Source organism: Parasutterella muris (assembly GCF_943193095.1).
Lineage (GTDB): Bacteria > Pseudomonadota > Gammaproteobacteria > Burkholderiales > Burkholderiaceae_F > Parasutterella > Parasutterella muris.
In genome coordinates this window covers 1-47,071 of record NZ_CALPCV010000018.1, presented here as the reverse complement: position 1 = coordinate 47,071, position 47,071 = coordinate 1, and the positions used below count along the sequence as shown (strand labels likewise).

At 51.6% G+C, this 47,071-nt stretch carries 55 protein-coding genes and 6 tRNA genes; 54 read left to right on the top strand and 7 right to left on the bottom strand.

Annotated features, from left to right (window positions below):
• The first annotated feature begins 116 nt into the window (after positions 1-116).
• The 17 genes from NFR90_RS07785 (at position 117) to rpsJ (ending at position 18,659) form a co-directional block, all read left to right on the top strand.
• Positions 117-190: transfer RNA gene (locus NFR90_RS07785), tRNA-Gly, on the top strand.
• 3 nt (positions 191-193) lie between these two features.
• Positions 194-268: transfer RNA gene (locus NFR90_RS07780), tRNA-Thr, on the top strand.
• Positions 269-312: 44 nt separating this feature from the next.
• Complete coding sequence (gene tuf, locus NFR90_RS07775) at positions 313-1,503, top strand: elongation factor Tu (protein ID WP_160335496.1); 1,191 nt, start codon at positions 313-315, stop codon at positions 1,501-1,503.
• Positions 1,504-1,537: 34 nt separating this feature from the next.
• A tRNA-Trp gene (locus NFR90_RS07770) sits at positions 1,538-1,613 on the top strand.
• A gap of 52 nt (positions 1,614-1,665) precedes the next feature.
• Positions 1,666-2,049: a preprotein translocase subunit SecE gene (gene secE / locus NFR90_RS07765; protein ID WP_160335487.1), complete on the top strand. Its 384-nt coding sequence runs from the start codon at positions 1,666-1,668 to the stop codon at positions 2,047-2,049.
• A gap of 11 nt (positions 2,050-2,060) precedes the next feature.
• On the top strand, positions 2,061-2,600 hold the full coding sequence (gene nusG / locus NFR90_RS07760) for a transcription termination/antitermination protein NusG (protein WP_160335488.1): 540 nt from the start codon (positions 2,061-2,063) through the stop codon (positions 2,598-2,600).
• A 98-nt stretch (positions 2,601-2,698) separates the two neighbouring features.
• The gene (gene rplK / locus NFR90_RS07755; RefSeq protein ID WP_066594862.1) at positions 2,699-3,133 is read left to right on the top strand and encodes a 50S ribosomal protein L11; all 435 of its coding nucleotides are present in this window, start codon (positions 2,699-2,701) and stop codon (positions 3,131-3,133) included.
• Complete coding sequence (gene rplA / locus NFR90_RS07750; RefSeq protein WP_160335489.1) at positions 3,133-3,822, top strand: 50S ribosomal protein L1; 690 nt, start codon at positions 3,133-3,135, stop codon at positions 3,820-3,822. The genes rplK and rplA overlap by 1 nt, the downstream gene beginning before the upstream one ends.
• A gap of 261 nt (positions 3,823-4,083) precedes the next feature.
• Positions 4,084-4,617, top strand: a complete 534-nt coding sequence (rplJ, locus tag NFR90_RS07745) for a 50S ribosomal protein L10 (protein WP_160335490.1) — start codon at positions 4,084-4,086, stop codon at positions 4,615-4,617.
• Between the two features lie 51 nt (positions 4,618-4,668).
• Positions 4,669-5,046, top strand: a complete 378-nt coding sequence (rplL, locus tag NFR90_RS07740; RefSeq protein WP_160335491.1) for a 50S ribosomal protein L7/L12 — start codon at positions 4,669-4,671, stop codon at positions 5,044-5,046.
• A gap of 223 nt (positions 5,047-5,269) precedes the next feature.
• Positions 5,270-9,403 (top strand): DNA-directed RNA polymerase subunit beta, encoded by a 4,134-nt coding sequence (gene rpoB, locus NFR90_RS07735; RefSeq protein WP_160335492.1) that lies wholly within the window; start codon positions 5,270-5,272, stop codon positions 9,401-9,403.
• Positions 9,403-13,635 (top strand): DNA-directed RNA polymerase subunit beta', encoded by a 4,233-nt coding sequence (gene rpoC / locus NFR90_RS07730; protein ID WP_160335534.1) that lies wholly within the window; start codon positions 9,403-9,405, stop codon positions 13,633-13,635. The genes rpoB and rpoC overlap by 1 nt, the downstream gene beginning before the upstream one ends.
• Before the next feature lie 298 nt (positions 13,636-13,933).
• Positions 13,934-14,311 carry a 30S ribosomal protein S12 gene (gene rpsL, locus NFR90_RS07725; RefSeq protein ID WP_160335493.1) on the top strand — a complete coding sequence of 126 codons (378 nt, stop codon included), beginning with the start codon at positions 13,934-13,936 and terminating at the stop codon, positions 14,309-14,311.
• 109 nt (positions 14,312-14,420) lie between these two features.
• Positions 14,421-14,894: a 30S ribosomal protein S7 gene (rpsG, locus tag NFR90_RS07720; protein ID WP_160335494.1), complete on the top strand. Its 474-nt coding sequence runs from the start codon at positions 14,421-14,423 to the stop codon at positions 14,892-14,894.
• A 56-nt stretch (positions 14,895-14,950) separates the two neighbouring features.
• The gene (gene fusA / locus NFR90_RS07715) at positions 14,951-17,053 is read left to right on the top strand and encodes an elongation factor G (protein WP_160335495.1); all 2,103 of its coding nucleotides are present in this window, start codon (positions 14,951-14,953) and stop codon (positions 17,051-17,053) included.
• Positions 17,054-17,093: 40 nt separating this feature from the next.
• The gene (gene tuf / locus NFR90_RS07710; protein ID WP_160335496.1) at positions 17,094-18,284 is read left to right on the top strand and encodes an elongation factor Tu; all 1,191 of its coding nucleotides are present in this window, start codon (positions 17,094-17,096) and stop codon (positions 18,282-18,284) included.
• Between the two features lie 63 nt (positions 18,285-18,347).
• A complete protein-coding gene (gene rpsJ, locus NFR90_RS07705) occupies positions 18,348-18,659 on the top strand; it encodes a 30S ribosomal protein S10 (protein WP_160335497.1) in 312 nt (103 codons plus the stop codon).
• Between the two features lie 59 nt (positions 18,660-18,718).
• Here rpsJ and NFR90_RS07700 read toward each other — a convergent pair whose 3' ends face one another.
• A complete protein-coding gene (locus tag NFR90_RS07700) occupies positions 18,719-19,792 on the bottom strand; it encodes an FAD:protein FMN transferase (RefSeq protein WP_160335498.1) in 1,074 nt (357 codons plus the stop codon).
• Between the two features lie 395 nt (positions 19,793-20,187).
• Between NFR90_RS07700 and rplC the strand changes: the two genes are divergently transcribed.
• From rplC to NFR90_RS07560, 28 genes are all read left to right on the top strand, one after another.
• Entirely contained in the window at positions 20,188-20,838 is a 651-nt protein-coding gene (gene rplC, locus NFR90_RS07695) for a 50S ribosomal protein L3 (protein ID WP_160335499.1), read from the top strand.
• Positions 20,839-20,848: 10 nt separating this feature from the next.
• Entirely contained in the window at positions 20,849-21,469 is a 621-nt protein-coding gene (rplD, locus tag NFR90_RS07690) for a 50S ribosomal protein L4 (protein ID WP_160335500.1), read from the top strand.
• Positions 21,466-21,762 (top strand): 50S ribosomal protein L23, encoded by a 297-nt coding sequence (gene rplW / locus NFR90_RS07685; protein WP_160335501.1) that lies wholly within the window; start codon positions 21,466-21,468, stop codon positions 21,760-21,762. Before rplD ends, rplW begins: the two co-directional genes overlap by 4 nt.
• Positions 21,762-22,589, top strand: coding sequence for a 50S ribosomal protein L2 (rplB, locus tag NFR90_RS07680; protein ID WP_160335502.1), 828 nt, complete (start codon positions 21,762-21,764; stop codon positions 22,587-22,589). Before rplW ends, rplB begins: the two co-directional genes overlap by 1 nt.
• A gap of 10 nt (positions 22,590-22,599) precedes the next feature.
• Positions 22,600-22,884: a 30S ribosomal protein S19 gene (rpsS, locus tag NFR90_RS07675; protein ID WP_160335503.1), complete on the top strand. Its 285-nt coding sequence runs from the start codon at positions 22,600-22,602 to the stop codon at positions 22,882-22,884.
• 5 nt (positions 22,885-22,889) lie between these two features.
• Entirely contained in the window at positions 22,890-23,234 is a 345-nt protein-coding gene (gene rplV / locus NFR90_RS07670; RefSeq protein ID WP_160335504.1) for a 50S ribosomal protein L22, read from the top strand.
• 10 nt (positions 23,235-23,244) lie between these two features.
• Positions 23,245-24,042 (top strand): 30S ribosomal protein S3, encoded by a 798-nt coding sequence (rpsC, locus tag NFR90_RS07665; protein ID WP_251452029.1) that lies wholly within the window; start codon positions 23,245-23,247, stop codon positions 24,040-24,042.
• Positions 24,042-24,458, top strand: a complete 417-nt coding sequence (gene rplP, locus NFR90_RS07660) for a 50S ribosomal protein L16 (RefSeq protein ID WP_160335506.1) — start codon at positions 24,042-24,044, stop codon at positions 24,456-24,458. The genes rpsC and rplP overlap by 1 nt, the downstream gene beginning before the upstream one ends.
• Before the next feature lie 12 nt (positions 24,459-24,470).
• Entirely contained in the window at positions 24,471-24,665 is a 195-nt protein-coding gene (gene rpmC, locus NFR90_RS07655) for a 50S ribosomal protein L29 (protein ID WP_160335507.1), read from the top strand.
• A complete protein-coding gene (rpsQ, locus tag NFR90_RS07650) occupies positions 24,662-24,919 on the top strand; it encodes a 30S ribosomal protein S17 (RefSeq protein ID WP_160335508.1) in 258 nt (85 codons plus the stop codon). Before rpmC ends, rpsQ begins: the two co-directional genes overlap by 4 nt.
• A gap of 269 nt (positions 24,920-25,188) precedes the next feature.
• Complete coding sequence (rplN, locus tag NFR90_RS07645) at positions 25,189-25,557, top strand: 50S ribosomal protein L14 (protein WP_160335509.1); 369 nt, start codon at positions 25,189-25,191, stop codon at positions 25,555-25,557.
• A 12-nt stretch (positions 25,558-25,569) separates the two neighbouring features.
• Positions 25,570-25,890: a 50S ribosomal protein L24 gene (gene rplX / locus NFR90_RS07640; RefSeq protein WP_251452026.1), complete on the top strand. Its 321-nt coding sequence runs from the start codon at positions 25,570-25,572 to the stop codon at positions 25,888-25,890.
• A gap of 13 nt (positions 25,891-25,903) precedes the next feature.
• Positions 25,904-26,443 carry a 50S ribosomal protein L5 gene (gene rplE, locus NFR90_RS07635; RefSeq protein ID WP_160335511.1) on the top strand — a complete coding sequence of 180 codons (540 nt, stop codon included), beginning with the start codon at positions 25,904-25,906 and terminating at the stop codon, positions 26,441-26,443.
• Between the two features lie 14 nt (positions 26,444-26,457).
• Positions 26,458-26,763 (top strand): 30S ribosomal protein S14, encoded by a 306-nt coding sequence (gene rpsN / locus NFR90_RS07630; RefSeq protein ID WP_160335512.1) that lies wholly within the window; start codon positions 26,458-26,460, stop codon positions 26,761-26,763.
• A gap of 15 nt (positions 26,764-26,778) precedes the next feature.
• The gene (gene rpsH / locus NFR90_RS07625) at positions 26,779-27,174 is read left to right on the top strand and encodes a 30S ribosomal protein S8 (RefSeq protein ID WP_160335513.1); all 396 of its coding nucleotides are present in this window, start codon (positions 26,779-26,781) and stop codon (positions 27,172-27,174) included.
• 14 nt (positions 27,175-27,188) lie between these two features.
• Positions 27,189-27,722 (top strand): 50S ribosomal protein L6, encoded by a 534-nt coding sequence (gene rplF / locus NFR90_RS07620; RefSeq protein WP_160335514.1) that lies wholly within the window; start codon positions 27,189-27,191, stop codon positions 27,720-27,722.
• Between the two features lie 20 nt (positions 27,723-27,742).
• Positions 27,743-28,108: a 50S ribosomal protein L18 gene (gene rplR, locus NFR90_RS07615; RefSeq protein ID WP_251452033.1), complete on the top strand. Its 366-nt coding sequence runs from the start codon at positions 27,743-27,745 to the stop codon at positions 28,106-28,108.
• An 11-nt stretch (positions 28,109-28,119) separates the two neighbouring features.
• Entirely contained in the window at positions 28,120-28,638 is a 519-nt protein-coding gene (rpsE, locus tag NFR90_RS07610; protein WP_160335515.1) for a 30S ribosomal protein S5, read from the top strand.
• 13 nt (positions 28,639-28,651) lie between these two features.
• Positions 28,652-28,831: a 50S ribosomal protein L30 gene (gene rpmD / locus NFR90_RS07605; RefSeq protein ID WP_160335516.1), complete on the top strand. Its 180-nt coding sequence runs from the start codon at positions 28,652-28,654 to the stop codon at positions 28,829-28,831.
• Positions 28,832-28,844: 13 nt separating this feature from the next.
• Positions 28,845-29,291 carry a 50S ribosomal protein L15 gene (gene rplO / locus NFR90_RS07600; protein WP_251452024.1) on the top strand — a complete coding sequence of 149 codons (447 nt, stop codon included), beginning with the start codon at positions 28,845-28,847 and terminating at the stop codon, positions 29,289-29,291.
• A 20-nt stretch (positions 29,292-29,311) separates the two neighbouring features.
• Entirely contained in the window at positions 29,312-30,640 is a 1,329-nt protein-coding gene (gene secY, locus NFR90_RS07595) for a preprotein translocase subunit SecY (protein WP_160335518.1), read from the top strand.
• A gap of 152 nt (positions 30,641-30,792) precedes the next feature.
• The gene (gene rpmJ, locus NFR90_RS07590) at positions 30,793-30,906 is read left to right on the top strand and encodes a 50S ribosomal protein L36 (RefSeq protein WP_008810441.1); all 114 of its coding nucleotides are present in this window, start codon (positions 30,793-30,795) and stop codon (positions 30,904-30,906) included.
• 11 nt (positions 30,907-30,917) lie between these two features.
• A complete protein-coding gene (gene rpsM, locus NFR90_RS07585; protein ID WP_160335519.1) occupies positions 30,918-31,283 on the top strand; it encodes a 30S ribosomal protein S13 in 366 nt (121 codons plus the stop codon).
• 14 nt (positions 31,284-31,297) lie between these two features.
• Complete coding sequence (rpsK, locus tag NFR90_RS07580) at positions 31,298-31,711, top strand: 30S ribosomal protein S11 (protein WP_008810443.1); 414 nt, start codon at positions 31,298-31,300, stop codon at positions 31,709-31,711.
• 68 nt (positions 31,712-31,779) lie between these two features.
• Positions 31,780-32,403 carry a 30S ribosomal protein S4 gene (gene rpsD / locus NFR90_RS07575; protein ID WP_160335520.1) on the top strand — a complete coding sequence of 208 codons (624 nt, stop codon included), beginning with the start codon at positions 31,780-31,782 and terminating at the stop codon, positions 32,401-32,403.
• Between the two features lie 153 nt (positions 32,404-32,556).
• The gene (locus tag NFR90_RS07570; RefSeq protein WP_251452022.1) at positions 32,557-33,618 is read left to right on the top strand and encodes a DNA-directed RNA polymerase subunit alpha; all 1,062 of its coding nucleotides are present in this window, start codon (positions 32,557-32,559) and stop codon (positions 33,616-33,618) included.
• A gap of 156 nt (positions 33,619-33,774) precedes the next feature.
• Positions 33,775-34,173 carry a 50S ribosomal protein L17 gene (gene rplQ, locus NFR90_RS07565; RefSeq protein WP_251452020.1) on the top strand — a complete coding sequence of 133 codons (399 nt, stop codon included), beginning with the start codon at positions 33,775-33,777 and terminating at the stop codon, positions 34,171-34,173.
• A gap of 71 nt (positions 34,174-34,244) precedes the next feature.
• On the top strand, positions 34,245-34,664 hold the full coding sequence (locus NFR90_RS07560; RefSeq protein ID WP_251452018.1) for an RNA-binding S4 domain-containing protein: 420 nt from the start codon (positions 34,245-34,247) through the stop codon (positions 34,662-34,664).
• 58 nt (positions 34,665-34,722) lie between these two features.
• On the opposite strand, the gene hemB is transcribed toward NFR90_RS07560, so the two are convergent.
• From hemB to lptM, 6 genes are all read right to left on the bottom strand, one after another.
• The gene (gene hemB, locus NFR90_RS07555) at positions 34,723-35,736 is read right to left on the bottom strand and encodes a porphobilinogen synthase (protein ID WP_251452002.1); all 1,014 of its coding nucleotides are present in this window, start codon (positions 35,734-35,736) and stop codon (positions 34,723-34,725) included.
• Positions 35,737-35,804: 68 nt separating this feature from the next.
• Entirely contained in the window at positions 35,805-36,443 is a 639-nt protein-coding gene (gene yihA, locus NFR90_RS07550) for a ribosome biogenesis GTP-binding protein YihA/YsxC (protein ID WP_160335525.1), read from the bottom strand.
• Between the two features lie 121 nt (positions 36,444-36,564).
• A complete protein-coding gene (gene ppk2 / locus NFR90_RS07545) occupies positions 36,565-37,698 on the bottom strand; it encodes a polyphosphate kinase 2 (RefSeq protein ID WP_251451999.1) in 1,134 nt (377 codons plus the stop codon).
• Positions 37,699-37,836: 138 nt separating this feature from the next.
• Positions 37,837-38,877, bottom strand: coding sequence for a GMP reductase (locus NFR90_RS07540; protein WP_251451996.1), 1,041 nt, complete (start codon positions 38,875-38,877; stop codon positions 37,837-37,839).
• A gap of 135 nt (positions 38,878-39,012) precedes the next feature.
• The gene (lysA, locus tag NFR90_RS07535; protein ID WP_251451993.1) at positions 39,013-40,293 is read right to left on the bottom strand and encodes a diaminopimelate decarboxylase; all 1,281 of its coding nucleotides are present in this window, start codon (positions 40,291-40,293) and stop codon (positions 39,013-39,015) included.
• A 42-nt stretch (positions 40,294-40,335) separates the two neighbouring features.
• A complete protein-coding gene (gene lptM / locus NFR90_RS07530; protein ID WP_251451990.1) occupies positions 40,336-40,755 on the bottom strand; it encodes an LPS translocon maturation chaperone LptM in 420 nt (139 codons plus the stop codon).
• On the opposite strand from lptM, the gene cyaY reads away from it, so the two are divergent.
• The 9 genes from cyaY to NFR90_RS07485 all read left to right on the top strand — a co-directional run bounded on the left by cyaY (position 40,754) and on the right by NFR90_RS07485 (position 46,868).
• A complete protein-coding gene (gene cyaY, locus NFR90_RS07525; protein ID WP_251451987.1) occupies positions 40,754-41,047 on the top strand; it encodes an iron donor protein CyaY in 294 nt (97 codons plus the stop codon). The two genes, lptM and cyaY, sit on opposite strands and share 2 nt — an antisense overlap.
• Entirely contained in the window at positions 41,044-41,889 is an 846-nt protein-coding gene (folP, locus tag NFR90_RS07520) for a dihydropteroate synthase (RefSeq protein ID WP_251451984.1), read from the top strand. The genes cyaY and folP overlap by 4 nt, the downstream gene beginning before the upstream one ends.
• Positions 41,886-43,223 carry a phosphoglucosamine mutase gene (glmM, locus tag NFR90_RS07515; RefSeq protein ID WP_251451979.1) on the top strand — a complete coding sequence of 446 codons (1,338 nt, stop codon included), beginning with the start codon at positions 41,886-41,888 and terminating at the stop codon, positions 43,221-43,223. Before folP ends, glmM begins: the two co-directional genes overlap by 4 nt.
• 20 nt (positions 43,224-43,243) lie before the next feature.
• The gene (locus NFR90_RS07510) at positions 43,244-43,951 is read left to right on the top strand and encodes a response regulator (protein WP_160335531.1); all 708 of its coding nucleotides are present in this window, start codon (positions 43,244-43,246) and stop codon (positions 43,949-43,951) included.
• Complete coding sequence (gene phoR, locus NFR90_RS07505) at positions 43,948-45,312, top strand: phosphate regulon sensor histidine kinase PhoR (protein WP_251451976.1); 1,365 nt, start codon at positions 43,948-43,950, stop codon at positions 45,310-45,312. The genes NFR90_RS07510 and phoR overlap by 4 nt, the downstream gene beginning before the upstream one ends.
• A 33-nt stretch (positions 45,313-45,345) precedes the next feature.
• Positions 45,346-46,464 (top strand): HNH endonuclease domain-containing protein, encoded by a 1,119-nt coding sequence (locus NFR90_RS07500; protein WP_251451973.1) that lies wholly within the window; start codon positions 45,346-45,348, stop codon positions 46,462-46,464.
• A 140-nt stretch (positions 46,465-46,604) separates the two neighbouring features.
• A tRNA-Pro gene (locus NFR90_RS07495) sits at positions 46,605-46,681 on the top strand.
• 24 nt (positions 46,682-46,705) lie between these two features.
• Positions 46,706-46,782 (top strand) — tRNA-Arg (locus tag NFR90_RS07490).
• A 10-nt stretch (positions 46,783-46,792) separates the two neighbouring features.
• Positions 46,793-46,868, top strand: a tRNA-His gene (locus NFR90_RS07485).
• Positions 46,869-47,071: the final 203 nt, after the last annotated feature.

Genomic DNA, 47,071 nt, shown 5'->3' with positions numbered 1-47,071 from the left:
CCGAGTGGCTAAAGGGGGCAGACTGTAAATCTGTTGGCTTACGCCTACGATGGTTCGAATCCATCCCCCTCCACCAAGATTTCCAAAGAAAGTGTTCAGTTGAACATTTGCTTTGAGCGGGTGTAGCTCAATGGTAGAGCAGAAGCCTTCCAAGCTTACGACGAGGGTTCGATTCCCTTCACCCGCTCCAATCGCCCATGTGGCTCAGTGGTAGAGCACTCCCTTGGTAAGGGAGAGGTCACGCGTTCGATCCGCGTCATGGGCACCAGTTATTTAATAGTCTGACAGAGTCAGGCGCTTCAGGAGCTACACATGGCAAAGGGTAAGTACGAAAGAACAAAGCCCCACGTGAACGTGGGTACCATCGGTCACGTTGACCATGGCAAAACAACTCTGACGGCTGCTATCACAACCGTTCTTTCCAACAAGTTCGGCGGCGAAGCCAAAGCCTACGATCAGATTGATGCTGCTCCTGAAGAAAAAGCACGCGGCATCACGATCAACACCGCTCACGTTGAATACGAAACTGAAAAGCGTCACTACGCTCACGTTGACTGCCCGGGACACGCTGACTACGTTAAGAACATGATTACCGGTGCTGCCCAGATGGACGGCGCTATTCTGGTTGTTTCCGCTTCTGACGGCCCGATGCCGCAGACTCGTGAACACATCCTTCTTGCTCGTCAGGTTGGTGTTCCCTACATCATCGTTTACCTCAACAAGTGCGACCTCGTCGAAGACGAAGAACTGCTTGAACTGGTTGAAATGGAAGTTCGCGAACTTCTGAGCAACTACGACTTCCCCGGCGATGACATTCCTATCATCAAGGGTTCTGCCCGTATGGCTCTCGAAGGCGACAAAGGCCCGATGGGTGAAGAATCCATCCTGAAGCTTGCCGACACACTCGACTCTTACATTCCGACACCGGAGCGCGCTATTGATCAGCCGTTCCTTATGCCGGTTGAAGACGTGTTCTCGATTTCCGGCCGCGGTACAGTTGTGACCGGTCGTGTCGAACGCGGTGTCATCAAAGTTGGTGATGAAGTTGAAATCGTCGGTATTCGTCCGACACAGAAGACCACCTGCACAGGCGTTGAAATGTTCCGCAAACTGCTGGATCAGGGCGAAGCCGGTGACAACGTTGGTATCCTTCTTCGCGGTACAAAGCGTGAAGACGTTGAACGCGGTCAGGTTCTTGCTAAACCGGGCACCATCACACCGCACACAGAATTCCAGGCAGAAGTTTACGTTCTGACTAAGGAAGAAGGCGGTCGTCACACACCGTTCTTCAAAGGCTATCGTCCGCAGTTCTACTTCCGTACAACTGACGTTACCGGCACAATTCAGCTGCCTGAAGGCGTTGAAATGGTTATGCCCGGCGACAACATCCGTATGGACGTTACACTGATCGCCCCGATCGCTATGGAAGAAGGTCTTCGCTTCGCTATCCGTGAAGGCGGCCACACTGTCGGTGCCGGCGTTGTTTCTAAGATCGAAGCCTAATAAGTTTTAAGCTCTCTCGTTTGAGAGAGTCAATAGGGGTATAGCTCAATTGGCAGAGCGACGGTCTCCAAAACCGTAGGTTGAGGGTTCGATTCCTTCTGCCCCTGCCACAATTCAGAACCGCGGTCCTCGGATCGCGGTTTGATTTCACCGGAAATACAGATGAGTACGCAAAAAACAGCACCAGCACCCGAAAGCAAAGGCGGTATCGTTCTGATGACGATCGCCGTTCTTATCGCTTTGAGCGGAGTGTTTGCTTTTGCTCTGTTAGCCGAACAACCGACAGCTGTTCGTGCCGGCATTTTAGTCGGCTGTCTGGCTGTGGGTGTCGTTATTGGATGGTTCAGTGCTCCCGGAAAAGAGTTTGCTGCGTATTGCCGCGCCTCTTATGAAGAGCTGAGAAGAGTTGTTTGGCCGACCAGAAAAGAGACAGTCAATACGACAGGGCTCGTTTGTGCCTTTGTCGTTGTCGTAGCTTTTTTCCTTTTCGTGGTTGACAAGCTGATTGAATTCCTCCTTTACGATGTACTTCTTTCCTTAATCTAACGAGGCAAGTTATGGCAGACGACATGAAGTGGTACGTTATTCACACTTACTCCGGAATGGAGAAAAGTGCTGAATCCGCACTGAGGGAGCGCATTAAGCGCGCCGGCCTTGAAGATTCTTTCGGAGAAATTCTTCTGCCGACTGAAGATGTCGCTGAAGTCCGCAACGGTAAAAAGCGTGTTTCCACACGTCGCATGTACTCCGGCTATATTTTCGTCAACATGATCATGAATGACGAAACATGGCATCTGGTTAAGAATACACCGCGCATCACCGGCTTTTTAGGCGGTAGCGCGAACAGGCCTTCTCCCTTGCCTACTCGTGAAATCGATGTAATCAAGAAGAAGATGGCAGACGGAAATGAAGCTCCGAGACCGAGAGTTGAATTCGAGGTTGGTGAGTCTGTCCGTATTAAGAACGGTCCGTTTACAGAATTTAAAGGAATTATTGAGGACGTTAACTACGATAAGAACCGACTTCGTGTTAAAGTTCTCATCTTTGGTCGTGAGACCCCCGTTGAATTAGCGTTCAACGAAGTAGAAAAAGGTTAATTCTCCTGATCGTTAAGAGTCCGACGATTAGGTTTTTACAGTGGACTTAATTTTTACCTCGGGGAGCTTTTAAAAGCGATTACCCGTAAGGAAAGCAAATGGCAAAGAAAATCGTAGGCTTTATTAAGCTTCAGGTTCCTGCCGGCAAAGCGAATCCTTCGCCTCCTATCGGACCGGCGTTGGGCCAGCGCGGCTTGAACATTATGGAATTCTGCAAAGCGTTCAATGCTAAGACACAGGGTGTTGAACCTGGTCTGCCGATTCCTGTTGTGATCACAGCGTACGCCGATAAGAGCTTCACATTCATCATGAAGACTCCCCCGGCTACTATTCTGATTAAGAAAGCCGCGAAGATTCAGAAGGGTTCTGCACGTCCTCATACTGACAAAGTCGGTAAGATCACACGTGCTCAGGCTGAAGAGATCGCCAAGACAAAGATGCCTGACCTCACAGCAGCCGATATGGACGCCGCCGTTCGCACGATCGCCGGAAGCGCTCGTTCGATGGGTATTACCGTTGAAGGAGTTAAGTAATGGCTATCAGCAAACGTGAAAAAGAAAACAAGAGCAAAGTCGAGGCTCAGAAGTTCTACAGCCTCAACGAAGCGATTGAACTCGTGAAGGCTCTCGCCAACGCTAAGTTTGATGAATCCGTTGACGTTGCTGTTCAGCTTGGTATTGATCCTCGCAAGAGCGACCAGGCTGTCCGTGGTGCGATCGTTATGCCTGCCGGTACAGGCAAGACTGTTCGCGTTGCCGTGTTCGCTCAGGGCGCTGCTGCTGAAGCCGCCAAAGAAGCCGGTGCTGATGTTGTTGGTCTGGAAGACCTGGTTCACCAGGTTAAGGCCGGTGAAATCAACTTCGACATCGTTATCGCCGAACCGTCCGCAATGCGTTTTGTCGGTCAGGTTGGTCAGATCCTCGGCCCGCGCGGTTTAATGCCGAATCCGAAGCTTGGTACTGTTACTCCGAACGTTGCTCAGGCTGTTAAGAACGCCAAAGCAGGTCAGGTTCAGTTCCGTGCCGATAAAGCTGGTATCATCCACGCTCCTGTCGGCCGTGCTTCTTTCGAAGCCGACAAGCTTCTTCAGAACGTCAAAGCGCTGGTTGAAGCCCTCAATAAGGCCAAACCCGCTTCAGCAAAGGGTGTCTACCTTCGCAAGATGTCCGTCAGCTCTACAATGGGCCCCGGCGTCAAGATCGACGTTCAGACATTAGGATAATTTGATCGTCTGAATCAGATGATCCGAGGCGAAAGCCTCAAGTAAAGTACTTTGGGTTACGGCCTTCGGGCCGTAGCCGTCAAAGACCGCTGGTGAATGTCACTTCATAATTTCCTTGACTGAGGATCCCAGCGTAGATGGCAACCGAAGAGAGAACAAGCGTTGTGTGCCGTACATCGGCATTTTCCTTGAAACTCTCGGAGTGAGCCGGTTATTAGTAAACCGGTGCTGATAATTCAGCACCTCTGAGTGGAGCAGACCATGAGTCTTAACAGACAAGAAAAGGCTGACATGATCAAAGAGATCGGTGAAATTATCGCCGGTACTCAGGGTCTTGTTATTGCCGAATATCGTGGGCTGACCGTTGATGCAGCTACCAAACTTCGTGCTGAAGCACGTAAGAATGGTGTTGAGTTGCGCGTACTGAAGAATACTTTAGTTCGCCGTGCCGTGAAGGAAACTCCGTTCGAAGGATTGTCCGACCAGTTCGCCGGTCCTTTGATGTATGGTTTTTCCGCCGATCCGGTTGCTGCGGCTAAGGTAATCGCCAAGTTTGCCAAAGACAATCCTGCCTTGGTTATTAAGGGCGGCGCAATGCCGAACAGCGTCCTTGACGTTGCCGGTGTTGAGAAGCTCGCTACAATGCCGAGCAGAGAAGAGTTGCTGGCTAAACTCATGGCTACAATGAACGAACCTGTCGCCAAGTTTGTCCGTACGCTCAACGAAGTTCCGGCGCGTTTCGTCAGAACTCTTGCTGCTGTGCGCGATGCCAAAGATCAGCAGGCTGCTGCCTGATTTAGTTAAATTAGTTTAAATTTTACGTACACAACGTATTGGAGTAACAAAATGGCTTTGTCCAAAGAAGAAATCCTTGACGCAATCGCGTCCATGTCCGTCCTTGAAGTTTCCGAACTCATCAAAATGATGGAAGAAAAGTTCGGTGTTTCCGCTGCCGCTGCTGCTGTTGCTGTTGCCGCCCCCGGTGCTGCCGCTGCTGCTCCTGCTGAAGAAAAATCCGAATTCGACGTCGTTCTGACTGAAATCGGCGCTAACAAAGTCCAGGTTATTAAGGCTGTTCGTGAACTGACCGGCCTCGGCCTGAAGGAAGCCAAAGACCTCGTCGACGGCGCTCCGAAGACTGTTAAGGAAGGCCTTGCCAAGACTGACGCTGAAGAAGCTAAGAAGAAACTCGAAGCTGCCGGCGCTAAAGTTGACTTGAAGTAATTTTTTAGGTATACTGCAAGGCTCCAAAATTTTTGGAGCCTTGTTTTTCAATGGAAACTCTGAGTGGATCTACTTAGGTCTAGTCAAAGTCTTCAATGGATGCAGTAAATTTGACAATTTGTGTTATGCCGCGCAAGGGCCTCTCATGAGGCCTAGCGTGGCTATTCGTGTCTAATCTGCAACTATTGGAATTTCTTTTGTTTCTCTTCCGAACGGAGTGTTCATGTCGTACTCGTTCACTGAAAAGAAGCGTATTCGGAAAAGCTTTGCGAAGCGTCCGAGCGTACTTGAGGTGCCTTCCTTACTGGAAACGCAATTGCATTCCTATCACGAATTTCTTCAGACCGGTGTCCCGGCTTCTGAGCGTCGTGACCAGGGTTTACAGGGTGCATTTACTTCCATTTTCCCTATTGTCAGCCACAACGGCTTAGCAAGACTTGAATTTCAAGAGTACATTTTAGACGATCCTGTCTTCGATGTCTCGGAATGTCAGCTCCGCGGTCTGAATTATTGTTCTCGCCTGCGCGCCAAAGTTCGTCTTGTTATTTTAGACAGAGACTCTCCTAAACAGAGCACCGTTAAAGAGATTCGCGAATCCGAAGTATACATGGGCGAGATCCCGCTCATGACCAATAAGGGTTCTTTTATTATCAACGGAACTGAGCGCGTTATTGTATCTCAGCTTCACCGTTCTCCGGGCGTATTTTTTGAGCATGACCGCGGCAAGACCCACAGCTCCGGCAAACTGCTCTTCAGCGCCCGCATTATTCCTTACCGCGGCTCCTGGCTTGACTTTGAGTTTGACGCTAAGGACATTCTGCATTTCCGTATTGACCGCCGTCGCAAGATGCCGGGTACGATCATGCTCAAAGCACTGGGCATGACTCCTGAGAGCATCCTTCAGCAGTTCTACGACTTTGATTCCTACAAGCTCAATGCAGACGGCGCTTCCATGGCGCTTGTCCCGGCGCGCTTCCGCGGTGAGATTGCTGCCTTTGATATTAAAGACAAAGACGGCAAAGTTATTGTCCCGAAAGATAAGCGCATCAACGCTAAGCATGTTCGCGACATGGAAAAGCTTGGTATTACCGAACTGAATATTCCTGACGAAATTCTTGTCGGTAAAGTCCTCGCTACGAATCTTTATGATGAAGAAAGCGGCGAAATTGTTGCGAACGCCAACGATGAGATCACTGCCGATCTGCTTGTTCAGATGCGTGAGAAGGGCGTTACGGAATTCCAGACGATTTACGTCAATGAACTGAACCGCGGTCCGTATATCTCCGACACGCTGCGTTTGGACGAAACTCCTGATCAGCTTTCCGCTCGTATCGCGATTTACCGCATGATGCGTCCCGGCGAGCCGCCGACAGAAGAAGCGGTTGAAACGCTCTTCCGTCGTCTGTTCTTTGATCCGGAAACTTATGATCTGTCCCGCGTCGGCCGCATGAAGATCAACTCCCGCTTCAAGAGAGGAACCGAGCAGGGTCCGATGACACTTGAACCGGAAGACATCATCGACACGATGAAGGCGATCGTTCAGCTTCGCAACGGTGAAGGCCAGATCGACGATATTGACCATCTGGGCAACCGTCGTGTCCGCTGTGTCGGCGAACTGACAGAAAACCAGTTCCGTTCCGGTCTCGTTCGTGTTGAACGCGCGGTTCGTGAGCGTCTCGGCCAGGCCGAAGCTGACAACCTGATGCCTCATGATCTGATCAACAGCAAGCCGATCAGCGCTGCGATTCGTGAGTTCTTTGGCTCTTCTCAGCTGAGCCAGTTCATGGATCAGACGAACCCGCTGTCTGAAATCACGCACAAGCGTCGTATTTCTGCTCTTGGTCCAGGCGGTCTGACTCGCGAAAGAGCGGGCTTTGAAGTTCGAGACGTTCATCCGACTCATTACGGCCGCGTGTGCCCGATTGAGACTCCTGAAGGTCCGAACATCGGTCTGATCAACTCCCTGGCTCTTTACGCCCGTTTGAACGACTACGGCTTCCTTGAGACTCCGTACCGCAAGGTTATCGACGGTCACGTGACCAATGAGATCGCATATCTTTCCGCGATTGACGAAGGCAATTACATTATTGCTCAGGCGAATGCGGCGATCGATAAGGACGGCAATCTTTCCGACGAACTTGTCAGCTGCCGTGACAAGGGCGAATTTGTGCTGATGACGCCTGATCGAGTTCAGTACATGGACGTCGCGCCTGCGCAGATTGTATCCGTTGCTGCGTCTCTGATTCCGTTCCTTGAACACGACGACGCGAACCGTGCGCTGATGGGCTCCAACATGCAGCGTCAGGGCGTTCCCTGTCTGCGTCCGGAAAAACCGGTTGTCGGTACTGGTATTGAGCGTACTGTTGCGGTTGACTCCGGCACTACGATTCAGGCTGAACGCGGCGGTGTTGTTGACTACGTTGACGCCAACCGTATCGTTGTTCGTGTCAATGATGAGGAAGACATCCCCGGCCGAGTCGGTGTTGATATTTACAACCTGCAGAAGTTCACACGTTCCAACCAGGGCACTAACATCAATCAGCGTCCGATTGTGAACCCCGGCGACCATATCGCCAAGGGTGACGTGATTGCCGACGGCGCTTCTACTGATCTCGGCGAACTTGCCCTTGGTCAGAACATGCTCGTTGCGTTTATGCCTTGGAACGGCTACAACTACGAAGACTCTGTGATGGTGAGCGAGAAGGTCGTTGCTGATGACCGTTATTCTTCCATTCACATTGAAGAGCTCGTTGTTTCAGCTCGTGACACAAAGCTTGGCAGTGAAGAGATCACACGCGATATTTCGAATCTGAGTGAAAACCAGATTAATCGTCTTGACGAGTCCGGCATTGTTTACATCGGTGCTGAAGTCAAGGCCGGTGACGTTCTGGTTGGTAAAGTGACTCCGAAGGGAGAAACTTCTCTTACTCCGGAAGAAAAGCTGCTCCGTGCGATTTTCGGTGAAAAAGCCAGCGACGTTAAGGATACCTCTTTGCGCGTTCCGAGCGGCATGGTTGGTACTGTTATTGACGTTCAGGTCTTCACCCGCGAAGGTATTGAACGCGATAAACGTGCGCAGTCGATTATTGACGAAGCGCTGAAGCGTTACCGTACCAACCTGAATGACCAGCTCCGTATTGTTGAGCGCGACGCATTTGACCGCTTGGCTCGTCAGCTGATCGGTCACGCTGCCAACGGCGGTCCTAACGGCCTTGGCAAGGGTAAGAAGATTACTCAGGAATATCTGGACGGTGTAAACGTTCACCAGTGGTTTGAAATCCGCATGGCTGACGAGAACCTTCAGAAGCAGATCGAAGACGTTCGTATTTCTCTGGAAGACAAGCGCAAAGAATTTGACGCTGCCTTTGAAGAAAAACGCAAGAAGCTGACACAGGGCGATGAACTGCCGACAGGCGTTCAGAAGATGGTTAAGGTTTACCTGGCTGTCAAACGTCGTCTGCAGCCCGGCGATAAGATGGCCGGCCGTCATGGTAACAAGGGTGTCGTATCCCGTATTACTCGTGTGGAAGACATGCCGTTCATGGCTGACGGACGTCCCGTTGACATCGTTCTGAACCCGCTGGGTGTTCCGTCTCGTATGAACATCGGTCAGGTTCTTGAAGTTCATCTCGGCTGGGCCGCTTTCGGTCTGGGCTGGAGAATTGAAGAGATGCTTAAGAAGGAGCGCTCCAAGCAGGTTGCAGAGATTCGCGCCTTCCTGAATCAGATCTACAACAAGAGCCACGGCAAGAAAGAAGACTTTGATTCTCTCACTGATGACGAGATCATTGTTCTTGCCAAGAACCTTAAGAAGGGCGTTCCTTTTGCGACTCCGGTTTTCGACGGAGCCAGCGAGGAAGATATTCATGAGATGCTGAATCTTGCCTTCCCGCCGGAAGCCGCTGAGAAGCTTCATCTCACACCTTCCAAGACACAGGCTCAGCTGTTTGACGGCCGCACCGGCGACGCGTTTGACAGACCTGTGACAGTGGGTGTGATGCATTATCTGAAGCTGCACCACTTAGTTGACGACAAGATGCATGCTCGTTCGACCGGTCCTTACTCTCTGGTCACACAGCAGCCTCTGGGCGGTAAAGCTCAGTTCGGCGGTCAGCGTTTTGGTGAAATGGAAGTCTGGGCTCTGGAAGCTTATGGTGCCAGCTATGTACTGCAGGAAATGCTCACGGTTAAGTCTGACGACGTTACCGGCCGTACAAAGCTTTATGAAAATATTGTCAAGGGCGATCACGTGATCGATGCGGGTATGCCGGAGTCCTTCAACGTTCTGGTTAAGGAAATCCGTTCTCTCGGTATTGACATCGACCTCGACCGCAATAAGGAACCTGCTAAAAAATGATGAATTCTCCTTTTAATCTTTTAAAGAAGAACAGCGAAGATGAGCCTTTTGACGCAATCAAGATCGGTATTGCCTCTCCTGAGAAAATCCGATCTTGGTCATACGGCGAAGTAAAGAAACCGGAAACGATTAACTATCGTACGTTCAAGCCTGAGCGTGACGGTCTTTTCTGCGCCAAGATCTTCGGACCGGTTAAGGATTATGAATGTCTTTGCGGCAAATACAAACGTCTGAAACATCAGGGCGTTGTCTGCGAGAAGTGCGGTGTTGAAGTCACACTTTCCAAAGTCCGCCGTGAAAGAATGGGACACATTGAGCTTGCCAGCCCGGTCGCTCACATTTGGTTCCTCAAGAGCCTTCCCTCCAGAATGGGTATGGTTCTTGACATCCCGCTCCGTGACATTGAGCGTGTTCTGTATTTTGAAGCCTACATCGTTGTCGACCCCGGCATGACAGAGCTTCGCCGCGGTCAGCTGATGACTGAGGACGATTACTTTGCCAAGACAGAGGAATACGGCGACGAATTCAAGGCGATGATGGGCGCAGAAGCGATTCGTGAGCTTCTCGCATCCATCGATATTGATCAGGAAGTTAACGACCTGAGAACCGAGCTCAAGGAAACAACGAGTGACGCCAAAGTTAAGAAGATTGCCAAGCGTCTGAAAGTTCTTGAGGGCTTCCAGCGCTCCGGCATTAAACCGGAATGGATGGTTATGGAAGTTCTTCCTGTCCTTCCGCCGGATCTTCGTCCGTTGGTTCCGCTTGACGGCGGCCGCTTTGCGACCAGTGACCTGAACGATCTGTATCGCCGCGTCATTAACCGCAACAACCGTCTGAAACGTCTTCTTGAGCTGAAAGCTCCGGACATCATTGTCCGCAATGAAAAGCGTATGCTTCAGGAAGCGGTTGACTCGCTGCTTGACAACGGCCGCCGCGGCAAGGCCATGACCGGTCCGTCGAAGCGTCCTCTGAAGTCCCTTGCTGACATGATCAAGGGTAAGGGCGGCCGCTTCCGTCAGAACCTGCTCGGTAAGCGTGTTGACTACTCCGGCCGTTCTGTTATTACAGTTGGCCCGTACCTCAAGCTTCATCAGTGCGGTCTGCCGAAGCTGATGGCTCTTGAGCTGTTCAAGCCGTTTATTTTCAACAAGCTTGAGCTTCGCGGTCTTGCGACAACCATTAAGGCTGCCAAGAAGATGGTCGAGAACCAGGAACCGGTTGTTTGGGACATCCTGGAAGAAGTGATTTACGAGCATCCGGTCATGCTGAACCGCGCTCCGACACTTCACAGACTCGGTATTCAGGCGTTTGAACCGCTTCTGATTGAAGGCAAAGCGATTCAGCTCCATCCGCTCGTCTGCGCGGCGTTCAACGCCGACTTCGACGGTGACCAGATGGCTGTTCACGTACCGCTTTCTCTGGAAGCCCAGCTTGAAGCCCGTTCTCTGATGCTTGCCTCGAACAACGTTCTGTTCCCGGCGAACGGCGATCCTTCGATCGTTCCGTCTCAGGACATCGTGCTTGGTTTGTACTACTCCACCCGTGAACGTATCAACGGCAAGGGCGAGGGTATGTTCTTTGCCGACATCGGCGAAGTTGAACGCGCGATTGCCAACAAAGCGATCGAGCTTCAGACTCGCTGCACGGTTCGTGTGAAAGAGTTTGACGTCGACAAAGAGACCGGCGAGAAGACACCGCGCATAGTTCGTTACGAAACAACAGTCGGCCGTGCGCTTCTTTCGGAAATTCTTCCTCCGGGACTTCCATTCAGCGTTCTGAACAAGACACTGAAGAAGAAAGAGATTGCCAAGCTGATCAATATGGCTTTCCGCCGCTGCGGCCTGCGCGAAACGGTTATTTTCGCCGACAAGCTGATGCAGCGCGGTTATCACCTTGCTACCATCGGCGGTCTTTCCATCGCTATTGACGACATGATTGTTCCTGAAGCGAAGGAAAAGATTGTGCATGAAGCCGAGCAGGAAGTTAAAGAGATCGATGCTCAGTACACTTCCGGTTTGGTGACTGCCGGTGAACGCTACAACAAGGTGGTTGATATTTGGGGCCGCACAAGTGATAAGGTCGGTAAGGTAATGATGGAAGAAATTTCCAAGGAGCCTGTTATCGATCGTCATGGCAACAAAGTTGAGCAGGAATCGTTCAACTCCATTTACATGATGGCTGACTCCGGTGCCCGAGGCTCCGCTGCGCAGATTCGTCAGCTTGCCGGTATGCGCGGCCTGATGGCCAAGCCGGACGGCTCCATTATTGAAACGCCTATTACCGCGAACTTCCGTGAAGGTTTGAACGTTCTGCAGTACTTCGTGTCTACCCACGGAGCACGTAAAGGTCTGGCCGATACGGCTTTGAAGACAGCGAACTCCGGTTACCTGACTCGTCGTCTGGTTGACGTGACACAGGATCTGGTGGTCACAGAAGACGACTGCGGCACACACCGCGGTGTTCTGATGAAGGCTCTGGTTGAAGGCGGCGACGTTGCTGAAGCTCTGGGCGATCGTGTTCTTGGCCGTGTTACAGCTGAAGACGTTCTCGATCCGGATACTCATGAAGTTATTTTTGAAGCCGGCCATCTGATCAATGAAGACGATGTCGAACAGATCACGAAGCTCGGTATTGATGAAATGATGGTTCGCACCCCGCTTACCTGTGAAACCCGTTACGGTCTGTGCGCGAAGTGCTACGGACGTGATCTCGGCAGAGGTACACTGGTTAACGCCGGTGAAGCAGTCGGTGTTATCGCTGCTCAGTCCATTGGTGAGCCGGGTACTCAGCTGACAATGCGTACATTCCACATCGGTGGTGCTGCGAGCCGAAACGCTGTTGCGAGCAACGTCGTGACGAAGTCTGCCGGTACAGTCCGCTTCACAAGCGCGATGCGTTATGTGACGGGTGAGAAGGGCAACAAGGTTGTTATTTCCCGCTCCGGCGAAATCGTTATCGAAGGTCAGAACGGCCGTGAACGTGAACGCCATAAGATTCCTTACGGCGCGAACCTGCTCGCCAATGACGGACAGGAAGTTCAGGTCGGTATTGAGCTTGCCAACTGGGATCCGATGACTCGTCCGATCGTTACCGAATACGCCGGCCGTGTCCGCTTTGCCAACGCGATTGACAACGTCACAGTTAAGAGCCAGATCGATGAAGTGACGGGCTTGAGCTCTCTTGTCGTTATCGACGGCAAGCACTCTGCCTCGAGCAAGATCGGTCGTCCGATGATTCAGCTTCTTGATGACGAAGGCGAACTCGTTAAGATTCCGGGAACAGAGCATCCGGTGAGCATTCAGCTTCCGGTTGGTGCCCTGATCACGGTTCATGACGGTGACCACGCGAGCGTTGGTGACGTTCTGGCGAGAATTCCGACAGAAAGTCAGAAGACTCGAGACATTACCGGCGGTCTGCCGCGTGTTGCCGAGCTCTTCGAAGCACGTTCTCCGAAGGATGCCGGCGTACTTGCCGAAGCCAGCGGTACTGTTACATTCGGTAAAGAAACCAAAGGTAAACAGCGTCTGATTATTACGGATACGGAAGGCGCCGAACATGAATTCCTGATTCCGAAGGACAAGACAATTCTGGTCCATGACGGTCAGGTGGTTCATAAAGGCGAGGTCATTGTTGACGGTCCGGCCGATCCGCATGACATTCTGCGTCTGAACGGTATTGAGGCTCTGGCCCGCTACGTTGTTGACGAAGTCCAGGCGGTGTATCGTCTGCAGGGTGTGAAGATCAGCGACAAGCACATTGAAGTGATTGTTCGTCAGATGCTTCGCCGTGTTGTGATTACCGATCCGGGCGACACAAGATTCATCAACGGAGAGCAGGTTGAACGCAGCGAAATGCTGGATGAAAACGAAAAAGTTTTGGCCGAAGGCAAACGTCCGGCGCTCTACGACAACATTCTGCTCGGTATTACCAAGGCGAGTTTGTCGACAGACTCCTTCATTTCTGCGGCGTCCTTCCAGGAAACCACACGTGTTCTTACCGAAGCAGCCATCATGGGCAAACGTGATGAGCTTCGCGGCCTGAAGGAAAACGTGATTGTGGGTCGTCTGATTCCTGCCGGTACAGGTCTGGCCTATCACAGAGCCCGTCGCGATCCGGACGTGTTTAAGTACGACAATGAGATCATGACTGACACTGCTTATGTCGGAAATGAGAATCTTGTCGGAGACGCGGTCAAATCCGCAGCGGACGACGTGATTATTCCCAGCAAGTAAACTGAGAAGCACTCGTTAAAAGCCAAGAAGGGCGGCCGAAGGGCCGCCCTTTTTCCTTTGTAGGAAGTTGCAGGAAACACAATTGCTAACTACTTAATCGAACAAGAAAAATTTGACAAAAGATTAGATTTGAGCAATAATGCGGAACTTTTCGGAAATCCGCTCGGATTTCTGCGCTCTTTGAAAGCTCCCTAGAGAGCTCCTCCGCTGCGCAGAGTCCGCGCCAATCTCCCTAAAGTATTTTTGTTAAACCCCACTCGTCAAGAGTGGTTTTCTAATCGTTTCGGATACGGACTTTATGCCGACCATTAACCAATTAGTGCGTAAGCCTCGCGAGAGAGCTATTGAAAAGAGCAAGAGCCCCGCGCTCAAGAACTGCCCCCAGAAACGCGGTGTTTGCACCCGTGTTTACACTACAACTCCGAAGAAACCGAACTCGGCTCTTCGTAAAGTTGCCAAAGTACGTCTTACCAACGGATTTGAAGTCATTTCCTACATTGGAGGTGAAGGTCACAATCTGCAGGAACACAGCGTCGTGTTGATTCGCGGCGGTCGTGTTAAAGACTTGCCGGGCGTTCGCTACCACGTTGTTCGTGGTTCTCTTGATACCCAGGGTGTCAAGGATCGTAAGCAGTCTCGCTCTAAGTATGGCGCAAAGCGCCCCAAACAGGCTTAATACCGGCCCGCACCCGGTGACGGTCTCTTTTTATGACCGAGTAAGTCGCGGTTCACTTATTGACCCGCATTTTTAATTTATTTGACTGAAGACAGAATTGAGGTAAAAAATGCCCCGTCGTCGCGAAGTACCTAAACGTGAAGTACTCCCGGATCCTAAGTTTGGTTCCGTGGAAATCACAAAGTTTGTCAACATGATCATGCTTGACGGCAAGAAAGCCGTCGCAGAACGCATCGTGTATGGCGCTTTGGAAGAAATCCAGACTAAGTCTGGTAAAGATCCTATCGAAGTGTTTACCAACGCTTTGAACAATGTTCGTCCGCTGGTTGAAGTTAAGTCCCGTCGTGTTGGCGGTGCCAATTACCAGGTTCCGGTCGAAGTTCGCCCTGTTCGCCGTATGGCTCTGGCCATGCGCTGGCTGCGTGAAGCCGCCAAGGGCAGAAGTGAAAAATCCATGCCGCTCCGTCTCGCCGGAGAATTACTTGACGCCTCCGAAGGCCGCGGCGGTGCTATGAAGAAACGTGAAGAAGTCCATCGTATGGCTGAAGCCAACAAGGCCTTCTCTCATTTCCGCTTTAACTAATTTCTTAAACAATTGGGAGAGGTGTCAGCCTCTCTCGTTAATATAGGATAGAAAACATGGCTCGCAAAACTCCGATTGAGCGTTATCGCAACATCGGCATTTCCGCGCACATTGACGCGGGTAAAACAACCACCACGGAACGCATTCTGTTCTACACCGGTGTCAATCACAAGATTGGCGAGGTGCATGATGGCGCTGCGACCATGGACTGGATGGAACAGGAGCAGGAGCGCGGTATTACTATTACCTCCGCTGCTACGACTGCCTTCTGGCGCGGCATGGACATGAATCATCCCGAACATCGTATCAACATTATTGATACCCCGGGACACGTTGACTTTACAGTTGAAGTTGAACGCTCTATGCGTGTTCTTGACGGCGCCTGCATGGTTTACTGTGCGGTCGGCGGTGTTCAACCGCAGTCTGAAACTGTTTGGCGTCAGGCCAACAAGTACGGTGTTCCCCGTCTTGCTTTCGTAAACAAGATGGACCGTACCGGCGCTAACTTCTACAAGGTCTATGACCAGATGAAGTCCCGCCTGAAGGCCAACCCTGTGCCTATCGTTATTCCTATCGGCGCTGAAGATACATTTAAAGGCGTTATTGACCTGGCCAAGATGAAAGCGATCATCTGGGACGAAGCTTCCCAGGGTATGAAGTTCGCATTTGAAGACATTCCTGCTGAACTTCAGGCTGATGCTGAAAAATGGCGCAGCAACATGGTTGAAGCTGCTGCTGAAGCCAATGAAGAGTTGATGGACAAGTACCTTGAAGAAGGCGACCTGTCTGAAGCCGACATTACTAAAGGTCTGCGTCTGCGTACCATCGCCGGTGAAATCCAGCCGATGCTCTGTGGTACCGCGTTTAAGAATAAAGGCGTTCAGCGCATGCTTGACGCCGTGATCGAACTCCTTCCGAGCCCGGTTGACATTCCTCCGGTCGAAGGCGTTGATCCGGATGACGACTCTGTTGTTTCCCGTAAGGCTGATGACAAAGAGCCGTTCTCTGCTCTCGCATTCAAGATCATGACTGACCCGTTCGTTGGTCAGCTGACCTTCCTTCGCGTTTACTCCGGCGTTGTTAACTCCGGCGACACCGTTCTGAACTCTGTTAAGGGCAAGAAAGAACGTATTGGTCGTCTGTTGCAGATGCACGCCAACGAACGTAAAGAAATTAAAGAAGTTCTCGCCGGCGACATCGCTGCTGCAGTTGGTCTGAAAGAAGTTACAACAGGCGACACACTGTGCGATATCGCTAACCCGATCATCCTTGAAAAGATGGAGTTCCCGGAACCTGTTATTTCTCAGGCTGTTGAACCCAAGACCAAGGCTGACCAGGAGAAGATGGGCATTGCGCTTAACCGCCTTGCTCAGGAAGACCCGTCCTTCCGCGTTCGCACTGATGAAGAAAGCGGTCAGACGATTATTTCCGGTATGGGCGAACTTCACCTCGACATTCTCGTTGACCGTATGCGCCGCGAGTTCAATGTTGAAGCCACAGTCGGCAAACCTCAGGTTGCCTACCGTGAAACCATTCGTTCTACAGTTGAAAACGCAGAAGCCAAGTTTGTTAAGCAGTCCGGCGGCCGCGGCCAGTATGGTCACGTTGTTCTGAAGCTTGAGCCGAATCCCGGCAAAGGCTATGAATTCGTCGACGCGATTAAGGGCGGTGTGGTTCCTCGCGAATACATCCCTGCAGTTCAGAAGGGTATTGAAGACACCATGAAGTCCGGTGTTCTTGCCGGATACCCGGTTGTTGACGTTAAAGCCACACTTCATTTCGGTTCTTACCACGAAGTGGACTCTAACGAAAACGCCTTCAAGATGGCCGGTTCTATGGCTTTCAAAGAAGGTATGCGCAATGCCAACCCGGTCCTTCTTGAGCCGATCATGGCTGTTGAAGTTGAAACTCCGGAAGAGAAGATGGGCGACGTTATGGGCGACCTTTCTTCCCGCCGCGGTGTTATTCAGGGTATGGACGATCTGCCCGGCGGAGGCAAAGCTGTTAAGGCTGAAGTTCCGCTGTCCGAGATGTTCGGCTATGCTACACAGCTGCGTTCTCTGACACAGGGCCGCGCCTCCTACACAATGGAATTCAAACATTATGCTGAAGCTCCGAAGAACGTTGCGGAAGCAGTGATTGAAGCTAAGGCAAAGTAATTTTTTAACGCTATTTAAACTTTCTAAGGAATCTTAAAAAATGGCAAAAGGTAAGTACGAGCGTACAAAGCCCCACGTGAACGTGGGTACCATCGGTCACGTTGACCATGGCAAAACAACTCTGACGGCTGCTATCACAACCGTTCTTTCCAACAAGTTCGGCGGCGAAGCCAAAGCCTACGATCAGATTGACGCTGCTCCTGAAGAAAAAGCACGCGGCATCACGATCAACACCGCTCACGTTGAATACGAAACTGAAAAGCGTCATTACGCTCACGTTGACTGCCCGGGGCACGCTGACTACGTTAAGAACATGATTACCGGTGCTGCCCAGATGGACGGCGCTATTCTGGTTGTTTCCGCTTCTGACGGCCCGATGCCGCAGACTCGTGAACACATCCTTCTTGCTCGTCAGGTTGGTGTTCCCTACATCATCGTTTACCTCAACAAGTGCGACCTCGTCGAAGACGAAGAACTGCTTGAACTGGTTGAAATGGAAGTTCGCGAACTTCTGAGCAACTACGACTTCCCCGGCGATGACATTCCTATCATCAAGGGTTCTGCCCGTATGGCTCTCGAAGGCGACAAAGGCCCGATGGGTGAAGAATCCATCCTGAAGCTTGCCGACACACTCGACTCTTACATTCCGACACCGGAACGCGCTATCGATCAGCCGTTCCTTATGCCGGTTGAAGACGTGTTCTCGATTTCCGGCCGCGGTACAGTTGTGACCGGTCGTGTCGAACGCGGTGTCATCAAAGTTGGTGATGAAGTTGAAATCGTCGGTATTCGTCCGACACAGAAGACCACCTGCACAGGCGTTGAGATGTTCCGCAAACTGCTGGATCAGGGCGAAGCCGGTGACAACGTTGGTATTCTTCTTCGCGGTACAAAGCGTGAAGACGTTGAACGCGGCCAGGTTCTTGCTAAACCGGGCACCATCACACCGCACACAGAATTCCAGGCAGAAGTTTACGTTCTGACCAAGGAAGAAGGCGGTCGTCACACACCGTTCTTCAAAGGCTATCGTCCGCAGTTCTACTTCCGTACAACTGACGTTACCGGTACAATTCAGCTGCCTGAAGGCGTTGAAATGGTTATGCCCGGCGACAACATCCGTATGGACGTTACACTGATCGCCCCGATCGCTATGGAAGAAGGTCTTCGCTTCGCTATCCGTGAAGGCGGCCACACTGTCGGTGCCGGCGTTGTTTCTAAGATCGAAGCCTAATTAACACAAACTTGAATCGCGGGCCGAAGACGGCTTCGGCCCCTTGTTCTTTAAAGGATTAAAATGCAAAGCCAACGTATTCGTATTCGCCTCAAGGCATTTGATTACAAACTGATCGATCAGTCTGCTCTTGAGATCGTCGACACTGCCAAGAGAACCGGTGCTATCGTAAGAGGCCCGATTCCCCTGCCGACACGCATTCAGCGTTTCGACATTCTGCGCAGCCCGCACGTCAACAAGACCAGCCGTGACCAGCTTGAAATCAGAACTCATCAGAGACTGATGGACATCATCGACCCGACTGACAAGACAGTCGACGCTCTGATGAAGCTTGACCTGCCGGCAGGCGTGGACGTTGAAATCAAGGTCCAGTAATCGGTTGACTTATTAAGCGAAACCTCCGTAGATTTGGTTCTGCGGAGGTTTTTTCTCGTCTATTGTTTCGTGTCTTTAAAGACGACCGGGCCGCTTTGAGGGATGATTGCCGTTTTAAGCGCTGGGTCAGTGACGCGGACTAGAGATTCAGCACTCTTGGTGATGGCTGCCTTCTTCACCGATTCATCGACGAGCACCGCCGGAAGATCGGGATGCTCCTGAAGGAACTTGACTGCTCCGTCCCACCCCATTACGAACAAGGCGGTGCAAAGCGCATCGGCCTGAGCGGAGTTTTTATCAATGATTGTGACCGAAGAGAGTGTCGCCGGGACCGGTTTTCCTGTTTTCGGGTCGAGGATATGGCTGTACTTCACGCCGTTTTCAACAAAGAATTTCTCGTAGTCGCCGGAGGTCACAATTGAGGTGTCATCAAGCGGCGCGACCGCAAAGAAATTTCCTCTTTCTTTATCCGGGCTCTGCAGGCCTACGTTCCAGGGTTTATTTTCGGCATTGGTTCCGCATCCGATGACATTTCCTCCGAAACTGAGCAGGGCGTCTCTGCATCCGTGGTCCTTGAGAGTTTTCATAACCTTATCGGCAATAAAACCTTTTCCGATGGCTCCGACGGAAATTTGCTGCTGCTTTCCTATTTTTGCGTAGAACTTGCCATTTTCCTGTTTTAATCCGATTTTTTCGTAGCCGACAGCTTTAAGCGCTTTTTCAAGGCTTTGGTTTTTCGGGATATGATGATCGGGCTGATCAACGCTCCAAAGTTTAATAACTGTTCCGATAGTCGGATCGAAAGTGCCGTGGGTTTCTTTAGAGATGATTTTAGAAGCTGAGAGGACTTCGAAGGTATCACGGGAGATTTCAACCCAATGGCCGGCGTTGCTGCCGAGTCGGGAAATATCGCTGTCCTCGTCGTAGGCAGAAAGCAGATGTTCGAGGCGGCGTGTTTCGTCGTTCATCAGGCGATAGCAAGCAGAAGCTTCTTCTTTTGTTTTTGTTTTGAACTGTCCGGTGACGATGGTGCCGACCGCAAAGGTTTCGGTAAAGAAGACTTCAGCAGATGCAGCGGCAGTGCAAGTAAGTGCAAAAGCCGATGCCGCACAGAAAATCAATTTTCTAAACATATTCGTCAAAAAACTCTGAAAGCAGAGTTAAATAAAAAGTCAAACCTAAAGCAACGAATTCTTACATATTAATTGCGGACATAGATTTTAGTCGAATATTGCGCAGGGGAAGGCGGTTAGAGATTGTTTTGAGTAGCGAAAACGGTCTAATGCGCATGCAGGAGGGACAAATTGCGGTGGGGAAAGGCAGCAGAAGCGGGAAGAAAATTTGCAAACAACAGAAATGAAATATTTTGAGGCAAATTAACAATTGATAACTCACGGTTTTAGAAGGAATATTTGCAAAAAGGATTTTTTCGTTGTAGAATCGCCTTCTTTTCGTGATCACCTAATGTCTTTTAAGGTGATTTTTTCTAAACTAGTCCCGGCCAATCGCAGCTGGGGTGGAGATAATAATGAGTGAGAAGCTCGGCCTCGTCGGTCGTAAGATCGGCATGACGCGCATCTTTACCGAGGATGGTGTGTCTATTCCGGTAACAGTGCTCGATGTGTCGAACAACCGCATTACACAGGTAAAAACGGTTGAGACTGACGGCTACAATGCAGTGCAAGTCGCCTACGGCTCCAAGAAGCCGTCGCGTGTGAGCAACCCTCTGAAAGGCCAGTTTGAAAAAGCTGGTGTTGAAGCAGGTTCCGTGCTCAAAGAATTCCATGTTGAAGAAGATAAGATTGGCGAAATGAAAGTTGGCCAGACTCTTCCGATTTCCATGTTTACTGAAGGTCAGAAAGTTGACGTTACAGGAACAACAATCGGTAAGGGATTTGCCGGCGCTATCAAACGTCATCACTTCTCATCCAATCGTGCCAGCCACGGTAACTCCGTGTCTACAAACGCTCCCGGTTCTATCGGTAACCGTCAGGACCCGGGCCGCGTATTCCCAGGCAAGCGCATGGCAGGTCATTTAGGTGACGTGCAGCGCACAACTCAGAATTTAGTTATCGCCCGTGTTGATGCTGATCGTCAGCTCATCATGGTTCGCGGTGCCGTTCCCGGTGCCAGCGAAGGCGAAATTGTTATCCGTCCGGCCGTGAAGGCCAAAGCCTAAGGAGCGATTAATGGAACTGAAAGTCTTAAACGATCAGGGCCAGCAGACCGCTACTCTTGCGGCTGCCGATTCCCTTTTCGGTCGTGAATACAATGAAGCTCTGGTTCATCAGATCGTTGTTGCCTATCAGGCCAACGCTCGTCTCGGAACCCGTGCGCAGCTTACTCGTGAAGCTGTTCATCACTCCACACGCAAACCCTGGCGTCAGAAAGGTACAGGCCGTGCCCGCGCCGGTATGTCTTCCTCGCCGGTTTGGCGCGGAGGCGGCAGAGCTTTCCCGAACACACCTGATGAAAACTTCACACAGAAAGTTAACAAGAAGATGCTTAACGGCGCCATGGCCTGCATTTTCTCCAAGTTAGCTCAGGACGGACGTCTTGTTGTTGTGGACTCCATCGATGTTGACACTCCCAAGACAAAGAACTTTGCCAACAAGCTTAAGGCAATGGGTCTCGGCAGCGCTCTGATCATTACAACAGAGCTGAGCGAGAATCTTGATCTTGCCAGCCGCAACCTGAAGAACGTTTGGGTTGTTGAGCCGCGTTATGCTGATCCTGTTTCTCTGGTTCACTTTGATTCTGTTGTCGTTACAAAACAAGCTATTGCTAAGCTTGAGGAGATGTGGGGATGAGCCAAGATTTCCTTTACAAAGTAATTCTCGGTTCTGTTGTCTCTGAAAAGGCGACAAGAATCGGTGATAAGCACAATCAGTACATCTTCAGCATTGTTCCTGAAGCAACTAAAGAGGATGTCAAGGCCGCCGTTGAATTTCTTTTCAAGGTAAAAGTATCCGGCGTTCAGATCGTGAACATCAAAGGCAAGCAGAAACGCAACGGTCGTTTCCCCGGTAAGCGCAGCGACGTTCGCAAAGCTTATGTCTGCCTGGCCGACGATCAAGAAATTAACTTCGCAGAGGTGAAGTAATGGCTCTGGTTACACTTAAACCTACATCTCCCGGCCGCCGTCACGCAGTTAAGGTTGTCAACAACGAACTGCACAAAGGCAAGCCGTATGCTCCGCTGGTTGAAAAGAAGAACCGCGGATCCGGCCGCAACAACTTCGGCCGTATTACCGTTCGTCATCAGGGCGGCGGTCACAAGAAAGCGTATCGTATTATTGACTTCAAGCGCGACAAAGACGGAATTCCCGCTATTGTTGAACGCATCGAGTACGATCCGAACCGTTCTGCGAACATCGCTCTTGTTCTGTACAAGGACGGTGAACGCCGCTACATTCTCGCACCGAAAGGCCTGAAAGCCGGTGACGAAATCATGAGCGGTCAGGAAGCCCCGATCAAAGTCGGCAATACACTTCCGCTTCGCAACATTCCGGTTGGTTCCACGATTCACAACATCGAAATGAAGCCGAAGAAAGGCGGTCAGATGATCCGTGCTGCCGGTGCTTTTGCACAGCTTCTGGCTCGTGAAGGCGCCTATGCTCAGGTTCGTCTTCGTTCTGGTGAAGTTCGCCGCGTTCTTATTGAATGCCGTGCGACAATCGGTACCGTCGGCAATGAAGAAAACAGTCTTCGTGAACTCGGCAAAGCCGGTGCCAAGCGTTGGCGCGGTATTCGTCCGACCGTTCGCGGTGTTGTAATGAACCCGGTTGATCACCCGCACGGTGGTGGTGAAGGCCGTACCGGTACCGGTCGCGCGCCTGTCACACCTTGGGGTCAGCTCACCAAGGGTTATCGTACTCGTAACAACAAGCGCACAGACAACATGATTGTGTCTCGTCGCTATCGTAAGTAAGGGGGCCTGAATGTCTCGTTCGCTTAAGAAGGGACCGTTCGTCGACGGATCCTTACTGAAGAAGGTCGAAGCCGCCCAAGCCGGTCGTGACAAACGTCCGATCAAGACTTGGTCTCGTCGTTCGACAATTCTTCCTGAATTTATCGGTCTTACCATTGCTGTCCACAACGGACGTCAGCATGTGCCGGTATTTATTAATGAAAACATGGTTGGCCACAAGTTGGGTGAGTTTGCTCTTACCCGTACTTTCAAGGGCCACGCAGCTGATAAGAAGGCTGCTCCAGCTAAGAGGTAAGAATAATGGAAACCACAGCAATCGTACGTGGAGTTCGCCTCTCGGCTCAGAAAGGCCGTTTGGTTGCGGATCTTGTTCGCGGTAAACCCGTTGACAAGGCCCTGAACATTCTTTCTTTCACGCAGAAGAAGGCTGCTGGCATCATCGGCAAAGCGCTTCAATCTGCCATTGCCAATGCCGAGCATAATGACGGCGCTGATATTGACGATCTTCGCGTTACTTCCATCTATGTTGAGAAGGCCGCCACACTTCGTCGTTTCTCCGCCAGAGCCAAGGGCCGCGGCGCTCGTATCGGTAAGCAGACTTGTCACATCTATGTGACAGTCGGCGATACACCGGCTAAGAAATAATAGGTGAACCATGGGACAGAAAATTAATCCGACAGGCTTTCGCCTTCCTGTAACACACGACTGGACATCACGTTGGTATGCTACAGGCCGCGATTTTGCCCGCACACTGGCAGAAGACCTCAAGGTTCGTGAATTCCTGGGCAAGAAGCTCAAGAACGCATCCGTTGGTCGTATTCTCATCGAGCGTCCCGCTAAGAACGCTCGCATCACCATCTTCTCCGCTCGTCCGGGCATGGTGATTGGCAAGAAGGGTGAAGATCTTCAGGTTCTGAAGAACGAACTCTCCAAGATGATGAGCGTACCTGTACACGTCAACATTGAAGAAGTTCGTCGTCCTGACTTGGACGCTCAGCTGATTGCCGACGGCATTACTCAGCAGCTCGAAAAGCGCATTATGTTCCGCCGCGCGATGAAGCGCGCCATGCAGAACGCCATGCGCCAGGGCGCTCTTGGTATCAAGATCATGTCTTCCGGTCGTTTGAACGGTGCTGAAATCGCCCGTACCGAATGGTATCGTGAAGGTCGTGTTCCTCTGCACACTCTTCGTGCCGACATTGACTACGGTTTCTCCGAAGCCAATACCACATACGGCATTATCGGTGTGAAGGTTTGGGTTTACAAAGGCGACAATACTGCCAAGGATCTTGCAGCTGAAGCTGCTGCTCCGGCTGATCGTGAAGATCGCCGCAATCGTCGTCCGGGCAAGCCGAACAACCGCCGCGGCCGCAAACCCGCTGACGGAGAAGGCAAGCAGGCTCGTGCTCCCCGCAAGGCCGCCGAAACTGCTGCTAAGGAAGGAGAAGAATAATGCTGCAACCAAACAGAACCAAGTACCGTAAGGACCAGAAGGGCCGTAACTATGGTTTGGCTCAGAGAGGCGCAAAGGTCTCCTTTGGTCAGTTCGGTCTGAAAGTTACCGAGCGCGGTCGTCTGACAGCTCGTCAGATTGAAGCTGCTCGTCGTGCCATCACCCGCCACATTAAACGCGGCGGCCGTGTATGGATCCGTGTGTTCCCGGACAAACCTATTTCCTCTAAACCCGCTGAAGTTCGTATGGGTAACGGTAAAGGTAATCCGGAATACTGGGTTGCATTAGTGCAGCCGGGTCGCGTGATTTATGAACTGGACGGCGTTGATGAAGCGCTGGCTCGTGAGGCTTTCCGTCTTGCCGCAGCCAAGCTTCCTCTGAAGTCTATGTTCGTTACACGCCAGATTGGCCAGTAAGGAGAGTGCAGAATGAAAGCCAAAGATTTACGCGCTATGGACGAAGCTGCGCTTAACAAAGAACTGCAGGACCTTCTGAAAGCACAGTTCACACTGCGTCTGCAGAAGTCCCATCAGCAACTTGAAAATACGAGCATGATTCGTAAGACACGCCGCGACATCGCACGCGTCCGCACAATTCTTGCTCAGAAGGCAGCGACGAAATGAGCGAAAACAAACTTACACGTACCCTGATCGGTAAAGCTGTTAGCACCAAGATGGACAAGACAGTTACTGTTCTTGTTGAACGCAAGGTTAAGCATCCGATCGGCAAGATCGTCGTCAAGAGCAAGAAGTATCATGTTCATGACGAAAACAACGACGTTAGAGAAGGCGACATCGTCGAGATCTCTGAAACCCGTCCGATTTCCCGCACGAAGTCCTGGACAGTTTCCAAGATCATCGAACGCGCAGTCATCTAATTGTAAAAAAATAATTTAATTTTCTTAGAGAGCTTGCAAAGATATCCTTAATTGGATATACTTGCGGCTCTCTAAGTTTATTTATTTGGAAAGTTCTTTCCGTTTAATAAGTTAGAGGTTCACTGGGGTTCCGGTTCTTTTGAACAACCTGCCCCATAAAAGCAGGTATCTGTGAGACTGGATTGGAAACTCTTCTCCCGGACGGGACCAAAACTGGCCGAGCATAGCGAATCGCTATGACCTCGGAATAAGTTGGAATATTAAAAACCATGATTCAGATGCAATCTAATCTGGACGTCGCCGACAACACCGGTGCTCGTTCAGTGCAATGTATTAAAGTGTTGGGCGGCTCCAAGCGCCGCTACGCCAATATTGGCGACATTATCAAAGTGACCGTCAAAGAAGCGGCCCCCCGCGGTCGTGTCAAAAAAGGCGAAGTCTACAGTGCTGTTGTAGTTAGAACTGCTAAGGGTGTTCGTCGTCCTGACGGTTCCTCCATCAGCTTTGACGGCAACGCTGCTGTCCTGCTTAACAACAAACTGGAACCGATTGGAACACGTATCTTCGGACCGGTTACGCGCGAACTGCGTACCGAACGCTTCATGAAGATCGTTTCTCTGGCTCCTGAAGTTCTTTAAGGAGAACACAGAATGCAACGTATCCGCAAAGGTGACGAGATTATCGTCATTACCGGCCGTGATAAAGGCAAAAAAGGCACGGTGACTGCTGTTCACAGCGACGGTAAAGTCGTTGTTGAAGGCATCAACATCGTTAAGAAGCACGTCAAGCCGAACCCCATGCTGGGTCAGGCCGGCGGCATTATGGACAAGACGCTTCCCATTGACGGTTCCAACGTCATGCTCGTCAATCCGAAGACCGGTAAGGGCGACCGCATCGGTTTCCAGGTTGTTGACGGCAAGAAAGTACGCGTCTTCAAGAGTGACGGTGCCGTTGTCGGCGCCAAAGCATAAGAGGTCGCAGTAAATGTCTCGTTTTTTCAATAAATATCGTGACGAAGTGGTTCCGGCCCTGACAAAACAGTTCGGTTACAAAACCGAAATGCAGGTTCCCCGCATCACAAAAATCACACTGAATATGGGTGTCGGTGAAGCTGTCAATGACAAGAAGCTTATTGACCACGCTGTTTCCGACCTGACCAAGATTGCTGGTCAGAAGCCTGTTGTTACCAAGACTCGTAAGGCTATCGCCAACTTCAAGATTCGTGAAAACATGCCGATCGGCTGTATGGTCACGCTTCGCGGCGAGCGCATGTATGAATTCCTTGACCGTTTAGTCACAATCGCTTTCCCGCGTGTTCGTGACTTCCGTGGTGTTAACGCTCGTGCCTTTGACGGCCGCGGCAACTACAACATCGGTCTGAAGGAACAGATTATTTTCCCGGAAATTGAATACGACAAGATCGACAAGCTCCGCGGACTTAACATCAGCATTACGACAACTGCTAAGACGGACGAAGAAGCCAAGGCACTTCTGGCTGCCTTCAAATTCCCGTTCCGTAACTAAGCGAGGTGATTTAATTGGCTAAACTCGCACTTATCAATCGTGAACTCAAGCGCAAAATGTGCGCTCAGAAGTTTGCTGCTAAACGTGCCGCTCTGAAAGCGGTTATTAACGATGCTACCCGCTCGATGGAAGAGCGCATGGAAGCCCGCATCGCACTTCAGTCTCTGCCCCGTGACGCAAGTCCCTGCCGTCAGCGCAACCGCTGCGGCATCACCGGTCGTCCCCGCGGTACATTCCGCAAATTCGGCCTAGCCAGAGGCAAGATCCGCGAAGCGGCTATGCATGGTGACATTCCCGGCCTGACTAAGGCCAGCTGGTAAGCGAGGAGATTACAAATGAGTATGAGTGATCCGATCGCCGACATGCTGACCCGTATCCGTAACGGTCAGATGGTCGACAAAACGGAAGTTACAATGCCTTCTTCCAAGCTGAAGGTGGCGATTGCAAAGGTTCTTGAAGACGAAGGCTACATCTCCGGTTATTCCGTTGACGCCAACGAAGGCAAGCCCGTTCTTCATATTGGTCTTAAATATTATGCCGGCCGTCCTGTTATCGAAACAATCGAACGTGTTTCGAGACCCGGACTGCGTGTATACAAGAATCACGAAACGATTCCTCAGGTCATGAACGGCCTTGGAATTGCGATCATTTCCACACCGAAAGGCGTGATGACTGATCGCAAAGCTCGTGAAGCTGGCATTGGCGGCGAAGTCATCTGCTACGTTGCCTAAGCTAGGAGAATACTATGTCACGAGTTGCTAAGATTCCCGTCACCCTCGGTAAGGGTGTTGAAGCCTCGATCGCTGACGGCGTTATCACCGTCAAAGGTCCGAAAGGCACGCTTACTCAGAAGCTTGACGCTTCTGTTGAAGTGAAGGTTGAGAACGGCCACGTTTACTTCAAAGCTCTTGAAGAAACGAAGCAGTCCAACGCAATGAGCGGTACGCTCAGAGCCCTTGTTAACGCGATGAACATCGGCGTTACAGAAGGCTTCACAAAGAAACTGACTCTGGTCGGTGTTGGTTACCGTGCTCAGGCTCAGGGCGACACCCTGAATCTGAACCTCGGTTTCTCTCATCCGGTTGCTCACAAGATGCCTGCCGGCATTAAGTGTGAAACCCCGACTCAGACAGAGATTCTGATTCACGGCGCCGACAAACAGAAAGTCGGCCAGGTTGCTGCAGAAATTCGCAGCTATCGTGCTCCTGAACCCTATAAGGGCAAGGGTGTTCGCTATGCTGATGAAGTTGTAGTGATCAAGGAAACTAAGAAGAAATAAGCGGGCGGAGGCTTAAAGTGATCGACAAGAAACAAAATCGTCTGCGTCGTGCGCGTGCCACGCGTGCCCGCATTAAGAGCATGAAGGTTAATCGCCTGACTGTTCATCGTACAAATCTGCACATTTACGCTCAGATCATTTCTGCCGACGGCAAGAATGTTCTGTGCTCTGCCTCTACGGTTGAGCCGGAAGTCCGTGCTCAGCTGGCAGGTGTGTCCGGCAAGGGCGGCAACGTCAACGCTGCGAAGATTATCGGTACACGCATTGCTGAGAAAGCAAAGGCTGCCGGAATTGAAAGCTGCGCTTTTGACCGCGCCGGTTATCGTTTTCATGGCCGTATCGCCGCGCTTGCAACAGCAGCGCGCGAAGCCGGTCTCAAGTTCTAAGGAATAGCTAAATGGCAAAACAAGCTAAAGGCCCCATGGCTGAAGAACAGGATGACGGCATTCGCGAAAAAATGATTGCTGTCAATCGCGTCACCAAAGTTGTTAAAGGCGGTCGTATTCTCGGCTTTGCTGCTTTAACAGTAGTTGGCGACGGCGACGGCCGTATCGGTATGGGCAAGGGCAAGTCCCGTGAAGTTCCTGTTTCCGTCCAGAAAGCGATGGATCAGGCTCGCCGCAGCATGGAAAAGATTCCTCTTCGTGACGGAACCATTTACCACGCTGTTGAAGGCCATCACGGCGCTTCCCGCGTGATGCTTCTTCCGGCTCCCGAAGGTACCGGCGTTATTGCCGGCGGTCCGATGCGTGCTATTTTCGACGTAATGGGTATTCGCAACATTGTTGCCAAGTCTCATGGTTCCTCGAACCCCTACAACATGGTTCGTGCCACCATTGACGCTCTCAACAATCTGCGCACCCCGAGCGAAATTGCTGCTAAGCGCGGCAAGACCGTTGAAGAAATCATCGGTTAATCAGGAGTGTTAAATGGAAAAGAAAACAGTTAAAGTGACTCTGGTCAAGAGCCCGATCGGCTGCAAGAAAGCCCATCGCCAGACTGTTCTTGGTCTCGGTCTGAAGAAGATTCGTCAGACACGCGAACTTGAGGACACTCCTGCCGTACGCGGCATGATCAGCACTGTCTCTTACCTTGTTCGTGCTGAATAATTGAGGATTAGAAATGAAACTTAATACCATTCAGCCGGCTGCAGGTTCCAAGAGCGCAGTCCATCGCGTTGGTCGCGGTGTTGGAAGCGGTTGGGGCAAGACTGCCGGCCGCGGTCACAAAGGTCAGAAGTCTCGTGCCGGCGGATTCCACAAAGTTGGTTTCGAAGGCGGCCAGATGCCTCTGCATCGTCGTCTGCCGAAGCGCGGCTTCACTTCCTGGACTCATGAATTCGTTGCTGAAGTTCGCTTGAGCGACCTTGAAAAGCTGGGTCTGGAAGAGATCAACCTCGGCGATCTGATCAATGCAAATGTGATCAAATCCAATTCGAAGGATGCTCGCGTTATTCTCTCCGGAGAAATCAAGCGCAAAGTTATTCTTCGCGGCATTACCGCTACTAAGGGTGCGAAGGCTGCTATTGAAGCTGCCGGCGGATCCGTTGTTGTGGAAGCTGATAAATAATTTGAGATAAGGAATTAAACGTGGCCAAGAACATTCCGGCGAAAGCCAGCAGCAAGTACGGCGATTTATATCGACGAGTAATTTTTCTTGTATTGGCTCTCGTTGTTTATCGTATCGGCACGCATATTCCGGTTCCCGGTATCGATCCAGATACCTTAAAAGAGCTGTTTAATCAGCAGCAGGGCGGCATCTTAGGGCTGTTCAACATGTTCTCGGGCGGCGCCCTGTCCCGTTTCTCCGTTTTCGCGCTTGGTATCATGCCGTACATTTCGGCATCGATTATCATGCAGATGCTTTCTTACGTACTTCCCTCTCTGGAGAGTCTGCGTAAGGAAGGCGAATCCGGAAGAAGAAAGATCACGCAGTACACTCGTTACGGCACACTTCTTTTGGGCACATTCCAGGCGTTAGGTATTGCCGTCGCTTTGGAAACGCAGCCCGGCCTGGTCATTGATCCGGGCTTCTTCTTCCGCTTTGTCTGTGTTGTTTCTCTCGTTACCGGCACCATGTTCCTCATGTGGCTTGGCGAGCAAATTACAGAGCGCGGAATCGGCAACGGCATTTCGATCATCATTTTCGCAGGTATCGTTGCGGGTCTGCCCGCTGCGGTAAGCGGTCTTTTCCAGTTGGTTTCCACCGGCGCGATCGGACCTCTGTCTGCGATTTTCATCATTGCGATCGTGATGCTCGTTACGGCATTTGTGGTCTTTATGGAAAGAGGCCAGCGCCGTATTACAGTTAACTATGCCAAGCGTCAGGTCGGCAACAAGATTTACGGCGGTCAGAGTTCGTATCTTCCTTTGAAGATCAACATGGCCAACGTGATTCCTCCGATCTTTGCTTCTTCGCTGATTCTCTTCCCGGCTACCTTAGCCAGTTGGTTTACCAGCGGAGAGAGCACACGCTGGATTCGTGACCTTGCGGCTTCTCTTTCCCCGGGTCAACCGATTTATACACTGCTCTATGCAGCTCTGATTGTATTCTTTGCTTACTTCTACACGGCTTTGGTTTTCAATCCGCGTGAGACAGCTGAGAATCTTAAGAAGAGCGGTGCCTTTGTACCGGGTATTCGTCCGGGTGAACAGACATCCCGCTATATTGACAAAGTTCTGCTTCGTCTGACACTTGCGGGTTCCATCTATCTGGTCTTTGTCTGTTTGGTTCCTGAGTTCCTCAATCTGCGCTTTAACGTTCCGTTCTATTTCGGCGGCACATCACTTCTGATCGTTGTCGTCGTGACGATGGACTTTATGAGTCAGGTTCAGGCTTATCTCATGAGTCATCAATACGAATCGCTGCTGAAGAAGACAAACTTCCGAGGCTTCGGTCCCGGTTCACTTCCCCGTTAACGGGTTGTAACCAGTCAATAATTTGCAGAAAAGAGCGGGATTAGATATAATCCCGCTCCTTATGCATTACTCTGCGATTTGCACTACATTTTGCAGGGACAGTTCTGTATGAGGTTCTTCGCGAGAGGCCTCGTGCACTTTTGGAGATAACTATGAAAGTAAACGCTTCGGTCAAAAAAATGTGCCGCAAGTGCAAGATCATCAAGCGCAAAGGCGTGGTCCGCGTGATCTGCTCGGATCCTCGTCATAAACAGCGCCAAGGCTAAAGAGGTAAATAATGGCTCGTATCGCCGGTATTAACATTCCGCCGAATCAGCACGCTGAAATCGGCTTAACCGCCATCTATGGCATCGGTCGTCCCCGTGCCCGTGAAATTTTGAATGCGGTTGGTGTTGACACAACTAAGAAGGTCAAAGACCTGACAGACGCAGAACTTGAAAAAATTCGTGATGCGATCAGCAAGCTGACTGTCGAAGGCGACCTTCGTCGTGAAGTTCAATTGTCAATTAAGCGCCTTATTGACTTAGGTACCTACAGAGGTATGCGTCATCGTCGCGGTCTGCCCGTTCGCGGTCAGCGCACCCGTACGAATGCTCGTACCCGCAAGGGACCGAAGAAAGCTGGCGTCGCACTTAAGAAATAAGGTAAAGGACGACTATGGCAGGAAAGATTCCTAACGCGCAGCAGATTGCTGCTCAGCGCGCTCGCAGAAAAGTTAAGAAAGTCGTGACAGAAGGCATTGCCCACGTTCACGCTTCCTTCAACAATACAATCATCACAATTACTGACCGTCAGGGCAACGCGATTGCTGCGTCCAGCTCCGGCGCTCAGGGTTTCAAAGGCTCTCGTAAGTCCACTCCGTTTGCAGCTCAGGTTGCAGCAGAGCAGGCCGGCCGTCATGCCCTTGAATATGGCTTAAAGAACGTTGAAGTCCGTATTACCGGACCCGGACCCGGCCGCGAATCCAGTGTTCGCGCGCTCAACGCTCTTGGTATTCGCGTCACTTCCATTCAGGACGTTACTCCCGTTCCTCACAACGGTGTTCGTCCTTCGAAGCGTCGCCGTGTTTAATAACTAATTCCCGCGTTAATCAGCAAACTGATTAACTGAATGTGGAAGACACAGGATAAGAGAAAAAAATGGCTCGTTATACCGGACCTAAAGAAAAGCTCGCACGCCGTGAAGGCTGCGACTTGAATCTCAAGAGCGCTGTTCGCTCTTTTGATTCCAAATGCAAACACGAATATGCCCCGGGTCAGCATGGCCGCACCTCCGGTGCTCGTCTCTCTGACTACGGTGCTCAGCTTCGTGAAAAGCAGAAAGTTAAACGTATGTACGGCGTTCTCGAACGTCAGTTCAGACTTTATTTCGCCAAAGCCGCCAGAAAACGCGGCAACACCGGCGAGCAGCTCCTCAGCCTGCTTGAAAGACGTCTGGACAATGTTGTCTATCGTATGGGCTTCGGCTGCACACGTGCTGAAGCACGTCAGCTGGTTTCCCACTGCGCTATCAGCGTCAACGGCAACAAAGTCAATATTCCTTCTTACTTAGTTAAAGAAGGCGACGTCATCGCCGTCCGTGAAAAAGCCAAGAATCAGGAACGTATTGTTAACAGCCTGAAACTGGCAGAAACCGGTGGTTTCCCGGACTGGGTTTCCGTTGATGTAAACAAGAAGGAAGGAACATTCAAGCATGTTCCGGCCCGTGACGAAATCGCTCACGACGTCAACGAATCTCTGATTGTTGAATTGTATTCTCGCTAAACTTGCAGTACCGCGGCAGTGTAGTGCGCTGCCGCATAGTTTCACCACGCGATCTCATCCTTTGGGGCTGAGATCGTCGTGTCGTTTAAGGCCCCAACATTCCTACAGCCTTATCGGTGTAACGAGCCGAGGGTATTGTTAGAAGGAAAACTAATGTCTGTTAATGCTCTGCTTAAGCCGCGCAGCATCGAAGTCGAAGCTGTTGACGGCAATCCTTATTCCGCCACCGTAACGATGGAACCGTTTGAAACCGGTTACGCCCATACGCTTGGCAACGCGCTTCGTCGTGTTCTTCTCAGCTCCATGGTCGGCTTTGCTCCGACTGAAGCTCAGATTGCCGGTGTTGTTCACGAATACAGCCAGATTGACGGTGTTAAGGAAGACGTTGTTGACATTCTTCTTAACGTCAAGGGCGTGATTTTCAAACTCGAGAACCGTGATGAAGTCACCGTAACGCTGCGTCGTGAAGGCCAGGGTGTTGTGACAGCGGCCGACTTTGATCTGCCTCATGACTGCACGATTCTCAACCCTGACCATGTGATTGCAAATCTTTCTGGCGGAAAGATCGACATGCAGCTCAAGGTTGAAAAAGGCCGCGGCTATCAGCCGGGCGACATGAGAGCTCTGAAAGACGACTACAGCAAGGGAACGATTGGCCGCATCATTATGGATGCTTCCTTCTCCCCGATTCTTCGCGTCGCCTATAAGGTTGAAAACGCTCGTGTTGAACAGCGTACTGACCTTGACAAGCTCGTTATGTCCATTGAAACGAACGGCGCTATTCTTCCGGAAGAAGCCCTTCGTCAGGCCGCTCACATTCTTCAGGATCAGCTTTCCGTCTTTGGCGGACTGCCGACCATTGGCGCCGAGCCTCCCGCTCCCGCGCCCATCTTCAGCAGCACCAGTGGTGTCACTGTTGAAGAGCCTGTTGTCAAACCTCAGCCTCCGGTTGATCCGATCCTTCGCCGTCCGGTTGATCCGATCCTTCGCCGTCCGGTTGACGATCTTGAACTCACCGTTCGTTCTGCGAACTGCCTGAAAGCCGAAAACATTTACTACATCGGCGATCTGATCCAAAGAACAGAAAACGAACTTCTCAAGACTCCGAACCTCGGACGCAAGTCGCTCAATGAGATTAAGGAAGTCCTGGCTGCGCACGGTCTGACACTCGGCATGAAGCTTGAGAACTGGCCTCCTGTTGGTCTCGACCACTAAGAACATTTTGTAGTATTTGTTTTACTTCGATATTTTTAAAATTTTATTCAGCTCGGCTATAATGCCGAGCTCACCCGCCCGCTCCGAAAGGAGATAGAAGAGACGGGAGATGCCCAAGCGGCACCCTAACTAGACTTTTTATTAAGGAATTTGAAAATGCGTCATAAACTCGGTCTTCGCAAACTGAATCGTACATCTGCCCATCGTCTGGCCATGCTCCGCAACATGACCAATTCTCTGCTGCGTCATGAAGCCATCAAGACAACTCTGCCGAAAGCCAAAGAGCTTCGTCGTGTTGTTGAGCCGATGATCACTCTTGCCAAAGAGCCGACAGTTGCGAACAAGCGTCTCGCATTTAACCGTCTTCGTGATCGCGAAATCGTTGTCAAGCTGTTCAACGAAATCGGACCGATGTTCAAGGATCGTAAGGGCGGCTACACTCGTATCCTGAAGATGGGCTATCGCGTTGGCGACAATGCTCCTCTCGCTTACGTTGAACTCGTTCAGAAGACAACCGACGCTGCTCCCGCCAAGGAAGAAGCCAAGGCTGAATAATCTCTGACATAGAGACGGAACAAGGTAAAGGCTCGCAAATGCGGGCCTTTGCTGTACCTGCAGGATAGAAAATGAAGAAAAACGAGATTGAAGACAGTGACGTTCGCCTGGACAAATGGCTTTGGGCCGCGCGTTTTTACAAGACACGCACGCTGTCTCAGGACAATATTGAGCTTGGCCGCGTACGGATGAACGGCGTACGGCTGAAAGCGAGCAAGACGGTCAAGGTCGGCGAGAAGCTGGAGATTATTCGGGGCGAGGAGCGTTTTGAAGTGATCGTTAAGGCTCTGTCCGGAAAGCGCGGAAACGCAGTCGCAGCGCAGGCACTTTATGAAGAAACGCCGGAAAGCCTCCAAAAACGACTTCTGATACGCGAAAACAGCAAGATGATGCCGATGCCAGGCAGTGACTATCACGGCCGTCCTACGAAGCGTGACGGGCGGAAAATCAGGAAATTCATTGAAGGCTTTAATCCTTCAAAGGACATTTAAAAGAAAAGGAGCGAATCCGTTTTGGACCGCTCCTTAAATTTTTACTGCGCTTGTCGGCTTACCTTCTGCCTTCTTCGGCGAGCCAGCGGGCTGCCTGCGGAGCAAAGTACGTCAGGATGCCGTCTGCGCCTGCACGCTTGAAGCAGACGAGAGACTCCATGATGGCTTTCTTTTCGTCGAGCCAGCCGTTCCGGATGGCAGCCATCAGCATGGCGTATTCTCCGCTCACCTGATAGACGTAAGTCGGGGCGAGGAACTCCTGTTTGACGCGCCAAAGAACATCAAGGTACGGCATACCGGGTTTCACCATGACCATATCGGCGCCTTCAGCCAGATCAAGACCAACTTCCCAAAGCGCTTCGTTGGTGTTTGCCGGATCCTGCTGATAAACCGCTTTATTGCTTCTTCCAAGGTTGGAAGAGGAGCCGACGGCGTCGCGGAAAGGACCGTAGAAGCAGGAAGCGTATTTGGCGGAGTAAGCCATAATCTTGGTGTAGATCAAACCTCTCTTTTCCAGCTCCTGACGGATGATGCCGATACGGCCGTCCATCATGTCGGACGGAGCAACGATATCGGCTCCGGCTTCTGCCTGAGCGAGGGACTGACGAACCAGCATTTCGATGGTTTCGTCATTGAGGATGAATCCGGTTTCGTCAATCAGGCCGTCCTGCCCGTGTGTTGTGTAAGGATCAAGTGCCACATCGCACATAACGCCGAGTTCCGGGAAATGTTCTTTGAGCGCCCGCACTGTGCGCGGAATTAAACCGTCAGGGTTGGCAGCTTCGGAACCGTCCGGTGTCTTGAGACTGTCTTCTATTGAAGGGAAAAGCGCCATGACGGGAATGCCGAGCTTGACGCATTCTTCAGCCTGTTTCAGCAGAAGATCGATAGAAAGACGTTCCACTCCGGGAAGAGAGGGAACTTTTACGCGGGTGTTTGTCCCCTCTGTGACGAAAACGGGATAGATAAGGTCGTCAACACTCAGCCGGCTTTCACGCATCAGTCGTCTGGAGAAATCGTCGTGGCGCATTCTGCGCATTCTTACGGAAGGAAACTGTCCTAATGTCTGCATAATTTCGAATGAGTTGAAGTTAGAAATAATCTACTCGGTGATCATAGAACCGCTGAGTGAAATGAAAATTAAGGGTAGGGCTGATTAAGCCAGCCGCTCAGGACTTTTTGAAGCTGCTCGACGCCTTCTTTCTTGAGACCGGAGAAAAGCTGTACGGAGACTTGAGGGCCGATTTCCGCGGCTCGTTTCTGAGCGATATTTAAAGCGGCGCGTCTTTCCATGTTCTTGAGCTGATCCGCTTTATTCAGAAGGAAGTGGAGTTTAAGCTCCGGACGGAACGAGATGAAGTCGAGCAGGAATTCGTCGGCCGGCATAAAGGGTCTTCTGGCATCCATCACGACAACCATGCCGGTGAGCTGAGGGCGCTGCTGTACGTAGCCGCCGACGAGTCCTTCCCAATTTTTACGTGTTTCCGGAGACGCTTTTGCAAAGCCGTAGCCGGGGAGGTCCACAAAGAAGCCGACCGGTTTTCTTTCTCGCGGCTTAAGTCCTTTGACGGACAGCTCAAAAAAATTCAGCAGCTGAGTGCGTCCCGGAGTTTTAGAAGAGAACGCAAGGCGCACCTGACGCGTTAAGACATTAATCGCTGTCGATTTACCGGCGTTGGAACGACCTGCGAATGCGATTTCCGGAAGATCCGTGTCCGGAAGTCCGTCGAGCTCGGAGACGGACATGACGAACTTTGCGGAATCAAACAAAGCGCTCATAAAAACAAAATTCCTTCTGAAGAGTTGAAGCTCTGCGGCGGTCATGCAGGCAGAGCTTCGATTGATAAATTAGGGAGAGTGTAATTCCAAATTCGGCTTAAAGTCCCATTTACTGCGTAAGCTACTTTTCAATAGAGCCTGTGATGGAATTTGCGCGGTAGACGATTCTCGGATCCACTTCCCCGATGACGCTCAGATCGCGTCCGGTGTAGTCGATATTGCTCAGTACTAATCGGATGGCATTGATACGCGCGCGCATTTTGTCGTCACTTTCAATAACGGTCCAGGGAGCGTCCTGAGTGTCGGTCTCGAAGAACATCTTATGAATGGCTTTGGTGTAGTCATCCCATTTGGAAAGAGAAGCAAGATCGACCGGAGAAAGCTTCCACTGTTTGAGCGGGTCTTTTCTGCGCTGTTTGAAGCGGCGTTTTTGTTCCTTGCGGGAAACGTCGAGCCAGAACTTGAAAAGAATAATTCCGCTCGAAAGGATATTTTTCTCAAAGCTTGGCACTTCCTTGATGAACGTCTCGTACTGATCCCGAGTGCAGAAACCCATTACCGGTTCAACGACGGCTCGGTTGTACCAGGAGCGGTCGAAGAAAACCATTTCTCCTTTGGTTGGGAGATGCGCGACATAGCGCTGGAAGTACCACTGGCCGGATTCCGTTTCTGTCGGTTTAGGCAGAGCCGCGACGCGCGCAAAGCGCGGGTTGAGATGCTCAATGAAACGCTGAATGGTGCCGCCTTTGCCCGCGGCGTCACGTCCTTCGAAGATGAGGACAATTTTTTTGCCTTTTTTCTGTACCCAATTCTGCAGCTTGATCAGTTCAATCTGCAGCTGACGAATCTGTTTGTTGTACAGATCTCTGTTGTAGCCGTTCAGATAAGGATATTCACCGGGTTTGAGATCCGGCTTGAGCGCGTCCATTTCTTTGACGCTGCTGATTTTCTTGTCAAAGCGTTTGGCCTCATGCTGAATCAGGGCGGTTAGAAGCCGCTCTTTTCCTTCCTGAGTTAATTGCTCAAGCAGGTCGTTGGAAAGTTTGTATGCGTCGTTTGTCTGAGTGGTGCGCAGGTACTGCTTGAGGTACTGATAGGGATCCTCGTAGCCTCCGAGGTCGAACTTAGAATCTTCCAGAGAGACGTCGGCCTTTTCCAGCACCTGCGGCGACTCTCCGCCGACGGATTCCTGTGTCGGAGCGTCTTTTGTTTTTGGTGCAGAACGAATGATTTTGCGTTTAGAAATTTTTACCACGATAGTCCCCTCTCACTATGCTGAGGCGTAATGTACTGAGCTTAACCTGTGAAAGAGGATCAGCGGGGGCATCTCCCATCAAATCAGGCAGTTAAAAAAAGCGGCCGCATGAATCGGCCGCTCGGGATTCGGAAAGGATTATGACTTACCGAAGACTTCGTTGAGTTGCTGCGTGACGCGTACGAACGTAGTACGTTTGGTCAGCTCCTTGAGTCGGCGCGCCCCGACGTAAGTGCAGGCGGAGCGGACGCCGCCGAGGATATCCTGCACGGCGTGTTCGACCGGGCCGCGGTCTTCGAGCAGAACGGTTTTGCCTTCGGCAGCTCTGTACTTTGCGACGCCGCCGGAGTATTTATCCATTGCGGATTTGCTGCTCATGCCGTAGAAGGCGCGGTAGATTTTGCCGTCTTTTTCGATCGTTTCGCCGCCGCTTTCCGTGTGTCCGGCGAGCATACCGCCGAGCATGACGAAGTCAGCGCCGCCTCCGAACGCCTTAGCGATGTCACCCGGGGTGGTGCATCCGCCGTCGGCGCAGATCAGGCCGCCAAGGCCGTGCGCGGCATCCGCGCATTCGATGATGGCTGACAGCTGAGGATAGCCGACGCCGGTCATTTTGCGTGTGGTGCAGACGGAGCCGGGACCGATGCCGACTTTAACGATGTCGGCTCCGGCGAGAATCAGCTCTTCGGTCATATCACCCGTAACGACGTTGCCGGCCATGATGGCGATGTGCGGGAACTTCTCACGGATTTTGGAGACGAAGTCGACGAAGATTTCCGTATAGCCGTTTGCCACGTCGATACAGAGGTACTGGATCGCGTCCGGCGCTTTTTCCATAACAAAGCTGAATTTTTCCATATCGGCAGCGGTAATGCCCATGGAGTAAAAGGCAGCCGACTTTCTTTTCAGACCATTAAAGAAGGAGATGTACTCTTCCGGTTGGTAATGCTTATGCAGCGCGACGGAAAGGCCGTGTTTTTCAAGGGCTTCGGCCATTTTGAAGGTTCCGGTGGTGTCCATGTTGGCCGCGATGATCGGAATGCCGCTGTATTCCACACCGCTGTTGCGCAGTGTGAAGGGACGGGTCAGATCGACATTGGAGCGGCTGGAAAGCGTGGAACGTTTGGGGCGGATAAGAACATCTTTGAAGTCAAGCTTAACTTCGTTTTCGATATGCATTGGTTAGATCCTTTTAAACCGTTTTTTACGATTCATTTTGTCATTTTTAGGGCAGCCGATACGCTTGAGCGAATCCGAAAAAGATAACAAACGTAACCAAAAAAAGGCAGGTAACTGCGCCTGCCTTTTGCTTTTTTATCGGGTAAGAAGGATTTCGTCCCGGTAAAGATCTTCGTAGTTTTGCCGTCTTCGGATGAGATGCGCTTCTTCTCCGTTTACAAGCACTTCAGCGGGCAGGCAGCGGGAGTTGTAGTTAGAAGCCATGGTCATACCGTAGGCACCCGCGCTCAGCATGGCGAGGATATCTCCCTGTCTGACGGACAGCAGGCGGTCTTTGCCGAGCCAGTCTCCTGTTTCGCAAACGGGGCCGACCACGTCATAGAAAGCCGCGGATTTATCGTTGGAGGGCGTTACCGGAACGATCTGCATCCATGCCTGGTAAAGGGTGGGACGGATCATATCGTTCATGGCCGCGTCGACCATGATGAAATTTTTAAGCTGACCGCTTTTGAGGAATTCGACTTCCGTGAGGAGGGCGCCGGAGTTGCCGACAAGTGAGCGGCCCGCCTCGAAAATCATTTCCAGATCTCCGTAGCCGCGTCTGACGAGCACTCTTCTGAGCGCGGCCGTGAGTTCTTTAGCGGTAGGGGGCGTTTCCGTCCCGTATTTGATTCCCAAGCCGCCTCCGAAATCGATATGTTTGAGATTGATTCCGTGCTCGGCGAGCTGATCAAGCAGAGTGCAGAGTTTTTCGCAGGCATCGGCAAACGGCGTTGTTTCCGTGATCTGAGATCCGATATGGCAGTCGATGCCGACGACTTCAAGTTCAGGGGCCTGTGAGGCTTTAATGTAAAGGCTGACCGCGTCCTCGTAGGCGATACCGAATTTATTCTTTTTTAAGCCGGTAGAAATATAAGGATGAGTTTTAGCATCCACATCCGGGTTGACGCGGAAGGAGACTCTTGCGCGCAGTTTAAGTTCGGATGCGACCGCGATGATACGGTCGAGTTCCGCGGGCGATTCGATGTTGAAGCATTTGATATCGGCAAGCAGCGCTTCACGAATTTCGCGAACGGTTTTACCGACGCCCGAGAAGATGACTTTACGGGTGTCGCAGCCCGCGGCCTTGACGCGCTGCAGTTCTCCGCCCGAGACGATATCGAATCCGGAGCCGAGTTCTCCGAAAAGTTTAATGATAGAGAGATTGGAGTTCGCTTTAAGGGCGAAGCAGACCAGATGAGGGTAGTCTGCAAGCGCGGACTGATAGGCATTGAACGCACTCACGAGCGCGTGTTTGGAGTAAACGTAGAGCGGTGTTCCGAATTTACGGGCCAGTGTCTCAAGCGAGACGCCCTCGCACCAGAGCGAGCCGTCTTTCCAATAGAAATCCTGATCGTTAGGCAAAGTTAAGTTCATGGCGAATTCTCCGAAAGCGATTTGCAGTGATGATGTTTCGCTTTAGATTGGTTTTGTTGTTTCGCTACTTTCAGTTTCGCCGCTTTCCTCGGAAGGTTTTGTTTTAGTTTCCGAGTCGGTGTTTTTCGGGGCGTCTTCCTGAATTTGTTCATCCGCGCTTAAAGAGACGGGTGAGGCAGAAGCGGCGGCACCGCTTTCGCTGTCCTCGGAGGGCTGCAGCTCTTTTTCAGAGGCGCTGCCTTCAGTGCGAAGGGGCTGCTGACGTTCTTCAACCGGAGCGGGCGCCGGGCCGACCATATCCTGTCCCGTCCACTCGTTAATTTGTTTACCGATACGGGAGAGGTACGAGTCATTCGGGTCCGGAGGGAGATATAACGGACCTTTAATACCGCAGCCTGTCAGGAAAAGGCACGGAAAGAATAGAATTAAGAATCTTTTATGCATAATGGATAAATCTAGCATGATAGAAAGTGATTTTCTGCAGTTGACGGAAAAAACCTTCGAAGAAGCGGAGGCGTTTGCCGACGCGAATTATCCGAACAGTGACTCCTACAGAGAGGACAATGTTTTGACGATTGAGCTTGAAGACGGTCCTTCTGTGGTCATTAATCGGCAGGAGGCGATGCAGGAGATGTGGCTTGCGGCTCCAAGCGGCGGTTTCCATTTCAAACATGACGCGGACGGCTCGCTTCGCTGCACGCGTGACGGCGTGCTGTTTGAGACGTATCTGCAGCGCGCACTGGAGGGCAGATGAAGCGTGTTTGGTTATGCAGAGGCCGAGAGATTGACCTCAGCAGTCCGGTGATCATGGGCATAGTGAATGTGACGCCGGATTCATTTAGTGACGGCGGGAAGTATTACGATCCGCAGCGTGCGATTGAGCATGGCTTTCGTCTGTTAGAGGACGGCGCTGCTATTTTGGATGTAGGCGGCGAGTCCACTCGTCCGGGGGCGCCGGAAGTTTCGACGGAAGAGGAGCTTGAGCGCGTGATTCCCGTGATTGAGGCGCTTGCGGATGCCGGAGCTGCGGTTTCTGTTGACACGAGCAAAGCGGAAGTCATGCGGCAGGCGGCTGAGGCCGGCGCGATCATTATCAATGACGTTTACGCGCTGAGGCAGAAAGGATCTCTGCAGACGGCGGCCGAGAGCGGCTGCGGCGTTTGTCTGATGCATATGCAGGGTGTTCCGAGAACGATGCAGGCTGCGCCCTCCTATCAGAATCTGATTGAAGAGGTTCGTTTATTTCTCAAGGAACGCGCGGATGCGGCGCTTGCGGCGGGCATTGCGGCCAAATCGATTGTTTTGGATCCGGGCTTTGGGTTTGGAAAGACGGTCGGGCAGAACTTTGAGCTGCTTGCGCGCACGCAAGACTTTTTATCGCTTGGCTACTCTCTGCTGTACGGGATGAGCCGCAAATCGAGTCTGGGGGCCGTGACCGGAAAGGCGTCCGCCTCTGAACGCGTCGTTTCGTCGGTCGCCGCGCATCTGTTGGCGGCCGAGCGCGGCGCCTCGATACTGCGGGTGCATGACGCAGCGGAAATGAGAGAAGCGCTGCTGGTTTACGAAGCAATGAAAAACTACAAGGAATGGAAATGAGCAGAAAATATTTCGGGACGGACGGCGTAAGAGGCCGAGTCGGCAATACACCTATTACACCGGAGTTCGCGATGCTTTTAGCGCAGGCCGCAGGAAGAGTGCTGAAGCGCTGGACGCATGACGGAGAAGTCGGTGTATTTATCGGTAAAGACACACGAGTTTCCGGTTATATGCTGGAAGCGGCCATGCAGGCCGGATTTTTAAGTGCGGGTGTCGATGTGATGCTGGGCGGCCCGCTGCCGACGCCAGCAGTTGCCTATTTAACTCGGGCTCAGAGGCTGAACGCCGGTGTTGTGATTTCTGCCTCCCACAATCCTTTTTACGATAACGGCATTAAGTTCTTCTCTTCTAAGGGCACGAAGCTGCCTGATGAGCTGGAGCTGCAGATTGAAAAAGAGATGGACCGCGGCTATCAGTGCGTAGACAGTGCTCAGCTTGGCAAAGCGCGTCGTCTGGATGACGCCTCGGGGCGCTATGTGGAATTCTGCAAGAGTACGTTCCCGAGTGACCGTGATTTGAAAGGACTCAAGATTTATGTTGACTGCGCCAACGGCGCCGCCTATCACATTGCGCCCGATGTTTATCACGAACTTGGCGCGACGGTTGTCTGTGACGGCGATCATCCGGACGGTTTCAACATTAATGAAGGGGTCGGGGCGACGCATACCGATACGCTTCCGCAGCGCGTCGCGAAGGCGGGCTGCGATATCGGCATCGCGCTGGACGGCGACGCTGACCGTCTGATCATGGCGGACTCCGAGAAAGTCTACAACGGTGATCAGCTGCTGTATCTCATCGCCAAGGACCGTTTAGTGAGAAGAGGTCTTGCGGGCGTTGTCGGCACGCTGATGACCAATTTCGCGGTTGAGAAGAAGCTGAAGAGCTTAGGCGTTGCGTTCCACCGCGCCAAGGTCGGTGACCGTTATGTGCTGGAGACGCTGCAGAAAGAAGCTCTGCAGCTGGGCGGCGAGGGTTCCGGCCACCTGATTATTTTAGATAAGCAGACGACGGGCGACGGTATTGTGTCGAGTCTGCAGGTGCTTGCCGTACTGGTTCGCAACCGCACGACGCTTCGGGACGCGCTGGCGGAGGTTTCTCTGACGCCTCAGGTTCTGATTAACCGCAGATATCCGAAAGGTTATGTCTGGACTGATGACGAAAATCTTCAGAGAGCAATTGCCGAGGTGTCTGCCAGGCTTGAAGGCAGGGGCCGTGTTCTGGTGCGCGCCTCCGGAACCGAGCCGCTGGTGCGCGTGATGGTTGAATGCGAAGACGCATCTGAGGCTAAACAGGTTTGCGAGGCGCTTGCCGGACTGATTCCGGCGGGGCAATAAATTTTTATTGAGTCACAGACATGTCGATATCGGTACTGATTGTTGAAGACGAGCCGGCGATTCTCGAGTTGATCTCCTATACGTGTCGTACCTCAGGGTTTCAGGTTCAGAAAGCCTCCAACGTCGGAGAGGCGAGAAGGGCCATTGCGGAGAAGCGTCCGGATTTGATTCTCCTTGACTGGATGCTTCCGGACTGTTCGGGGCTTGACTGGCTGAAGGAGCTGAAGGCGAATCCGACGACGGATAATTTTCCCGTGATCATGCTGACCGCCCGAGGTCAGGAGGATGATCGTGTTAACGGTTTAGAGGCCGGGGCGGACGACTATATTGTCAAACCTTTTTCTCCGCGCGAGCTGATTGCTCGCATTAAAGCGGTGATTCGGCGTAAAGGCGGCAAAGAGGAAGGAGAGGTCATCCGGATTGGGCCGCTTGTCATTGATATTGACCGCTTTGAAGCCCGGGTGAGCGGCGAGCCGCTGCGTTTATCCGCGGTGGAATTTCGGTTTTTAGCGTTATTTGCCAAGCACCCGGGACGTGTTTATTCACGGGCACAGCTTATTGAGCGTATTTGGGGCTTTAGCGCCGACATTGATGAGCGTACCGTTGACGTTCACATGCTGCGGCTTCGCAAGCAGCTTTCGGGAACGGAAGCTGCTGACTTCATTGAAACTGTCCGAGGTTTAGGCTACCGAGCCGCAGCACTTAAATCGTCTCAGGCGAACTCATGATCAACGACTTTTTAAAGTTCGGCTATGCTGCCATTCTGACCGTCATTGTGATTGCTCTGGCGGTGGACTTGGTTTGGGGGTTGGCTGCTGGTCTGGCGGTTGCGCTGTTAGGTCTTTTAGGGCTCTTTCTGCTGCATTTGCGGCGCTTCAAGCGTTTCGTGCTGTGGCTTGAGGGTACGGAGTTGGAAGATTGGCCGAAGTCTGAAGGCGTTTGGGAGAGCATTTACCGCAAGGTATATACCGCACGCAAGAAGACGGAGAAGAATCAAGCGAAGTTGGAAGAAAAAGAGCTCCGCTTTCGCTCCACGCTGAATGATCTTCCGGACGGCGTGGTTCTGATGCGCAAGGACTTTGAGATTCAGTGGATCAATCGCATCGCGGTGCGGGATTTATCTTTAAACAAGCGCCAAGACATCGGGCGCAAGCTTGCTGACGTGATTCATTCGGAAGAGCTGATGACGCATATTCGTTCGGAGAAATGGGGTGAGAGTCTGATGCTTTCTCTTCCGGACGGGCGTACTTTGGAAGTTCGTGTGATTTCCGCCGGGAGCAAGTATACGGTCGTGGTGACGCGCGACATTACAGAGAGCAAGCGCATTGATGATTTCCGGCGGGACTTTGTCGCGAACGTTTCGCATGAACTTCGCACGCCGCTGACGGTCATCAAAGGTTTTCTGGAATTAACGGAGGAGAACTCGACGCTTTCTCAGGAAGATCGTCTGCATTTGAAGATGATGAGCGAGCAGGCTGAGCGCATGAGTTCGCTGGTGGATGATCTTTTGACGCTGTCACGCCTGGAGCGGGACAGTGCGCCCGCGGGGCGAGATCCGATTGACATGCTGGAAGTGATGACGGATGCCGTTGCGGAGGGCCGTATGGTTTCGGGCGGCCGTCATGAGATTCGGATTGACAAAGTTGCCTGTGAGTGGGTTTTAGGCGATCGCAAAGAGCTTCGCAGCGCGGTTACGAATTTAGTGACGAACGCGGTGCGCTATACACCGGAGCATGGCAAAGTTTCCCTCAGCTGGGAGGTGACGGATCAAGGCGGCGTGTTATCGGTTTCTGACAATGGGATTGGCATTGCGCCGGAGGATATTCCGCGCGTGACGGAGCGTTTTTACCGTGTTGACAAGTCGCGTTCGCGCGAGACCGGGGGCACCGGGCTTGGTTTAGCGATTGTGAAGCATGTACTTTTCCGGCATCAGGCTCAGCTGCAGATTGAATCTGAGATTGGCAAAGGCTCCACCTTTAAGATTGTGATTCCGAAGGTTCGTCTTCTTGACGAGGAGGAGGAGCTTTTAGGAGCTCCCGCTGGAGCGGCGGAGCGTTCAGTGATCTCCAAGAGTGATCTGATTCATTAAGAAGGGGACTGAGACATGCCGGATGCAGGCGACATGATTCCATTATCCGACGTTGCGGGTGCGGTTAAGCTTGGTCAGGTGTTTCGGCGTACCACCTCGTCGTACAAATTTCTCTGGTTCTTATCCATTTTAGATTTAGTCGCATCCCGCGATCTGCAGATCGGAAAGGCGCTTCGGCTCAGTATGCCGGAGATTGTTGCGCTAATGATTGCAAAGGCGTGGGTGCCGACGCAGCGTTTTCGATTGAATTTCGGGCACTGGGACAAAATGACTCAGCGCATTGAAGAGCTGAAATCGCTGAAGATTGTGCGTTTGGACGCGGCAGACGACGAACACAGCGTTATCAGAGCGTTGAATTCTTTGAAGTCTGATCAAAAAGCAAAGTATCTGGAAGAGATTTACAAACCACTTACTCGTTATGTTCCGCAGCATTTTCTTTCGCCGTGGTCAGGCAGCGCGGAGAAGGACGATGCGAATTGGGCGCCTTACAGACGTGTTGGCCACTCGGACGAAATAGAGATTTCTTATCCGTGGGCGCAGTATCTTCAGGAAAACTATCAGGTCCTAAAAGGTTTTGCGCTGTGGAAATTTGCCGGTTATTTAGAGGACCGCAATACGAATGTGCCGGGTCTTAACCAGCGGCTTGAGTTTACGGGCGCCAGAGGGTCGCTGTCCGTGCCGACTGAGTTTTGGCGTTCTTATCTGATCAACGGGAAAGTCAAAACCGACATTTACGGGGAACCGATAGTCGAGAGCGATGGGTCGTTCAGTTTTCATCTGGACCATTTCCTTCCGTGGCACTTTGTGATGCACGATCAGATTTGGAATTTGAGCCCGGTGAATTCGAATCTGAACTCTTCGAAAAGCGATCGAATTCCTCAGGTTGATCAGTTCATCAGGCAATTTGCGCTTCAGCAGCAGAAACTGCTGCACTTTCATTTGCAGCGCGAGCAGCAGGAGAAAACCGAGGAGTATTTCTACGCGCAGTACGAGAATTTTTTCGGATGTGAGGTTTCGGTCTTAACGGAAATGCCTGAGACAAGTCTGATTACACTTTTCTCCGATCGATTTCAGCCGATGGAGCGCACTGCGCTGAACATGGGTTTTGAGCGATGGGATAGGGTAATGGCTACTGCATCTATAGGAAATTAAAGGATTTTTTATTGTCAATTCCGCAATGCTGGCATAAATTTATTATATCCTGTAGAATATCGCTTCTGCGCTGAAGTTCGTTTAGAAGCAGATCTTGAAGCAGGGCAAGAAGTTTTATGTTATAGTCTCGGTTCACTTAACGGGGTGTAGCGTAGCCTGGTAGCGCGCCTGCTTTGGGAGCAGGATGTCGGGAGTTCAAATCTCTCCACCCCGACCAAAAGATTTTAGTCCGCAGGAAAATCTGCCCGTAGCTCAGTTGGATAGAGCATCGGCCTTCTAAGCCGAGGGTCACAGGTTCGAATCCTGTCGGGCAGGCCAAGTTTTAGTGGTACGAGTAGCTCAGTTGGTAGAGTCCAGGATTGTGATTCCTGTTGTCGTGGGTTCGAGCCCCATCTCGTACCCCACCGAATTCGGTGGGAAGAGCCGCCTCAGGTTTGAGGCGGCTTTTCTAATTTCAGCGTCAGACACAACCTGAATTCCGTGCCCTCTAGGTGATAAATCTTGGAGGCACGGCTATCTTCAGAGCTTCTATCGTCGCTCTTAGTTTCTTGGGGATTAGGTCCCAGTAAAAAGAGTTTTCTTCGTCAGATTTCCTGCTGGTTACGTC

Coding starts and splice junctions, on each gene's coding strand:
- tuf (WP_160335496.1), top strand. CDS start 313: ATGGCAAAGGGTAAGTACGAAAGAACAAAGCCCCACGTGAACGTGGGT.
- secE (WP_160335487.1), top strand. CDS start 1,666: ATGAGTACGCAAAAAACAGCACCAGCACCCGAAAGCAAAGGCGGTATC.
- nusG (WP_160335488.1), top strand. CDS start 2,061: ATGGCAGACGACATGAAGTGGTACGTTATTCACACTTACTCCGGAATG.
- rplK (WP_066594862.1), top strand. CDS start 2,699: ATGGCAAAGAAAATCGTAGGCTTTATTAAGCTTCAGGTTCCTGCCGGC.
- rplA (WP_160335489.1), top strand. CDS start 3,133: ATGGCTATCAGCAAACGTGAAAAAGAAAACAAGAGCAAAGTCGAGGCT.
- rplJ (WP_160335490.1), top strand. CDS start 4,084: ATGAGTCTTAACAGACAAGAAAAGGCTGACATGATCAAAGAGATCGGT.
- rplL (WP_160335491.1), top strand. CDS start 4,669: ATGGCTTTGTCCAAAGAAGAAATCCTTGACGCAATCGCGTCCATGTCC.
- rpoB (WP_160335492.1), top strand. CDS start 5,270: ATGTCGTACTCGTTCACTGAAAAGAAGCGTATTCGGAAAAGCTTTGCG.
- rpoC (WP_160335534.1), top strand. CDS start 9,403: ATGAATTCTCCTTTTAATCTTTTAAAGAAGAACAGCGAAGATGAGCCT.
- rpsL (WP_160335493.1), top strand. CDS start 13,934: ATGCCGACCATTAACCAATTAGTGCGTAAGCCTCGCGAGAGAGCTATT.
- rpsG (WP_160335494.1), top strand. CDS start 14,421: ATGCCCCGTCGTCGCGAAGTACCTAAACGTGAAGTACTCCCGGATCCT.
- fusA (WP_160335495.1), top strand. CDS start 14,951: ATGGCTCGCAAAACTCCGATTGAGCGTTATCGCAACATCGGCATTTCC.
- tuf (WP_160335496.1), top strand. CDS start 17,094: ATGGCAAAAGGTAAGTACGAGCGTACAAAGCCCCACGTGAACGTGGGT.
- rpsJ (WP_160335497.1), top strand. CDS start 18,348: ATGCAAAGCCAACGTATTCGTATTCGCCTCAAGGCATTTGATTACAAA.
- NFR90_RS07700 (WP_160335498.1), bottom strand. CDS start 19,792: ATGTTTAGAAAATTGATTTTCTGTGCGGCATCGGCTTTTGCACTTACT.
- rplC (WP_160335499.1), top strand. CDS start 20,188: ATGAGTGAGAAGCTCGGCCTCGTCGGTCGTAAGATCGGCATGACGCGC.
- rplD (WP_160335500.1), top strand. CDS start 20,849: ATGGAACTGAAAGTCTTAAACGATCAGGGCCAGCAGACCGCTACTCTT.
- rplW (WP_160335501.1), top strand. CDS start 21,466: ATGAGCCAAGATTTCCTTTACAAAGTAATTCTCGGTTCTGTTGTCTCT.
- rplB (WP_160335502.1), top strand. CDS start 21,762: ATGGCTCTGGTTACACTTAAACCTACATCTCCCGGCCGCCGTCACGCA.
- rpsS (WP_160335503.1), top strand. CDS start 22,600: ATGTCTCGTTCGCTTAAGAAGGGACCGTTCGTCGACGGATCCTTACTG.
- rplV (WP_160335504.1), top strand. CDS start 22,890: ATGGAAACCACAGCAATCGTACGTGGAGTTCGCCTCTCGGCTCAGAAA.
- rpsC (WP_251452029.1), top strand. CDS start 23,245: ATGGGACAGAAAATTAATCCGACAGGCTTTCGCCTTCCTGTAACACAC.
- rplP (WP_160335506.1), top strand. CDS start 24,042: ATGCTGCAACCAAACAGAACCAAGTACCGTAAGGACCAGAAGGGCCGT.
- rpmC (WP_160335507.1), top strand. CDS start 24,471: ATGAAAGCCAAAGATTTACGCGCTATGGACGAAGCTGCGCTTAACAAA.
- rpsQ (WP_160335508.1), top strand. CDS start 24,662: ATGAGCGAAAACAAACTTACACGTACCCTGATCGGTAAAGCTGTTAGC.
- rplN (WP_160335509.1), top strand. CDS start 25,189: ATGATTCAGATGCAATCTAATCTGGACGTCGCCGACAACACCGGTGCT.
- rplX (WP_251452026.1), top strand. CDS start 25,570: ATGCAACGTATCCGCAAAGGTGACGAGATTATCGTCATTACCGGCCGT.
- rplE (WP_160335511.1), top strand. CDS start 25,904: ATGTCTCGTTTTTTCAATAAATATCGTGACGAAGTGGTTCCGGCCCTG.
- rpsH (WP_160335513.1), top strand. CDS start 26,779: ATGAGTATGAGTGATCCGATCGCCGACATGCTGACCCGTATCCGTAAC.
- rplF (WP_160335514.1), top strand. CDS start 27,189: ATGTCACGAGTTGCTAAGATTCCCGTCACCCTCGGTAAGGGTGTTGAA.
- rpsE (WP_160335515.1), top strand. CDS start 28,120: ATGGCAAAACAAGCTAAAGGCCCCATGGCTGAAGAACAGGATGACGGC.
- rpmD (WP_160335516.1), top strand. CDS start 28,652: ATGGAAAAGAAAACAGTTAAAGTGACTCTGGTCAAGAGCCCGATCGGC.
- rplO (WP_251452024.1), top strand. CDS start 28,845: ATGAAACTTAATACCATTCAGCCGGCTGCAGGTTCCAAGAGCGCAGTC.
- rpmJ (WP_008810441.1), top strand. CDS start 30,793: ATGAAAGTAAACGCTTCGGTCAAAAAAATGTGCCGCAAGTGCAAGATC.
- rpsM (WP_160335519.1), top strand. CDS start 30,918: ATGGCTCGTATCGCCGGTATTAACATTCCGCCGAATCAGCACGCTGAA.
- rpsK (WP_008810443.1), top strand. CDS start 31,298: ATGGCAGGAAAGATTCCTAACGCGCAGCAGATTGCTGCTCAGCGCGCT.
- rpsD (WP_160335520.1), top strand. CDS start 31,780: ATGGCTCGTTATACCGGACCTAAAGAAAAGCTCGCACGCCGTGAAGGC.
- NFR90_RS07570 (WP_251452022.1), top strand. CDS start 32,557: ATGTCTGTTAATGCTCTGCTTAAGCCGCGCAGCATCGAAGTCGAAGCT.
- rplQ (WP_251452020.1), top strand. CDS start 33,775: ATGCGTCATAAACTCGGTCTTCGCAAACTGAATCGTACATCTGCCCAT.
- NFR90_RS07560 (WP_251452018.1), top strand. CDS start 34,245: ATGAAGAAAAACGAGATTGAAGACAGTGACGTTCGCCTGGACAAATGG.
- hemB (WP_251452002.1), bottom strand. CDS start 35,736: ATGCAGACATTAGGACAGTTTCCTTCCGTAAGAATGCGCAGAATGCGC.
- yihA (WP_160335525.1), bottom strand. CDS start 36,443: ATGAGCGCTTTGTTTGATTCCGCAAAGTTCGTCATGTCCGTCTCCGAG.
- NFR90_RS07540 (WP_251451996.1), bottom strand. CDS start 38,877: ATGCATATCGAAAACGAAGTTAAGCTTGACTTCAAAGATGTTCTTATC.
- lysA (WP_251451993.1), bottom strand. CDS start 40,293: ATGAACTTAACTTTGCCTAACGATCAGGATTTCTATTGGAAAGACGGC.
- cyaY (WP_251451987.1), top strand. CDS start 40,754: ATGATAGAAAGTGATTTTCTGCAGTTGACGGAAAAAACCTTCGAAGAA.
- lptM (WP_251451990.1), bottom strand. CDS start 40,755: ATGCTAGATTTATCCATTATGCATAAAAGATTCTTAATTCTATTCTTT.
- folP (WP_251451984.1), top strand. CDS start 41,044: ATGAAGCGTGTTTGGTTATGCAGAGGCCGAGAGATTGACCTCAGCAGT.
- glmM (WP_251451979.1), top strand. CDS start 41,886: ATGAGCAGAAAATATTTCGGGACGGACGGCGTAAGAGGCCGAGTCGGC.
- NFR90_RS07510 (WP_160335531.1), top strand. CDS start 43,244: ATGTCGATATCGGTACTGATTGTTGAAGACGAGCCGGCGATTCTCGAG.
- phoR (WP_251451976.1), top strand. CDS start 43,948: ATGATCAACGACTTTTTAAAGTTCGGCTATGCTGCCATTCTGACCGTC.
- NFR90_RS07500 (WP_251451973.1), top strand. CDS start 45,346: ATGATTCCATTATCCGACGTTGCGGGTGCGGTTAAGCTTGGTCAGGTG.